Annotated in this window: 59 protein-coding genes, 1 tRNA gene and 2 pseudogenes (1 of these 62 cut by a window edge); 37 read left to right on the top strand and 25 right to left on the bottom strand. The window is 53.8% G+C overall.

All coding sequences use genetic code 11. From position 1 onward, the window contains the following. The first annotated feature begins 48 nt into the window (after nucleotides 1-48). The 4 genes from E8E68_RS22210 (at nucleotide 49) to E8E68_RS22225 (ending at nucleotide 5,800) form a co-directional block, all read left to right on the top strand. Nucleotides 49-139: transfer RNA gene (locus E8E68_RS22210), tRNA-Ser, on the top strand. A 181-nt stretch (nucleotides 140-320) separates the two neighbouring features. Then, nucleotides 321-1,757, top strand: a complete 1,437-nt coding sequence (locus E8E68_RS22215; RefSeq protein WP_280344760.1) for a site-specific integrase — start codon at nucleotides 321-323, stop codon at nucleotides 1,755-1,757. Further along, entirely contained in the window at nucleotides 1,750-5,142 is a 3,393-nt protein-coding gene (locus tag E8E68_RS22220; RefSeq protein WP_280344763.1) for a hypothetical protein, read from the top strand. The genes E8E68_RS22215 and E8E68_RS22220 overlap by 8 nt, the downstream gene beginning before the upstream one ends. Next, on the top strand, nucleotides 5,135-5,800 hold the full coding sequence (locus tag E8E68_RS22225) for a hypothetical protein (protein WP_280344766.1): 666 nt from the start codon (nucleotides 5,135-5,137) through the stop codon (nucleotides 5,798-5,800). Before E8E68_RS22220 ends, E8E68_RS22225 begins: the two co-directional genes overlap by 8 nt. Before the next feature lie 123 nt (nucleotides 5,801-5,923). Here E8E68_RS22225 and E8E68_RS22230 read toward each other — a convergent pair whose 3' ends face one another. Beyond that, complete coding sequence (locus E8E68_RS22230; protein WP_280344768.1) at nucleotides 5,924-6,385, bottom strand: helix-turn-helix transcriptional regulator; 462 nt, start codon at nucleotides 6,383-6,385, stop codon at nucleotides 5,924-5,926. Nucleotides 6,386-6,523: 138 nt separating this feature from the next. Between E8E68_RS22230 and E8E68_RS22235 the strand changes: the two genes are divergently transcribed. Genes E8E68_RS22235 through E8E68_RS22245 form a run of 3 tightly spaced genes read left to right on the top strand, consistent with a single transcriptional unit; the run spans nucleotide 6,524 to nucleotide 7,827 of the window. Beyond that, entirely contained in the window at nucleotides 6,524-6,916 is a 393-nt protein-coding gene (locus E8E68_RS22235; RefSeq protein WP_280344771.1) for a hypothetical protein, read from the top strand. A gap of 48 nt (nucleotides 6,917-6,964) precedes the next feature. Continuing rightward, nucleotides 6,965-7,432: a hypothetical protein gene (locus E8E68_RS22240; protein WP_280344772.1), complete on the top strand. Its 468-nt coding sequence runs from the start codon at nucleotides 6,965-6,967 to the stop codon at nucleotides 7,430-7,432. 5 nt (nucleotides 7,433-7,437) lie between these two features. Continuing rightward, a complete protein-coding gene (locus E8E68_RS22245; RefSeq protein WP_280344774.1) occupies nucleotides 7,438-7,827 on the top strand; it encodes a hypothetical protein in 390 nt (129 codons plus the stop codon). A 254-nt stretch (nucleotides 7,828-8,081) separates the two neighbouring features. Here E8E68_RS22245 and E8E68_RS22250 read toward each other — a convergent pair whose 3' ends face one another. Beyond that, nucleotides 8,082-8,369: a DUF3892 domain-containing protein gene (locus E8E68_RS22250; protein WP_183673732.1), complete on the bottom strand. Its 288-nt coding sequence runs from the start codon at nucleotides 8,367-8,369 to the stop codon at nucleotides 8,082-8,084. Between the two features lie 233 nt (nucleotides 8,370-8,602). On the opposite strand from E8E68_RS22250, the gene E8E68_RS22255 reads away from it, so the two are divergent. Next, nucleotides 8,603-10,834: a hypothetical protein gene (locus E8E68_RS22255; RefSeq protein WP_280344782.1), complete on the top strand. Its 2,232-nt coding sequence runs from the start codon at nucleotides 8,603-8,605 to the stop codon at nucleotides 10,832-10,834. A 29-nt stretch (nucleotides 10,835-10,863) separates the two neighbouring features. On the opposite strand, the gene E8E68_RS22260 is transcribed toward E8E68_RS22255, so the two are convergent. The 3 genes from E8E68_RS22260 to E8E68_RS22270 all read right to left on the bottom strand — a co-directional run bounded on the left by E8E68_RS22260 (nucleotide 10,864) and on the right by E8E68_RS22270 (nucleotide 13,993). Next, entirely contained in the window at nucleotides 10,864-11,466 is a 603-nt protein-coding gene (locus tag E8E68_RS22260; RefSeq protein ID WP_183673738.1) for a hypothetical protein, read from the bottom strand. Beyond that, nucleotides 11,456-12,586 (bottom strand): XRE family transcriptional regulator, encoded by a 1,131-nt coding sequence (locus tag E8E68_RS22265; protein ID WP_185279558.1) that lies wholly within the window; start codon nucleotides 12,584-12,586, stop codon nucleotides 11,456-11,458. The genes E8E68_RS22260 and E8E68_RS22265 overlap by 11 nt, the downstream gene beginning before the upstream one ends. Nucleotides 12,587-12,754: 168 nt before the next feature. Beyond that, on the bottom strand, nucleotides 12,755-13,993 hold the full coding sequence (locus tag E8E68_RS22270; protein WP_280344790.1) for an SH3 domain-containing protein: 1,239 nt from the start codon (nucleotides 13,991-13,993) through the stop codon (nucleotides 12,755-12,757). Nucleotides 13,994-14,619: 626 nt separating this feature from the next. Between E8E68_RS22270 and E8E68_RS22275 the strand changes: the two genes are divergently transcribed. From E8E68_RS22275 to E8E68_RS26890, 11 genes and pseudogenes are all read left to right on the top strand, one after another. Continuing rightward, nucleotides 14,620-15,261 (top strand): hypothetical protein, encoded by a 642-nt coding sequence (locus tag E8E68_RS22275; RefSeq protein WP_280344793.1) that lies wholly within the window; start codon nucleotides 14,620-14,622, stop codon nucleotides 15,259-15,261. A 116-nt stretch (nucleotides 15,262-15,377) separates the two neighbouring features. After that, nucleotides 15,378-15,812 (top strand): annotated as a pseudogene (locus E8E68_RS22280) (LLM class flavin-dependent oxidoreductase); the annotation flags it as partial. A gap of 805 nt (nucleotides 15,813-16,617) precedes the next feature. Further along, nucleotides 16,618-17,931, top strand: a complete 1,314-nt coding sequence (locus E8E68_RS22285; RefSeq protein WP_280344795.1) for a PAS domain-containing methyl-accepting chemotaxis protein — start codon at nucleotides 16,618-16,620, stop codon at nucleotides 17,929-17,931. 395 nt (nucleotides 17,932-18,326) lie between these two features. Next, nucleotides 18,327-18,740, top strand: coding sequence for a DUF393 domain-containing protein (locus E8E68_RS22290; RefSeq protein WP_280344798.1), 414 nt, complete (start codon nucleotides 18,327-18,329; stop codon nucleotides 18,738-18,740). Continuing rightward, nucleotides 18,725-19,285 (top strand): GTP cyclohydrolase I FolE, encoded by a 561-nt coding sequence (folE, locus tag E8E68_RS22295; protein ID WP_280344801.1) that lies wholly within the window; start codon nucleotides 18,725-18,727, stop codon nucleotides 19,283-19,285. Before E8E68_RS22290 ends, folE begins: the two co-directional genes overlap by 16 nt. Nucleotides 19,286-19,320: 35 nt before the next feature. Continuing rightward, nucleotides 19,321-19,779, top strand: coding sequence for a DUF3429 domain-containing protein (locus E8E68_RS22300; protein ID WP_280344803.1), 459 nt, complete (start codon nucleotides 19,321-19,323; stop codon nucleotides 19,777-19,779). 334 nt (nucleotides 19,780-20,113) lie between these two features. Beyond that, entirely contained in the window at nucleotides 20,114-20,896 is a 783-nt protein-coding gene (locus E8E68_RS22305; RefSeq protein ID WP_280344806.1) for an EAL domain-containing protein, read from the top strand. An 878-nt stretch (nucleotides 20,897-21,774) separates the two neighbouring features. Next, the gene (locus tag E8E68_RS22310; RefSeq protein WP_008091005.1) at nucleotides 21,775-22,068 is read left to right on the top strand and encodes a DUF6555 family protein; all 294 of its coding nucleotides are present in this window, start codon (nucleotides 21,775-21,777) and stop codon (nucleotides 22,066-22,068) included. A gap of 28 nt (nucleotides 22,069-22,096) precedes the next feature. Then, nucleotides 22,097-22,255, top strand: coding sequence for a hypothetical protein (locus tag E8E68_RS22315; protein ID WP_280344811.1), 159 nt, complete (start codon nucleotides 22,097-22,099; stop codon nucleotides 22,253-22,255). A 16-nt stretch (nucleotides 22,256-22,271) separates the two neighbouring features. Continuing rightward, nucleotides 22,272-22,496, top strand: a complete 225-nt coding sequence (locus E8E68_RS22320; RefSeq protein ID WP_280344813.1) for a DUF2188 domain-containing protein — start codon at nucleotides 22,272-22,274, stop codon at nucleotides 22,494-22,496. Nucleotides 22,497-23,221: 725 nt separating this feature from the next. Beyond that, nucleotides 23,222-23,497 carry a hypothetical protein gene (locus E8E68_RS26890; protein WP_348530107.1) on the top strand — a complete coding sequence of 92 codons (276 nt, stop codon included), beginning with the start codon at nucleotides 23,222-23,224 and terminating at the stop codon, nucleotides 23,495-23,497. A gap of 120 nt (nucleotides 23,498-23,617) precedes the next feature. On the opposite strand, the gene E8E68_RS22330 is transcribed toward E8E68_RS26890, so the two are convergent. Further along, nucleotides 23,618-24,022 carry a response regulator gene (locus E8E68_RS22330; protein ID WP_280344816.1) on the bottom strand — a complete coding sequence of 135 codons (405 nt, stop codon included), beginning with the start codon at nucleotides 24,020-24,022 and terminating at the stop codon, nucleotides 23,618-23,620. Between the two features lie 138 nt (nucleotides 24,023-24,160). Next, nucleotides 24,161-24,574, bottom strand: a complete 414-nt coding sequence (locus E8E68_RS22335; RefSeq protein ID WP_280344819.1) for a low affinity iron permease family protein — start codon at nucleotides 24,572-24,574, stop codon at nucleotides 24,161-24,163. A 162-nt stretch (nucleotides 24,575-24,736) separates the two neighbouring features. Here E8E68_RS22335 and E8E68_RS22340 point away from each other — a divergent pair, with 162 nt between their 5' ends. Beyond that, complete coding sequence (locus E8E68_RS22340) at nucleotides 24,737-25,783, top strand: M42 family peptidase (protein ID WP_280344822.1); 1,047 nt, start codon at nucleotides 24,737-24,739, stop codon at nucleotides 25,781-25,783. A 19-nt stretch (nucleotides 25,784-25,802) separates the two neighbouring features. Here the strand turns inward: E8E68_RS22340 and E8E68_RS22345 are convergent, their stop codons facing one another. The 5 genes from E8E68_RS22345 to E8E68_RS22365 all read right to left on the bottom strand — a co-directional run bounded on the left by E8E68_RS22345 (nucleotide 25,803) and on the right by E8E68_RS22365 (nucleotide 29,959). Beyond that, on the bottom strand, nucleotides 25,803-26,051 hold the full coding sequence (locus tag E8E68_RS22345) for a hypothetical protein (RefSeq protein WP_280345083.1): 249 nt from the start codon (nucleotides 26,049-26,051) through the stop codon (nucleotides 25,803-25,805). A 143-nt stretch (nucleotides 26,052-26,194) separates the two neighbouring features. Continuing rightward, nucleotides 26,195-27,949 carry a glycoside hydrolase family 15 protein gene (locus E8E68_RS22350; RefSeq protein WP_280345086.1) on the bottom strand — a complete coding sequence of 585 codons (1,755 nt, stop codon included), beginning with the start codon at nucleotides 27,947-27,949 and terminating at the stop codon, nucleotides 26,195-26,197. Between the two features lie 535 nt (nucleotides 27,950-28,484). Continuing rightward, nucleotides 28,485-28,928, bottom strand: a complete 444-nt coding sequence (locus E8E68_RS22355; protein ID WP_070383760.1) for a YetF domain-containing protein — start codon at nucleotides 28,926-28,928, stop codon at nucleotides 28,485-28,487. Between the two features lie 9 nt (nucleotides 28,929-28,937). After that, nucleotides 28,938-29,444, bottom strand: a complete 507-nt coding sequence (locus tag E8E68_RS22360; protein ID WP_280344830.1) for a hypothetical protein — start codon at nucleotides 29,442-29,444, stop codon at nucleotides 28,938-28,940. Nucleotides 29,445-29,455: 11 nt separating this feature from the next. Next, a complete protein-coding gene (locus tag E8E68_RS22365) occupies nucleotides 29,456-29,959 on the bottom strand; it encodes a CinA family protein (protein ID WP_280344833.1) in 504 nt (167 codons plus the stop codon). 184 nt (nucleotides 29,960-30,143) lie between these two features. On the opposite strand from E8E68_RS22365, the gene E8E68_RS22370 reads away from it, so the two are divergent. After that, complete coding sequence (locus tag E8E68_RS22370; protein ID WP_177324898.1) at nucleotides 30,144-30,308, top strand: hypothetical protein; 165 nt, start codon at nucleotides 30,144-30,146, stop codon at nucleotides 30,306-30,308. Nucleotides 30,309-30,338: 30 nt separating this feature from the next. Here E8E68_RS22370 and E8E68_RS22375 read toward each other — a convergent pair whose 3' ends face one another. Next, nucleotides 30,339-31,196, bottom strand: a complete 858-nt coding sequence (locus tag E8E68_RS22375) for a glucose 1-dehydrogenase (protein ID WP_280344847.1) — start codon at nucleotides 31,194-31,196, stop codon at nucleotides 30,339-30,341. A gap of 435 nt (nucleotides 31,197-31,631) precedes the next feature. Here E8E68_RS22375 and E8E68_RS22380 point away from each other — a divergent pair, with 435 nt between their 5' ends. Next, nucleotides 31,632-31,898, top strand: coding sequence for a hypothetical protein (locus tag E8E68_RS22380; RefSeq protein WP_280344850.1), 267 nt, complete (start codon nucleotides 31,632-31,634; stop codon nucleotides 31,896-31,898). A 92-nt stretch (nucleotides 31,899-31,990) separates the two neighbouring features. Here the strand turns inward: E8E68_RS22380 and E8E68_RS22385 are convergent, their stop codons facing one another. Both E8E68_RS22385 and E8E68_RS22390 read right to left on the bottom strand, forming a co-directional pair. Then, nucleotides 31,991-32,224 carry a PLD nuclease N-terminal domain-containing protein gene (locus E8E68_RS22385; RefSeq protein WP_280344852.1) on the bottom strand — a complete coding sequence of 78 codons (234 nt, stop codon included), beginning with the start codon at nucleotides 32,222-32,224 and terminating at the stop codon, nucleotides 31,991-31,993. Between the two features lie 19 nt (nucleotides 32,225-32,243). Beyond that, nucleotides 32,244-33,446, bottom strand: coding sequence for a zinc-dependent alcohol dehydrogenase (locus E8E68_RS22390; protein ID WP_280344854.1), 1,203 nt, complete (start codon nucleotides 33,444-33,446; stop codon nucleotides 32,244-32,246). Between the two features lie 198 nt (nucleotides 33,447-33,644). Between E8E68_RS22390 and ligD the strand changes: the two genes are divergently transcribed. Both ligD and E8E68_RS22400 read left to right on the top strand, forming a co-directional pair. Further along, entirely contained in the window at nucleotides 33,645-36,425 is a 2,781-nt protein-coding gene (ligD, locus tag E8E68_RS22395) for a DNA ligase D (RefSeq protein WP_280344857.1), read from the top strand. 179 nt (nucleotides 36,426-36,604) lie between these two features. Next, complete coding sequence (locus tag E8E68_RS22400; RefSeq protein ID WP_054881380.1) at nucleotides 36,605-36,895, top strand: hypothetical protein; 291 nt, start codon at nucleotides 36,605-36,607, stop codon at nucleotides 36,893-36,895. Nucleotides 36,896-37,197: 302 nt separating this feature from the next. Here E8E68_RS22400 and E8E68_RS22405 read toward each other — a convergent pair. Together E8E68_RS22405 and E8E68_RS22410 are read right to left on the bottom strand one after the other, a co-directional pair. Next, nucleotides 37,198-37,404, bottom strand: a pseudogene (locus E8E68_RS22405) (helix-turn-helix transcriptional regulator); the annotation flags it as partial. 24 nt (nucleotides 37,405-37,428) lie between these two features. Further along, complete coding sequence (locus E8E68_RS22410; RefSeq protein WP_161990093.1) at nucleotides 37,429-37,809, bottom strand: NUDIX domain-containing protein; 381 nt, start codon at nucleotides 37,807-37,809, stop codon at nucleotides 37,429-37,431. 161 nt (nucleotides 37,810-37,970) lie between these two features. Here E8E68_RS22410 and E8E68_RS22415 point away from each other — a divergent pair, with 161 nt between their 5' ends. The 3 genes from E8E68_RS22415 (at nucleotide 37,971) to E8E68_RS22425 (ending at nucleotide 41,912) form a co-directional block, all read left to right on the top strand. Continuing rightward, a complete protein-coding gene (locus E8E68_RS22415) occupies nucleotides 37,971-40,613 on the top strand; it encodes an ATP-binding protein (RefSeq protein ID WP_280344867.1) in 2,643 nt (880 codons plus the stop codon). A gap of 98 nt (nucleotides 40,614-40,711) precedes the next feature. Further along, complete coding sequence (locus tag E8E68_RS22420; RefSeq protein WP_280344870.1) at nucleotides 40,712-41,146, top strand: NUDIX domain-containing protein; 435 nt, start codon at nucleotides 40,712-40,714, stop codon at nucleotides 41,144-41,146. A 202-nt stretch (nucleotides 41,147-41,348) separates the two neighbouring features. Then, nucleotides 41,349-41,912, top strand: a complete 564-nt coding sequence (locus tag E8E68_RS22425) for an isochorismatase family protein (protein ID WP_280344873.1) — start codon at nucleotides 41,349-41,351, stop codon at nucleotides 41,910-41,912. A gap of 201 nt (nucleotides 41,913-42,113) precedes the next feature. On the opposite strand, the gene E8E68_RS22430 is transcribed toward E8E68_RS22425, so the two are convergent. Both E8E68_RS22430 and E8E68_RS22435 read right to left on the bottom strand, forming a co-directional pair. Continuing rightward, nucleotides 42,114-42,908, bottom strand: a complete 795-nt coding sequence (locus tag E8E68_RS22430; RefSeq protein ID WP_280344876.1) for an OBAP family protein — start codon at nucleotides 42,906-42,908, stop codon at nucleotides 42,114-42,116. Between the two features lie 485 nt (nucleotides 42,909-43,393). Beyond that, nucleotides 43,394-43,729, bottom strand: coding sequence for a helix-turn-helix transcriptional regulator (locus E8E68_RS22435; protein WP_280344879.1), 336 nt, complete (start codon nucleotides 43,727-43,729; stop codon nucleotides 43,394-43,396). Nucleotides 43,730-43,921: 192 nt separating this feature from the next. On the opposite strand from E8E68_RS22435, the gene E8E68_RS22440 reads away from it, so the two are divergent. Then, the gene (locus E8E68_RS22440) at nucleotides 43,922-44,167 is read left to right on the top strand and encodes a hypothetical protein (protein WP_280344882.1); all 246 of its coding nucleotides are present in this window, start codon (nucleotides 43,922-43,924) and stop codon (nucleotides 44,165-44,167) included. Nucleotides 44,168-44,377: 210 nt separating this feature from the next. On the opposite strand, the gene E8E68_RS22445 is transcribed toward E8E68_RS22440, so the two are convergent. Continuing rightward, nucleotides 44,378-45,250, bottom strand: a complete 873-nt coding sequence (locus E8E68_RS22445; RefSeq protein WP_280344885.1) for a LysR family transcriptional regulator — start codon at nucleotides 45,248-45,250, stop codon at nucleotides 44,378-44,380. A 122-nt stretch (nucleotides 45,251-45,372) separates the two neighbouring features. Here E8E68_RS22445 and E8E68_RS22450 point away from each other — a divergent pair, with 122 nt between their 5' ends. The 4 genes from E8E68_RS22450 (at nucleotide 45,373) to E8E68_RS22465 (ending at nucleotide 47,167) form a co-directional block, all read left to right on the top strand. Continuing rightward, nucleotides 45,373-46,086 carry an AzlC family ABC transporter permease gene (locus E8E68_RS22450; protein WP_280344888.1) on the top strand — a complete coding sequence of 238 codons (714 nt, stop codon included), beginning with the start codon at nucleotides 45,373-45,375 and terminating at the stop codon, nucleotides 46,084-46,086. Next, nucleotides 46,083-46,403, top strand: a complete 321-nt coding sequence (locus E8E68_RS22455; RefSeq protein ID WP_280344890.1) for an AzlD domain-containing protein — start codon at nucleotides 46,083-46,085, stop codon at nucleotides 46,401-46,403. The genes E8E68_RS22450 and E8E68_RS22455 overlap by 4 nt, the downstream gene beginning before the upstream one ends. A gap of 187 nt (nucleotides 46,404-46,590) precedes the next feature. Beyond that, entirely contained in the window at nucleotides 46,591-46,800 is a 210-nt protein-coding gene (locus E8E68_RS22460; protein WP_280344893.1) for a hypothetical protein, read from the top strand. 157 nt (nucleotides 46,801-46,957) lie between these two features. Continuing rightward, on the top strand, nucleotides 46,958-47,167 hold the full coding sequence (locus tag E8E68_RS22465; RefSeq protein WP_280345153.1) for a hypothetical protein: 210 nt from the start codon (nucleotides 46,958-46,960) through the stop codon (nucleotides 47,165-47,167). 6 nt (nucleotides 47,168-47,173) lie between these two features. Here the strand turns inward: E8E68_RS22465 and E8E68_RS22470 are convergent, their stop codons facing one another. Next, nucleotides 47,174-47,650, bottom strand: coding sequence for an SH3 domain-containing protein (locus E8E68_RS22470; RefSeq protein ID WP_280344896.1), 477 nt, complete (start codon nucleotides 47,648-47,650; stop codon nucleotides 47,174-47,176). Nucleotides 47,651-47,993: 343 nt separating this feature from the next. After that, a complete protein-coding gene (locus tag E8E68_RS22475) occupies nucleotides 47,994-48,326 on the bottom strand; it encodes a hypothetical protein (RefSeq protein WP_280344899.1) in 333 nt (110 codons plus the stop codon). A 292-nt stretch (nucleotides 48,327-48,618) separates the two neighbouring features. Between E8E68_RS22475 and E8E68_RS22480 the strand changes: the two genes are divergently transcribed. From E8E68_RS22480 to E8E68_RS22495, 4 genes are all read left to right on the top strand, one after another. Beyond that, a complete protein-coding gene (locus E8E68_RS22480; protein ID WP_280344901.1) occupies nucleotides 48,619-48,945 on the top strand; it encodes a hypothetical protein in 327 nt (108 codons plus the stop codon). Beyond that, nucleotides 48,945-50,123 carry a hypothetical protein gene (locus E8E68_RS22485; RefSeq protein ID WP_280344904.1) on the top strand — a complete coding sequence of 393 codons (1,179 nt, stop codon included), beginning with the start codon at nucleotides 48,945-48,947 and terminating at the stop codon, nucleotides 50,121-50,123. Before E8E68_RS22480 ends, E8E68_RS22485 begins: the two co-directional genes overlap by 1 nt. 73 nt (nucleotides 50,124-50,196) lie before the next feature. Continuing rightward, a complete protein-coding gene (locus E8E68_RS22490; protein ID WP_280344906.1) occupies nucleotides 50,197-50,562 on the top strand; it encodes a histone-like nucleoid-structuring protein, MvaT/MvaU family in 366 nt (121 codons plus the stop codon). A 248-nt stretch (nucleotides 50,563-50,810) separates the two neighbouring features. Next, the gene (locus E8E68_RS22495) at nucleotides 50,811-51,101 is read left to right on the top strand and encodes a hypothetical protein (RefSeq protein ID WP_280344909.1); all 291 of its coding nucleotides are present in this window, start codon (nucleotides 50,811-50,813) and stop codon (nucleotides 51,099-51,101) included. Between the two features lie 322 nt (nucleotides 51,102-51,423). Here the strand turns inward: E8E68_RS22495 and E8E68_RS22500 are convergent, their stop codons facing one another. The 3 genes from E8E68_RS22500 to E8E68_RS22510 all read right to left on the bottom strand — a co-directional run bounded on the left by E8E68_RS22500 (nucleotide 51,424) and on the right by E8E68_RS22510 (nucleotide 53,985). Next, nucleotides 51,424-52,203: a hypothetical protein gene (locus tag E8E68_RS22500; RefSeq protein ID WP_280344912.1), complete on the bottom strand. Its 780-nt coding sequence runs from the start codon at nucleotides 52,201-52,203 to the stop codon at nucleotides 51,424-51,426. Nucleotides 52,204-52,233: 30 nt separating this feature from the next. Beyond that, the gene (locus E8E68_RS22505) at nucleotides 52,234-52,926 is read right to left on the bottom strand and encodes a hypothetical protein (RefSeq protein ID WP_280344914.1); all 693 of its coding nucleotides are present in this window, start codon (nucleotides 52,924-52,926) and stop codon (nucleotides 52,234-52,236) included. A gap of 441 nt (nucleotides 52,927-53,367) precedes the next feature. Further along, nucleotides 53,368-53,985, bottom strand: coding sequence for a histidine phosphatase family protein (locus tag E8E68_RS22510; protein WP_280344916.1), 618 nt, complete (start codon nucleotides 53,983-53,985; stop codon nucleotides 53,368-53,370). A gap of 87 nt (nucleotides 53,986-54,072) precedes the next feature. On the opposite strand from E8E68_RS22510, the gene E8E68_RS22515 reads away from it, so the two are divergent. Next, a protein-coding gene (locus tag E8E68_RS22515) for a hypothetical protein (RefSeq protein WP_280344919.1) crosses the window boundary here: on the top strand, nucleotides 54,073-54,222 show its 5' portion. Its footprint extends 60 nt past the window's final position; only the first 150 of its 210 coding nucleotides appear in the window; the start codon lies at nucleotides 54,073-54,075; the stop codon falls past the right edge of the window.

Consider the following 54,222-nt stretch of genomic DNA (forward strand, 5'->3'; position numbering starts at 1 on the left):
CTGTTGCATCTTATACCAGCTATCATCGCTTCTTTCGTGATGTCGCTAGGGAAATTGGCAGAGTGGTTGAATGCACCGGTCTTGAAAACCGGCGAACGTTAATAGCGTTCCCAGGGTTCGAATCCCTGGTTTCCCGCCAAAATTCAGTAAAAACAAGGGCTTAGGTGAAAACCTAAGCCCTTTTTTTCGTCCTTGGCTTTGCTATCGGCGACACCTGACAGGCCTGCTGACCTTAAATACGCATCTTTCCATTGCGCATTGTTGCGTGCTGATGCACCATGCTCGCGCAACAATGTGTTGCGTCTTATGGTGAGTGGACGATGGCTAGGGATGATCGGGTGCAGAAACACGCAAGCACCATCAAGGTGGTGCGTAACGGTAAAGCCACGTTCATGCTGCTCTGTGACGATTCGTTTCTCTCAGAATTCTTCGTGCATTGGGCGTACGAGTTAGCTCGCAGGTACCACTTTAATACCGTTAAAGCGTACTGCAGTGATGTCAGAATTCTCATCGATTTTGTTCTTGAAATGGCCTACCTGTTAGGCGGGTTGACCGCTCAAGTGCTTAACGATGCGTTTGAGTGCTTTGAAGATTTCCTCGTGTTTGGAGAGCAAAGCGAAAATGATTTAGTACGGAAAATTGCTAAGTCACTCGGCGCTAATCCTATAAGCGGCAGTAGTGCTGCTAGATACATTACATCTGCAAACAGTTTTCTCGATGCGAGTGAGAGAATGCGAGTGGGGATGCTAGAGCTTAGGCGAGTAGGCTATGTGAGCCAAGACTACCTGTCTGTATTTCCTCAGCGAATCACATATGCTTCAGATGCTCCTAAAAGCATAAGCGCTGCGCTTAAACAAAGCAGTTGGTTTGCTGGGTGTATCTCTGGTGGGGTTAGAAAGATTAAGTACAAAGGGCTAAAGCCAAAGTCGAAAAAAAGCCAAGTAGCTTACACAGACGACTATGGCGGAGATGAGGACGCATTTCCAATCGATAAACTTGTGGAGCTTATTGAAAGTGCTAGCTGTCACAGGGATGCTCTGATATGGAGTGCTGGCGGTGCATTTGGGCCTCGAATCTCAGAATTACTCACAATGTTGGTACAGGACGTGATCCCTCCAACGGACGGTGTCGAGGGTAAAGTTCTCATCATTGAGCCTAGTGCTCGCCTTAACATCTTGTCAAAATGGCTAACTCCGATAGAGATAGATCGTGCGTCACATAAAGGGCGAGATACTCCAGCCACATACTTGATTGAGCCTTTTGCGTCACATTTTTGGTTTAATTACGCTCAGTATCGATTAGAAGTTTTAGATTTTGAGCGGCGGAGCCCATTCGCGGTAAAAAATGATTTTCTCTTCAAGACACTTCTGGATTGCAGGCCGCTCGTTGGTTCTTATCAAACTGTCTACGATCGGTTTCGTGAGGCGGCATTCAAGGTAACCGGTCGTTATTACGGTTTGCATTCATTGAGGCATATGTATGGCTACTACCTTGCAAATTTCTGCCCGGATCCGAAAAGGCCTGGTTATTTCGGATTGGATATAAGAGTGGTGCAGAAGTTGATGGGGCATAAAACACTTAAGGCTACGCTGCGGTACGCTAGAAAGGATGCTCGCATGTTAGAGGCTACAATAAGCATGATTAATTCGATCAGGATGCAACGTGGCGGGTTTAGTGTCGCCAAAGTGAGAGTAGAGCACTTGGAAATCTTGCAAAGGGAAATCGAAGATGCCATGCGGGAGGATGGGCATGATTAACTTGGATGCTGATACTCCTATATGGCTTGTTCCGGAGGATCATATCGCACAGGAATTACTGGAATCCTGTCATACTGTATACGATGCTTATCAGAAATATTATATCCCAGGGGACAAGCACACCCCCGCATACAGAATCAAGCAAGCCACGTTAAGGGGCAGCTTTGACTTTCGAGGTTGGGGTGCTACTGAAGCCAACAAAATGGTTCAAGCTCTGTTTTGGAATAGTCAAGTTCGCTGGAAAGATGTAAACACTAAGTGGAGTTTTCCCAAAGGTTACGATGCTGCATTCACAAATTTCTTGCGGCTTGTATGTGTGGTTCTTTGGGCGCGCGGCGTGTTTTTGGCTCCGCTTAATATTACAAACTTTGCTAAGAGCGATAAGCTCTTTGACGATATTTGTATAATGTTTCCGACTATTACTACGCTATCAGTTGTACGAGGGCTTCATTCAGGTTCCTCCATCCATGGGGTGCGTTACGACTACCATGATAATGGCCGGCGCGCCAGCTTCTGGAATAGACTGCTTTTAAGTACGACATTCTATAATGCTGAAAGCGTGTTGCTGGAGGATGTTGAGACGCTATTCTCAAACTCTCGGGGGGTGACCGGTCTGCCATTGGCGACATATGATATTCCTGGTTTTGTGGAAAAAGTTCTTTACGCTAACGTAGGGGCACTTGAGTATTTAAGGCGGCTACAGAAAGGTCTGTCAGAAAGTAAGAATACAAGTCGCTCCGCTACTCGAAAGGAAATGCTGAGTGATGCTCAAGATTATCTATCTTATGACAGGAGTTCGTCAAAGGCTCATAAAAAAAATCCCGGTAAGTACCAGGATACTATTAATGTCTGCGTGGGTTATAGTGCGGGTGTAGGTGATTTGCCTCTTCTGGAATTCATTAAGATATATTTCACACCTATTCAGTACAAGAAGATATTTGAAGTTGGGTCAAGTTTTTATTTTGGCGTGAGTGATGTCGTCAAGAATCTTGTAGGCGTTATTCGAGATTTGCTTGACGGTCATATTGTTGCGAGTAAATCTGCTCATGATAAGGTCGCTAACTCAAATTTCAATATTCTGGCCAGTTATCTTGGAGTCTACCTTCCACGTTTTTTCGTGGAGCGTGATGGCGACTTGTCGAATTATCCTGCAACCTTGAACGACTTCTCATGTTTTCTATATGTGACTTGGGATCAACAGGGTACTGAAAAGATTTTCAAGTTCGATAAGAGGCCGCCAATAACTCTATTGGAATATACCAAACTTCATGTGCATGCTCACGGGCTGACGCAGAATACTCATAAGGCGAAGGTCAAAGGCTTTGATCGTTTCTTTGAATATATTGAAACCCATCGCTTGCAAATCCCCCATGCGGATCAGTTCGTCAATACTATAGATGACTCCTGTTATCCTAAGGCGCCAGCATCTTCTGGGACAAAGAAACATGGCTTGCCTCGTAAATATTTCTCGGCCTTTATCAGTATGCTGTATTCCTTTGAGTACCTTGTAATGCATCTCAACTATATGGCTGAAGGCTCTGTTGGTGGGATTATAAATGGTCAGTTAGTTATGACCGATGTAGAATGTCTCAAAGAGCCCCGGTGGGAAGGGATATGGGGGGCGGGTAAGAATGCCAGAGTAATGGATCTTTCGCTTCTTAACTATTGTCCTATTTTTTATAGCGATGGTGTTATTTATCGTTTTGAGTATATACCAAGATTCTATCAGATAGCGGAGTATGATATTAAGCATGAGGATGGTACGGTTGAGCGTGGCGATCGAGTTATTCCAAATGATGTTCGAGTTACGCTTATCATGTGTGAAACAGGTTTTAGGCAAGCGCATACGATTTGGCTTGATTTAGATACTTATGATAGAGGGGTGGATCGGAGTAGTGATACCGCTCTGACTGTGCTGAATGTCGCTACAGATAAAGCTCACGGTGCTTGGGTTGCTGTGGTAGCTCGCCATTTGTTACGTATCTTGGATAATCAGCGGGACTGGTACAAAATTTGTGCTAACCCAAGCTACGATCATGATTTGTATTATAATGGTAAACTGACTTCGAGGTTCGGACATTTTAAGCCGCTTTTTCGTAAGTCTAGTAGCCAGCCTTCTGCGTGGGGGATGTGGGCGAAATTTCCAATTTTTTTATTGGCGCTAAAATATTTCATAGAGCGCCAGGTTGGAGACGATACTGACTACGAACTCGTAAGTTTAAAGTCTGCAGATGGTAAGCTTTTTGATTTCAATGACTATTCTGTCGAAGCTGGTATGAGTTATGCGTGGAGAGATTTGAGCAGTGAATATAAGCCACATGGCCTTCGCGCTTCCTTCATTACTAATGCATTGAATTTCTTACCACCTTCTATCATTGGGCAGTTTTATACTGGGCAGACGCCTGAGCTTGTTCTCTATTATCAGCTAGTAGATGGTGTGCAGGTTCCCGGTCATCGTGAAATTCTGGCAGATTATTTGTCTAAGAATCTGGATCAATATTCCAAGGGCGAGGCGCCAGAAATGGCTGACCGTATCCTTCGGCTGAACGCGCAGCTGGCCCAAGGTATGAAGACAAGCGTCTCAGATGCTATTAGGCGATTTGGGTTGGTGAGTCTGAATGGTTACAGGAAAAATAGAAATGGGTTGGAGTTACTTATATCTAGAAAATTTACATCTCTAGCATATAATTCGACCCATATCTGTCCTTTCGGTAATAAATGTCCTGAGGAAATAATTCAGGAATATGGTTACACAATGCCGTGTGCTGCCTGTCCTTATGCTGTCAGAGGGACTATGCACTTGCCAGCAATTAGTGCCGAAAAGGATAAATATAAGGAATTGATGATAGCGGTCGTAAATAAGGTGAATGAGTGTAAAAAACGTAATCCAACCTCCCGAGATAATCAGTTGATTGAGGCTCTTTGCGTGGAGCATGATCACTATGCACGCGAGGCGTATACTCTGGAGGCCGTTGAGCAGCAACTTTATGGTATGTATCAAAGTGGTGCTAATGATCACTTTATGGTACAAGAGAAAGATCAACTTATTGCTCACTTTGAGCGTGTTAAACTCGATGGTGCGGAATATTTGGTCAAAAGGTTGTGTGATTCATTGTCTTGGGTAAACGCTTCTAGTCCCTCGCTTGATATGAATTTTGCATATTTGCGCGCTAGGCTGCTTATGCATGATGGTAAGCTTGAGGAGCTTTTAAATGTCCAGGGAGGCACTCCTGCAAGCCACCTTTCCTCTGTCATTCAGAGCATGGTAGAATCGGGTGCGTTAGATATTATGGATCTGGTAAGGCTCGCGAACGAAAAAGTCGTACCAGAACCTTTGGAGCAAGGACGCATGCTTTTGCCTCAATTGGACACTGAAAATGAGTAAGCGAAAAGACACTTTCAAAGATTACCGTGAACGTCGGGTTGAAGCCAGACTTGATGTTGTCAAGTCTGCTTTGAGAAATCTTGCTAACGCCAATCATAGTAATATTACGCGATTGGCAAAAGATGTTGCGTCTTACGTTACTGCTTTCGAGCTAGCTGAGAATTCTAATTTGGCGACTGAGTTGCGTCAGGAAGATCTAAAGCCTGTTAGCCATGTAACCATTCTTCGCAATGAGGCTTATCGAGCGCTTCTAGACGATTTTCTTGGGAAGGCAGTTGCGCACAGCGATCAGAATGCAATAATTTCTTTCGAAAACGAGGAGCTACGCTTGAAGAATGTCGCTTTAGAAGCGAAGGTCAAGCAGCTAAAAATACTCCTCGTCGACAATTTGGCAGGGTTTGAGCTTTATGATGAAAATAAACCTACAGAGCCTAAGCTTTATCAGATGCTCGAATTTATGGTTTCGCTAGTGGATAGAATGCAACGAAGTGCACCTGGGTGTTTTAAAAATGTCCCAGAGGGAGAAGTGTCTGGACGTCACGCTCCAGGCTTTCATGGCCCTAATGGGATGGTCGCAACACCCGAAGAAATGTTGGATTTTGAGCAGATTCAAGTGTTGCTTCGAGATTGGAAAAAAAAGGCAAAGTCTCTATCTTAGATGTGATTGTCGATAATAATTGATTATGCTGTCGCTTCGAAGACTCTGGATCATCTGATTGTGTCACGCCTGAGCGGCGTCAAATTCAAATTTTTCTCGAGGTTTGACGAATACTTGAGGCGTCTAATTTCCCGCTGATTGATTCCACAGGCGACGCAACGTCGCTTTAGGTAAACCTAGCTGCCTGCCTGCCTCCGCTTGGGTAAGCCCCTGAGACCTGAGCTTCTGAACAGCCTCCCTCTTTCTCTGTGCCTCAACCATTGAGGGCGTTTTCAGGGGGCGGAGTTCATCACTCATCACGGTGTCAGCCAAGCCCAGCCCCTCCAGATCCGCTAGACACTCCAGGAGGGCTTCCCTCGGTGTTCGCTTTTGGTGGCAAGCAACAGCCATTGCGAAGAGAGCAATTGGCTGGACGTTCAGTGCGCAGGCCAACTCGTAGCTCACGTCGATTGTGGCAGTTGTCTTGGCCGCTTCAAGCTGACTCACATGTGATTGAACGACGTGCTTTGAGATCTCTGCTTGAGTCAGGCCTTTTCGACTGCGGAGCAGCTGTAGGGCTGCAGCGAATGGAGAACGCAGCGTCATCGACAATTTCCCAAAAAATTGACGGTATGCCGCGTTTGCTTAGGGTCGCACAAATCTATATATTGATATTCATGGTTTTACTTTCAGGCTCTCTGTGCTTGATGAGCGCGGAGCTGGTGTCAGCGCTAGGGAGGGGGTATGAGTCTTTCCATCAATGATGGTCTGCTCGGGAAGGGTGTCGATTTGATGGGTTGCGAGCTCGATTTGGCTGACGCGCTCGCCCTCGCTAGGAAGGACTTCAAGTGGATGCCCCTTTGCGTCGTCGAAGACTGGGTAATCCTTGATGCGATCTTGACCGATGAAGAACAGGCCAAGGTGGCTGCCGCAGGGTGCCAACCTATGTTCCTGTTTGCCCACAAGGTCGTTCATGACGAGCAGCGGCGCTTTGAGCCTGGCAATTGGGTCAGATCCACAATCGCCCATACCTTCAAGGATGGCTATCTCTTCGGGACAAGGAACACGATCTACGTTCTGAAGGGGCCGGGGTATCGTAAGTCGTCCACCCTGCAAGGCATCTTCTCAATCTTCTAGGTGTCACGACCCCGCTCGTGACGACTCGACTGTTTCAGAGGTCAAGACATGTTCCGTTCACACCTAGCTGACATGGCCGGCATCCCTGGCATGTTTGGCGACGGGCTTATGCACTGGCATGGCGTTTCCCGAGCTCTCGCTACCCACTGGTACCACGTTAGCGTTCAGCGTTTCGAGGATGGTCAATTCAGGGATCAAACGGAAATGCCCAACGATGAGGCCCGGCTCGTTGATCTGTTGTTAGCCCAAAATGAAAGCCTGGTTGTCCGAGAAGTCCAGGCTGTCACACCCGGCTGGATGAATAAAAGTGATGGCTGGAGGATGGAAAAGCTGATGTCTCTCTCCATGGGCTTTAGCCAGGAGGAAGTGCCGGTGTCGATCCTCGAGGTCGAGGGTGGCAAAGTATACATCGACTCGCATGAGCCAAATCTCAATGTTGAGTCTCTGACAGGGCTGAAAGAGCTGTACCGGCGCAGCCCTGTAAAAGCCCCTTCAGCTGAGATGGCGGGGGCCTAATAATCATGACAGACATCAGCACGGTTTCAGTAGACTTCCATGTTAAGCGTTACTCTGACTTTGATTTGCTCAGAACTGCTCGAGCTGTCGGACAGGGATATGAGGATGAGATCACTGCATTCCTGGTGAATGTCCAGATTCAAGCATGCAGCGCTGTGGGCGTGGTTTTTGGACATGCGCGAAAAGGGCCATATGGGCGGTTTTCGGATGGGCATTTGATCCGGACTTCGGACATCCAGAAGGTAGAGAGGGAAGGGCGGTTCTGGGTTATTACGACCGTCAATTCTCGCTACGTTGCGGCCACTTTCGGGCGGGAAGGTGGACGACGCAGTCTCCGCGAGTTTCGACGCCTTGCTGAAAATCGGTATATTCCGACTCCTGATCGTCATCACTGATATAGGAACTCAGCCTACTCAGCGGGCCGCTTCGCGGACGGCTGGCGTGAACCAAACCCCGCCCAGAGCGGGTTTTGGCCCTGTCGGGCTTTCATCCTCCCGCCTGCGCGCTCCGCTTGCCCAGATAAATCGGAGCCAGCGTTAATCAACAGTTGATAGGGTAAAGTAGTCGGGCTCTGCACTGATGAAAACAACCTATGCCATCAATGCAGAGGCCTACCTGGCAGCTAGCTCACATCGTCAGTAGCGCGACGTTAGCCCAAGGGACACTGATTCAAAGAGAGCAGGTTGTTGTTCCATTGCCCATCAGCATAAGTCCGCAAATAAGCGGCCTTGCCATTCTCCCTAACTACGCCGATGTAGGCCTTCTTCCCGCTAGTCGGATCTTGAACATAAAAAGTATTCGATTTCGCATCGATACTTTGAATGACCTGCTCCCTTGACCATTTCCAACCCGCAGCTGGGTTGCCAAGGTGGGTGATGTGCTCGTGAGCACTATTGACGTTTGGTTTGGTGATGCACGTGACTACTACATCTGCCATTGCAAATTCCTTTGATGATGTCCTTAAGAGTGGAGCCTCCCGCATCTCGTTTTGTAGTGGCTTCTGGCTATTTGTGTCAAGAGAATAGAGGCAGGTGAAAAATGACGCCAAATTCTTGGCTTTGGATTTCGCAGCTATCCCGTAAAATTCTTCGCTACTAACGTCGCGTGGGCTAGTATTTCTGACCGAGAAAAGGTATTCGGGTATTTCAGTTTATTAAGTCAAGGATGGTTATGACAGCGCAGAAAATTCCCCTCGAGTCCGAAGTGGTCATCTGGTTGCAGCAATGCATAGAGAATGATGAGCTGTTTGATGCGATCCAGGGCAAGGAGGCCGTACTGTCGCTGGCAGATCTAGGTGATCAAGAATGCTTTTTACCTGCTTTCAGTATCGACTACATTTCACGTCGTGCCTCCGCAGAAGCGGCTCGGCATGTACTTGGCCGGCTTGCCTTGTTGGAAATTATTTCCATCAACACAAGCATTTCCCTCACAACTGGGGAAGTGCTACGCCCTGATATTCTTTGTTTTAATTCGGAAACCAAAACTCTTGTTGTGTTTGAAGTCAAGCGTGCCAGCGATACAGAGCGCCAGACAGTTACCGAGCTAGCGGGTTATGAGCAAGAGCTACGGAACATGCTGCCATTTCTGGGGAATTTCGACGTCTGCTTCGTGGTCGTCGCAGCAGATTGGTCGACTCTCCTAGTCCATGCAGTTGGCAGTATGAATGCTTGGTCAGGAAAGCAATGCCTGGCACTTCGACTCACTAGCAATGAGTCAGGATTTGGACTGACTGCACACTTGCCGGAAGCTTGGCACCTTACGGGCAGCACGAACCTTCCTCCGGAAGCGTTGACTTCTATCGACCTATACCTCGCTTACAAAGGTATTGATCAACTGGGAGATGAAGGGCCCATAGGTGATCATGGCAACACTGAAGAAGACGATGAGCGTTGGCCGCCACGAGCCGTTCTTTCGGCAATGGATATGATCGCCAGGTCAGGTGACCGCGCTGGGTCACACGGATTTATGATGCTTTGGCGTGATGTCCACGGTTACGGTAGAGGGAGATGGTGCATAACACTTACTGCAATCGATCCATACGCAATGTATGCGTGGTGCAGAGACCATGGGTTGCCTCAGCGAGAATCGGAAGCTGGAGCGTTTCTCAACAATCGTAGAGGCGACCTCTTGGGGCAGACGCCCACCACTGTATATGACATAGCCAAAGCAGCTTATCCTATTTTGGAAGAGCACTTCGATCCAGAGTTTTGTGGTGACTTTCAGTGGCATCTCAAGATTCGTCAATATCGTCATAGAGTTGTGCCGACGAGGTTCGACTTCTGGGGCAGCCTAGGACAGCACGCACGTGAGTTTGTTTGCAATCCTGCAGTCAGGCATAACTACATGCCATTTGTATCCAGGAGTCAGCTGGACTGGACGGATCCTGCAGTTGCAATGACATTGGTGGCTAACCTCTCGGTTGGAGTGCCATTCCCAAGGGGAGTAATCAAGTGCAGCGATGCCTTCCGAGTAGGTCGCGTACTCGGTGATTTAGCGGTCGCTGCCTTCAATGCCACTCCTGACAGAGAACACGCGGCCAAGATTGAGCCGCTGGTCGAGTGGGCGCAGCTTGAAGCGCTCAGGTATGCCATTGAGATGAAGCAGATGTACGACATCACTGAAGAAGTCGTCGCACCGATGCCTCACCTTTCCACCGACCCCTCGAAGCGTTTTGAGGCCACCCAAGAGCTGGCCAGTTGGGTGACCAGTTATCTGATTGGCCCGCATCATCCGCTTCATCAGGCCTGCTTTGAACTTGGTTATCGTCATGCAATCGTATTCGATCTGCTGGAGGAGGGCTCTCGACGACACCTTCAGTCGGCCGGCGCCGGTGAGGCAGTAGTGCTGGTTCGGCAGATTCTGGTTGTTGTGATAGGCAGGGCTGAAGGGAGTCAAGGTCAAGTTTTTAGTTCTGAAGATTACCTCCGTTTTATGGACTTCCTAGAGCCGTATATGAGTGCGGAGATGGATCGGAAGAATGAGGTCGAAATCAGTGACGCGATAGGTGCGATTGACGATGATGTGCTTCTGTCAGGTTTTCCTAGTCTGATTGTAGAAGGGATGGATTCGATCATCCCTGTTGTCCTGCACACTACCAAAGCTCCGTTCCATGGAAAAGTTGATTGGGAGTGGTTGAAGTCTGGCGTGAAGGCACTGTTCGAAAGCGGGGATCATTGTCCAGCTATCATCTTTAGCCAAGATGGGACAATAGGTAGCGGTCGTTTGCAAGAGCCATTCAGGATGGTGTCGCCGATCAGTGACCCAGAGACGGAGGTTTATGTGATTGACGAGTCGTCTAGGCTGAGCATCGCAATTAAGATGTCATGGGATGAGGTGATAGAGTTCCATGCCAAGCGAAGCCATGGATACTCCAAATCACCCTCGCATCCAAGTGCAGATTAATGTTTGACGAGGCCATGGAATTTCCTTTGTCACTCAGCGTAGGGTGCCGGTATTGGAGGGGCAGGGATATTCAGTTTGCACTGCAAGGCCATCTGGTATGCAGTGTCCAGGTGCGTGGCAAGTGAGCCTCCCATCTCAATGTGTTGCGACAACACTTCCTGGTGGTCAGCATCTGTCAGGGTGTTGTTGAAGATGAGCCAAGAATGCAGGTGCGGTGTAGTTTGTGTGATGGAATCTGCAACACTTTCGGACAGCGCTCGGGCCTTGCGGTCATCAGTAATAAAGGCTTGTCGGATCTTGCTGGCGAAGGCGATTGAGGACAGTTCGCCTTTCCCCAGCTTCCTGCGATTTTCGAGATCAGCGATAGCCTGTAGGTCGTCAATACTGCAGGAGTGGGATGCGAACTTGCCTCTTTTCCTCTCACGTTCCAGACGCTCCCTGAGCTCAAGGTCGGCATCCGTTGGTGATGACCGTGGCTTGACAAGGCATTCATAGAACACAAATCCGGTTATGCAAAATTCGCACTTGGCTTCTTGAGCCCCCGCATAAAGCCTCCGTGATGACAAAATATTCCAAACAGAGCAAGTGTCGGCGACGTTGATTTTGTGGAACTTGGATGGATCAATGGCCATGAATTTTCCTTCCATACAGCGACGCAAGTGCGTTCAATTCTCCATAGCCACAGAGCAGTGCTTCTGCGAGCCGCCCAAGGCTGATTACGCCTTGGCTATGAGCATCCAGACATAGCGTCACGTAATGATTCGATAGCCCTCGTTCGAGCAAGGCGGTTTTTCTCAATCGTTGTGGTTGTGTGAGGCTTTCTGGCAATTCAGGATCTATTTTCGCCTCCCGCAGAACACGATAGCTACGGATGCGTCGACTGGTCGCTTCATCGGCTCGTTTCGCTGCTTTCAAGGCGACACCAAGGGCGTCACAGCTCACCCGGAATTTATTAGCCCATAATTGGGCATCCTCTTGCGTCCAAGCGCCGGGATCAGGGAGCTTGCTGATCGTTTCTGGTGGCATCAGATAGCAGGATGCAAACCTGTTGGCGCGAACCTCCCTGATATCCTTGTCTCCTGGGATCGTCACGCTTGGCCCATCTTCGCTGTCAAAAATGCAGTGAGCCATCTCGTGGGCCGCACTGAAGCGCTGTCGATACACATCCTCGTTGTAGTTGACTAAAATGCATCTGCCTGCGACGGGATGTTTCACGAAAACGCCAGAGATGTTGGAGTTTTCCAGCCTTCGACGAAACACATGCACACCAACCGAGCGAAACTCAGCGTAGATATCTCGGGGTACCTCCCGATCTGAGTGTCCCATGAGCTGACGAAATGCCTTAGCCGCTTCTTCTGCATGACCTATGAAATAGTTTCCTTGCGGCTTGAAAGCGAATGACCGGGCACCGCCCCGAAGCTCCTGGGTGAGGAATTCTTCGGTCTCACAGAGATACAAAAACTCCTGAATCGCCGAACGATCCTCTTTCGAAAACTCATGGCCGTGGGCCCGGTACAGTGTTTCCGTTTGCTCGAATGGAGCCAGTTCCTCGTTCGAAATGAAGAATTTGAAGTCACAGCGATAGTAGTCGGCGAGGATGAGCACCTCGTCCCCGGAGGGCTCAAGCCTGCCCATCTCGATTTGTTTGAGCCGTTCCGCTTCAATAGCTACTGCCTCTGCGACTTCGCTGAGAGGGCGCTGGAGCTGATTACGGTACCGCCGGAATTTATCGCCTAAAGCTTGGAGGTTCATGCGTTGGGTCACATCCTAGTGGCGTAGCTCCGACAGATCATAGCCTGAGTAGTAGCACTCGTTAATCAGCACTCGGCAGTGCTCCCTCAACGATCTGTTCGAATCTTTCAGTCACAAACGGTTTGGGCGCGGGTGGTTACTCGAAAACAGCTCCATTTGTTCGATGCATTACTGGACGGTCTTCACCATGCTCCTAGATACCCAGCCCTGAACCTCTATGTCCTCGTGCTTGTAAATGACCTCCAGCCAGGTCTTGTCGGTCGAGCCTACAACCTCCAGCACGGCATACTGCTTCAAAGGCATGATTACCTCGGCCTTCATGCCTGGCGAGTAGCGAAGGTTCACGTTGTCTCTGGCCACGAGCCTCACACGCGCCTTGGCGCTTTTAGTCATATGGCACATCGAGGAACGAACCAGCCTGTGAGCCTCGGCAGTAGACTCCGACTGAAGGGTAAGATCATTGAGATCACACAGACCCTCCTTAAAGTCCTTCCACTGGCTCACATGCGCCAATGTGCCTGACAGGAAGCTCAGGATGCAGCAAAGCAGGAGGAACGCGGCAGGCGAAAGCGGCTTGCGATTCTCCTTGCCTTCAAGTGCCTCGATAATTTCTGTCTGTAGCGAGGCTTCCTGAACGGGCTTGACGTCATAGCGAGCTGCCGGCTCCCGAACCAAGGCTGTCTGCTCGACGATTTCATATTCTTCAAACAGTTTGGCCAGCTTGCTTGCAGATGTGCGCTCGAGTGCCTCGAACAACGGAGTCTCTGCAAGGATCGCTACCTGCTTCATCATCTCGCTGTAGTTCGGCGTGGCGTGCAGCTTTGCCAACCCTTCCGTGAGGCTGTGGATCTGTGCGAGGCTCGCCAATCTGGCTTGAGCAGCTTCATTGTCTGCCCAGATACTGCGGAAGGATTTCAGTCCATCTAGTGCTCGAATCTGGCCTGAAATCCTCTCCATCGCTTGTGTAGCGGCGCTCTCGAAGCTGGGGAACTGCAATCCTGAAATACCACCAAACGGCTGAAATAAGGGGCCGGAGGTTAGTCGCATGATGGCTTCAATCTGCTTGCTCGGATAAAGGCTATCCATCGCACGCATCGCTGCAGTTGCAGGTGCAATGGCCTTGTCCGCGAATTCCCGGATTTGCCTAAGGGAAGCACCATGGGAGTCATGAAGCAGAGAGCTAGTCACTCGGGCCTTTTCTAATAGAGCCTGGGTGCCGGCATAGCTTTCCTGGAAAGACTTGATGGCTTCGATGGTTGAACTGTCGATAGGAGGTGGAGGAGAGAGCGTCTCGTTCGCCATTCTTTGGAGGGCCGCCAATTCTTGGGGCGTTCTTTCCGCTTCAGCCTGGTTGATGGTTTCTATGTAATCAGCTACCTGCTGAAGTCGTTCGTCTTGATTCGACACCGTCCCACCCCAAGTCTTCGGCTCAGATCAAAAGGATACCCGTTCCGGTTCTGTAAGGGCGATGAGTTTTCCAGGACTGTGAGTGAACACATGGATCCACTCTTTGAACCGCGTTAGGTGGTATGGCGCGCCGCCTCGCGGCCTGGCTGTCGTAAACCGAGCCTAGGCGTTCCGCCCAGTCTCTGCCCTGTCGGGCTGACATCCTTTACGCCTTCGGCCTTCGTGGCCTGCGCGCTCCGCTTGCTTTTACGGCCTAGTTAGTAGCCGTGTTCGGCGGCATAAGAAGTTCGGATCAGAGGGGCAGCAAAGAAAAATCGGAAATACGCTCAAGGTTTTCCGAAACGAACCGTGTGTCATCACCGAACTCAACTATCGGATCAGGATCGTGGAAAGCCGCACTCGCAACAAAATCTGCTCCAGATCTGCCCCAGAGCATAGGGATTCATAGGCTTGTACCATTTCGAGCCGTTCGATATGATTGGTTTCGGCTCTCCGCCCAAGCTCTGGTCGACTTGAAAAAGAGATCGCTATACCCCGCTTCAATCCTGCTATCGCATTCCGGAATTCCCGGTTAATCGCTAGTGACAAAACGCCCAGCGCAGCGACACTTTCCTGGTATTTCTTGGATGACTGACTTCGTCAAGACAGCTGCATTTGCAGCCAAAAAATCTCTCGCCCTCAACGGTATAAAAGTCCAGCACGGCATTGCGCTGGAGATCGTTGCCGCGTTCCTGGGATACAGGACATTTGCTGCCCTTGTGGTAGAGGAGGGCAACGACAGTCTTAAATATCACCTAGCAGATGCTGAACTCATCGTCCTCGATTACCAGGGTGGCGTCTCTCGGCTGACTGCGCTGGGGGTGTTGCAGGCCTTCATTGTTCAAGACTTCATCGATGCTATCGTCGCGTGTCGTAATGGCGTGTTTCCGGATCTTTCAGACTTTCTTGATGACTACGTCGAGCGGGAGCTTCAGGACGTCATCCTTTCGGATAAGGGAGTCATCGAAGCAGTAGAGCGCGCGACAGGGTCTGAGCCATCTTCAGTTGAGCTAGATGGAGGGTGGTCGTTCAGCGAGCAGTTCTGGACAGCCTGCGAAACTTGGCAGGTTTCGTGCTCTGGCTCACTCGAAGGGTTGGCCAATCGGGTTAGTGCTGATGCTGACAATGATGGTGAGGTCGAAGAAGTGCGTTGTAGTGGTCAGGTCATATTTGCCAAGGCGGGGCGGGCGGGGTTGAGATTCCTGCGTGGCGTTGGTGAAGTTCTCTAGCGGGGGCAGGAGGAAACGTCCAGAAAAGCCACGGCTCGCTTCATCTGTGGACTGTTCAGGTGGGGTTGACGTGTCCATCACGTTCTCATCACGTATTCGATGATGAAGAAAGGTCTAGTTATGCAGGTGACACAGGCATCGATCTCAGCCGCTATGCCGATAGCGATGTGCTCTCAACTCACACTGAAGGCCTGACTTCCTACATGATGCGTCCTGATGGAAGCGGTAAGCCGCTGACAGCGGGTGATGTGAGGCAGCGCTTTGCCAACGTCACACGAGGTACTGATCTGATCTTGGTAGGTACGCCCGAACAAATTGCTGATCGAATCGAGGAGCATGCTCGCATCTCGGGCACCAGTGGCTACATGCTTAACCCGCTCACAAGCCCTGGCACGCTTGAGGATTTCGCCGAGCTGGTCGTGCCTGCGCTCCAAAAACGAGGCCTCTATCGCACTTAGCCGCAAACCGGCACTTTTCGATCTCGGCTGAGGACTGACGGCTCTAGTCGGCTACCGTCATCCGCCTATGGGGCTTCTTTTCGGGATCGTTGACATGAAAATCCTATGATCGGATAGCCAAGCCTCGGGATGGTCACTACCGGTGTGGCCTACTGAGGAGGCGTTCGACTCGGGGCTAGGGGAATATATGACACAGGCGCTGTCATCGTGTGTTGCGATGGCCCGCCGGACAGCTAAACAAGGAGTCTGAGCGGTTACTCGGCCAGCCGCTTCTGGGTAAGTCTCCTGGCTAGCTCAGTATCCGTGCAGTGATAGCCTTCGACGGCAGCTTTCGCGGCAGGCTTAGGGTGTTCGGTAAGGTCAGAACTACCGATTCGGTTTGATGTCATAATGATGCACAGGGACATCGGCACGTATCCTCGAGCCAGCCCTATGGGACATCAGTCCAATGCTAAGCAACGACGATTTTCGCTACATCGCTCACAGGCATCTACTCGAATTGGATGCTTCAAATTCCAGGCTCAGGCACCTAATTTCTCGGGGCGAAATCAACGGTGTCCTTTGGGATGATGCTGTCCAATGGCACCAACACTCATATGACACCTGGGTCATCTTCTTGAGCCAGAATGCTCAGCGTTCGTTACCAGCCTGATCTGCAATCGCAGTGAGATCTTCGATTTTCAGAGGTTTCACTCCATACAGTCTACCTCCCAGTGAGGCCAACGGTGCTTCTAGAGACTCTTGCATATGTCAGGGCAAGAGTCCCTGTTTGTATCTTGACTGAAAATCATAGAGCCGTTGGAGCGCGACCCTCCCAATCCAATCAAAATCTGACTGGCCGCTCAAGAAACAGTGGTCTGTGTCGATAATTGCTCATTCAGCACGCGTGGAGTCTAAAATGTTTGATCGCAAACTCAAAAAAACGGTGCATGAGCAGAGTGCGGAGCTACATCTGCTACGTCAGCAGGTCGAGCAAATGGACAGAGGGATGCTTTCCATAAGACTTAATGCTCAGTTCCGGATCTGTGCAGTCAATCGACTTTTCTTGGATACCTTGGGGTATTCAGGCGACCATCTGCATGGCCGTCCGCTTTCCGAGATCGTCCCGCCTTACGTCAAAGATCTCCCTTGCTTCCACGCCTTCAATCAAGCTGTGGCGCGATTCGAACCCGTCAATGACGAATATCGCTACCTGCGGGCTGACGGTACTCTTGCATGGTTGAAAATCTACTGGCTTCCTATTCGAAACCAAGACGGAAGCTTGGCTCATGTCCAGGGCTACGGCAGTGAGATCACTCGTACCGTTGAGCAGGCCAAGGAGAATCAGGCTCTGATTGAGGCATTGGTCAGGTCTACAGCTGTCATAGAGTTTAAACTGGATGGCACCGTCATCACGGCGAACAAACAGTTCCTCGATGCGATGGGCTATTCACTGGGCCAGATCGTCGGCAAGCATCATCGGTTGTTCTGTTCAGCGGAAGAAGCGGCATCCGATGGGTACGTAAATTTCTGGAAGACACTCAACCGTGGTGAATACGTCGCGAATCGCTTCAAGCGAGTCGACGGACGTGTTAACGATATTTGGTTGGAGGCAACCTACAACCCTGTGCATGACACTGAGGGCAAACTGGCTAAGGTCGTGAAATTTGCGAGTGTAGTCACCGACCAGGTAGCTCGAGAACAAGAAGTTAAAGATGCCGCCGGCGTTGCTTTTGATGTGTCGCAACGAACGGACTCTAGTGCCGAGCACGGCGCTGTCGTGGTAACGCGAACGGTAGGTACGATGCGGAGTATCGCTGAGCAAATGAAGCTCGCAACCGACAGCATCGAGGCGCTTGGTAAACAATCTGCTTTGATCAGCTCAATCGTTCAAACCATTGGTGGTATCGCATCGCAAACCAACCTTCTTGCCCTGAATGCGGCGATTGAAGCGGCACGTGCTGGAGAACAGGGTCGGGGCTTCGCTGTGGTTGCCGATGAAGTCCGAAAGCTCGCGGGCCGCACCAGTTCGGCGACCGAAGAGATTGTAAACGTCGTTCAGCAAAACCAGGAGCTCGCTGACAAGGCCGTCGCCCAGATGTTCAGCAGTCGTGCGAAAGCCGAGGAGGGCTTGCTACTAGCCAACGAGGCGGGCACGGTTATCCTCGAGATTCAGAATGGCGCGAAGCAAGTAGTGGAAGCTGTGGGGCGTTTTGCTAACGAGGTGAAGTAGACGCGCATCCATTGACGGTCACTACCAATGTGCATCAGTCACGGACTGGCCAACGCAAAAGGCACGCCCTTTTGGTGTCTTTGCTTTGGACAGTCATGTGGTTGCCTAAGGCATATTCCTCAATCACTTCGTTTCTATACGATTACTCCATCCCCTAGCTGGCTTTCGCAGCGTCTCAAAAGCGATGTAACTACCGCACTCTGGTGCAAACCAGCACGTTCCGATCTCGACTGACATCTGATGACTCCAGTCGTCTACCGTCATCTGCAAACGACGCTAATCCCGCCAGCCTCTGGCGAATTGGCGCTTCCGAGGTGATCCGTCATCACGGGCATTGCTAATTTCGTGGGTTCCGCTAACTTATACAAAACCTGTACAAGATTGAGGTGTTGTACATGTATTGCCAGTGGCCTTTGACCCTTTACTTTGACGGTGCCTGCCCATTGTGCGTCAGGGAGGTGGCCTTCCTGCGGAGGCGTTCAACTGCAGCAAAGCTCATCCTGATCGATATCGATGGCGATGACTTCGATCCCATACCTCTTGGCCTGTCGATTGAGCAATTGAGATCGTGCTTGCACGCAAGGTTCGCGAACGATCAGTGGGTCACAGGCTTGGACGCAACCCTGTGGAGCTGGCGTGCTGCCGGTGTCGGGATGTGGGCATCTCCACTGGCTTGGCGTCCGCTACGTCCTTTGCTTTCAGTTCTGTACAGGTTGTTCTGTCGTTTGAGGCCAAGTTTGGCCTGGCTACCCCATCCCGAGGTTAGGCAACGTTGCAAAGGTGAGGAATCCAAATGTCACATTCGCTAGCCGAGCATTATCGTGAAATCCTTGTTGGCGTTGGTGAAAACCCACAACGAGAAGGGCTCTTGGATACACCCCAACGTGCTGCCAAAGCGATGCAATATCTATGCAATGGCTATACCCAGAGCCTGGCTGAGATAGTCAATGATGCTTTGTTCGAAAGTCAGAACGATGAGATGGTGGTCGTTCGCGATATCGAGTTGTACTCATTGTGCGAGCATCACATGTTGCCGTTTATTGGTAAGGCTCATGTTGCCTACCTGCCAACAGGGCGAGTATTGGGCCTTTCCAAAGTGGCGCGCTTAGTTGATATGTTCGCCCGTCGCTTACAGATTCAAGAGAATTTAACCAGGCAAATTGCGTGTGCCATGCAGGAAGTTACTGATGCCGCAGGGGTTGGGGTAGTCATCGAGGCGAAGCATATGTGCATGATGATGCGGGGTGTAGAAAAGCAAAACTCGGTGATGATTTCTTCGGTAATGCTAGGTGAGTTTAGAGACTCCCCAACTACCCGGCACGAATTCCTCAATCTCATTGCACGACACACCTGAAATCCGATCCTGAGCCGCAGAGAAAGGGCGCACCAATGCGTACAGCTTTTACTACATTATCTCCAAGTCGTTTTACAGCCCTAGGTTACGGTGGCTTGCTGCCATTTGTTGCTCTGACACTGCTGTTTTTTTGGGCGGCTGAGTATAGAGATTTTCTATCTTTTGCTTTGGTTGGCTATGGTGCTGTGATACTGAGTTTTGTCGGCGCCCTGCATTGGGGGTTCGCTATGATGCTACAGGGCTTGCTTGCGAATGAGCGGCAGGAGAGGCTCGTGTGGAGTGTGATACCAGCCCTCATCGGTTGGGTTAGCATGTTGTTACCTGTGCAATGGGGCTGCTTGTTGTTGGCCTTTGGCTTTATTGGCCATCTTTGGCAAGATCGTAAATTAGTAAATATTGTGCCTGGGTGGTATTTGCCTATGCGAGTACGTTTAACGATCTTGGTGAGCTTATGTTTGGTTATTAGCGCGCTCGTAGTGTTTTTTGATAATTGAGATCATTTTCCCGGTGTTAGCGGCCAAGTGACGATTGAGGCGTCACGACCTAGATCAGACCAACCCGATGGGTGGGAGGCGCTGGGTCGGGGAGCTGGCTCTCCGGATGGCGCCGCGGGAAATCGTCGCTCCGGGTTGCAGGCATCCCTGGACGACCTGGGCTTCGCCTCGAGGCTGACCATCTGTATCAAACCGTCATCGACTACCATTCACACAAGGCCGGCACGCGTGGCCAGTCAGTCCACTGAAAGATGGATTGGATGGGAAGAGATTGGCTTAAGCTGCATATTCAAGCATCCTGCACCGCCTTACTCTCGTACCTCGACGATAACCCTTGAGCAAGCCTGTTTTTCCTCAGCCGTTTCTAGCGATTGGCTGCTCTCAATGTCGTGACCTAGCTAGCCTGGGTTTCGACATTACTATGGCGTTTCAGCCAATAATCCATGTGCCATCAGGTAGGCCGTTCGCCTACGAGGCACTGGTTCGCGGTCTGAACGGTGAAAGCGCTATGGAAATTATGGCCAGGGTATCCCCCGACAATCTGTACCGCTTTGATCAGGCCTGTCGCGTGAAGGCCATCGAGCAAGCGGCTGCACTGGGCTTGGGTCGGCAGGCAGACTGTAAATTGAGCATCAACTTTCTGCCCAATGCAGTCTACCGTGCCAGCACCTGTATTCGGGCGACCTTAGAGGCCACTCGAACATTCGACTTCCCCGCCAATCTGCTCATGTTCGAGGTGACCGAGGGCGAGCGGATCGAAGACACCGAACACTTGAAATCAATTTTCAAGGAGTACGAGCGACAGGGCTTCACCACTGCAATAGATGATTTCGGCTCGGGTTACTCAGGGCTGAATCTACTCGCAGAATTTCAGCCGGCTGTGCTCAAGCTGGACATGGCACTCACGCGGGGAATCAGCAAGGATTCGGTTCGCCAAGCCATTGTCGCCGGTATCGTTCTGGTGGCCGAGCGGTTGGGCATTACGCTTATCGCCGAAGGGATTGAGACTGACGAAGAATGCCAAGCGCTGGCGGCGCTGGGAATTGATTTGATGCAAGGGTATCTGTTCGCTCGACCGCAGGTGAATGGATTGCCGTTGATTGAGCGGCTTTCTTGATCTTGTCCTGATAGCGACCCCTTGTCCTAGCCTTCGTGAACCCAGTGCTGATTAATCCCCAGCCTCTTGGCGTCCGTTGTGACGGAGCAGTCCCAAGCAAGCGGAGCGCGCCGGCCCTGGACGGGCCAGATGCGTTTGGATGGAAGGCCGGAGGGCCGCAACATAGTGCAGCCAGGGTGCGGTTTACGACAGCCGTCCACGTTAGGGCAGGTTCAGTCTTTCCTTCTGATGCCACGAAGCAAAGCTCTAAGGCTACTGGATGGATCGGCTGTTCGATTTCTCAGGTGTCGATGTAGCGGGCTGATGCAGATGAGTATGCGCGTGATCTGCGGCTGAGATTTGCGACGGTTCACGTGGTTGAATCTTGTGGTCAAAAAGGACAAGCGGAGCGCGCCGGCCCAAAGGGCCAGAGGCGTGAGGATGGAAGCCGGCCGACCCCTGGCTACGCCAGGGATCGGTTCACGACAGCCGTCCTCGATTAGGGGCACGCTCACATCCAGCAGATTCAGATAGGCATCTGGTTACTGCGGGGAGGGGGGCGGTTAAGAGCTAAACGGATACCCCCAGATTTTGGGCAGTGGGGCAATCGCCGGGCCCGGGATGCTTGAGAGGAATAGTGCGTGACCTACGGCACGGCTGTCGTGAACCGAGCCTAGGTTTACCTAGTCTCGGCCCTGCGGGCTTCCATCCTCACGCCTGCTCGCACCGCTTGCTCAGCCGCTTCGCGGAAATGCGACGCTCTGAATTGATTGAGCGTGATGAGCCTGCCATCGATGAGATTTGACAGATAGGGCAGCACAGAGCCATTCCGGTTTCTCAACTGAATTTTTCTCGCATTCGACACCTCCATAGGGCATGACCTATAGGGAGGGATTCTTGTGTCAGCACTACAACTGTACGTGATCGAGTATGAACTGCACGGCGATCACCGGACATTCATCATCCGTCTCGAGAAGATGGATAACGCTACTGCTTGGCACTGGGCTAGCTGCGATGCTGGTGTCGGCATTATTCCGAGGTTTGGTCAGCACAACGTCAAGCTGGTGAGCCGGCCTTTGGCCGAGCGCTATGGCATTTCCGAAGTGAGATGGAGGTTAGCGGGGCAGGGGCCGGAGTTCATACCTACCCCTGTTGATTTTAAGAAGTTTTCGGAAGGGGCAGGTGGCGCGTAGCGCCAGGCAGAACAAACTGGAGGTAGCTATGCAACCTAAGACTGAGGGCCCGGAAGAAAAAGGGCCAAGCGATGTCCCATTTATCAACGATCCGGAAAAGCCCACGTCGCCGCCTTTGAATGATGCCGATGCTACGGACGCAGCAGAGGCGGAGGAAGACATTCAAGACGACGGAGAGTCAATCTAGAGCCGAGGAGCTACGCATGGATACCTATCACCTGAGTCCAACCGCCGATGGCTGGGAACTCAAAAAAGCCGGCGCTGAACGTGCTTCGAAGCGTGCCGCCACCAAGCAAGAACTGGTTAGCTCACTGTCCGACTTCTTTCACGGCAAAACAGCATCGGTGAAGATCCACAAGGCGGATGGCACCATCGAAGAAGAACGCACCTACCCGCGTTCTGCTGATCCGAGACGTTCAAAGGGGTGATCCCAGTCACCGCTAGTGACCTTGGAATTGAGCTAAGAAACACGAGCAGTCACGGTTTGTACAAATGGCTGCTCGCAAGCTTTCTTATCGGTAAAAGGATTCGCTCAGCTGTCGCGGTGGAGACCTATCGGAGCTTGGTTGATCGGCATGGCCTGGACACCCCCGCCAGGCTCGCCCGATGCTCTCACCAACAGCTGGTCGTATGGCTTGGCCAAGCTGGTTATGCCAGGTATGACCAGTCCACTGCGAGACGACTGCATGCGTTGGGGACGGGGCTGTCCAGTGATTTGGATGCTCAGCTTAGCAGCTTACGCCAGGGTCTCATTGACCTGCCCACATTCCAACGCTGGCTTTTAAGTTTTGAGGGAATTGGCATTAAAACTTTGGAGATTTTCATGCGAGAAGCTGCCGCACTGCTCGATAACGAGAGGCTGTAAGGACTCTTGGAAGGGCACCACTGAGACCGCCGCCCTAGGCTATCAGTGCGAGCCTAAGTGCATGCCAGCGTTGGAACTTTACGCAATCAACTGCCACCTCCAGGGCGAGCCCGGCCGATACTATCCTCAAGGTGAACAGACCCAACGGCAGAGCACTACGGCGTTTCCTCAGTGCGGAGGTGCGTTTCGAGCGGCGTATGCTCCTGATTGTGTGCGGATGGCCATATGCCTTCATCGACCCGATGCCTTTAGCATGGAACACTGGAAGATCTCAGGACGGGAGGTTCCATGAAGCTCGAGGCCAAAGGACTATCGCTACGCGGACACACAGTGCTGGTCGTTGAAGACGATGTAACACTCAGAACGCTGCTCGTAGACATCCTGATTGAGCTCGGTGCTCATGCGTGTGGTTTTGGTAATGCGGAGGATGCCCTCATCCATCTTCTTGAAAACCACGGCAACTGTTCGTTGATAATCGCCGACCACGGTGTGCCTGGCACACTCAAGGGAGTGGAGTTCCTGCAGATGGTGGGGAAAAGTGGCCCGACATTCCCACTATTCTGACTTCCGGTTTCCAGTTGGAGAGCTTAGGTGAAGGTCTATCCAGTGAATTCTTATTCAAACCATGGTCGGTCGAAGAGGTGACTGCGACAATCGCCAAGGCCTTGGTTCGCAAGCCCGGTATTACGCAGCAGGACGTTGATCAACATCCTGCATGAGATAAGGCTTCACGCACTCTATGAAACGTTCTAGCGGCCAGGGTTTTTGGAGGAAGTGGATGCCTTGAGGTAGTGCCTCACTCATTTCAGAATGATAGCCGCTGGATACGATGACATCGGTGTCTGGCAGTTCCTTACGTGCGATCCAAGCCAGGTTCAATCCTGTCGAGACTCCCGGAGTCCGGACATCGGTAATCACCAGTGACCATGGTTGCAGTCTCAGCATCGCAATGCCTTCATCGGCAGTCGCCAGCGCAGTCACGGCTGCGCCTAGATCTTCCAGCAGCATCGTGATCATTTCTCGGAGGGCGGGTTCATCCTCCACCAGAAGAACAGAGGGAGGCATATCGGGGAGTTTTGGCTCAATCATCAGGGTACTCTTATCCAAGCGCACGTGAATAAAGCCATCCATCCTTGAACCGCCGCAACGGCATGGCGACGCGCGATATCATTCCGACATCGCTTTCGCCGGGAAAATTCACTCGCACTATCTGAAAGAAATTTCACCTCATTTTATAGCGTGTTCGCTGGGGGCTTGAGCGGGATCGGCGTCGGCCCTAGGTACTTCCTGATCACATTTCTCGCCCATCGCCCGGTACTCCTTTCGCAGCGCATGCAACTGCTTGTTGTCCAGCGCTTCGAGGTCAAGGACGGAACGCTCGGCAGACTTTGTCGCCCGGATCAGCTCGTCCAGCTTGAGATGGATGATGTCGTTGTCCCGGTTTTGAGTGTTCTGAATTAGGAAGACCATCAGGAATGTGATGATCGTGGTAGAAGTGTTGATAATGAGCTGCCACGTATCGTTGTAATGAAACCAAGGCCCGGAGGCTGCCCACATCGTGATTAGTACGATGGCGATGAGAAAGGTGCTTGGCCTGCCTGCGTGGTCTGACAGCCGTTGGCAGAATTGCGCGAATTTCATGATGCTCTCCCTCTGATACGTTGCGCTTACTCAGTTGACCGCCCGCGTGATCAGAAATCATTTTTTACATTTGGCGGATGCAGCGAAAGGTGGGCACGATCACTTTGAACAGCAGCGGCGCAAGCAGGGTCAACCGCTACGACTTTGCTTTGGAGGGTAGTCATGGAAGTCGAGCCGCTGTTGACAGAGCTCTTGATGGCGCGTGGCCCAGGTGGGCAGGAAGATGAGGTACGTTCGATTTGTCTGCGAGAGCTCACTGCATTCTGTGATGACTTGAAAGTCGACAGGGCGGGGAACGTCATAGGCCTGATCAAGGCTGCGCATGACAGTGATCCTGGCGAGGCAATCAGGGTTATGGCGCACCTGGATGAGATCGCCATGATCGTAAAAATGGTCGAGGCTGACGGGACGCTTAAGGTTGTCGCGCTTGGTGGAGCTCAGCCGATCTGCTTTGGCGCTTGCCCAGTCGACATGCTGGGCGACCGAACGACACTTCCGGGCGTTCTCTCTTACGGCTCGATGCACAACAGTGGCAGCACCCCCACAGGCCGGGACGTATTGGCTGGCGACGTTCACTGGAATGATGTTCATGTGGTTACTCGTCTAACCAAAGCCGCCTTGGAAGAAGCGGGTATTCGACCAGGGTCGCGCGTGGTGCTGAGTCAGCACTGGCGCAGGCCATTCATCGTCAACGACTGCATTGCCGCGCATTTCCTTGATGATCGAGCGCCTGTCACCGCCGTGATTCATTCCGCTGCCTTGCTCAGCAAGCGTCGGCATTTGCTCAAGCAGGATGTCTGGGTGGTGTTGACCACACTCGAGGAGGAGTCCAACGCTGGTGCAATGTATGCAGCCCGCACGCTACCGGGGGATACCACCATCGCGGTTGAAGTAGGGCCCGTACTGACTGAGTACGACACGCGGCTATGCGCAGGCCCGATTATCAATGCCGGCGATCAGAAGGGCTATTACAGCCGGACGGTGATCCATGGCTTGCTCGAGGCTTCCCGTCGTGCCGATTACGAGCCCCAGGCAGCGTTACTGTTGGACTTCGCCTCGGATGCCAGTGCTGTAATGAGCGCAGGAGTCTGCGCGCGTGCGGGCTGCATTGCCATTCCAACTGAAAACACGCATGGGTTCGAGTTGATACATTCGCAGGGGATATCCGCCTGCGCCGCGACGCTCGTCGAGTATCTGATCGACCCTTAGACTACCTGTTTCAAGCTGGTCATGACCGCAGCTCGGCTGCTGTGTTCTTCCTCCAACCCCTGAGGTTCATAAGACACAGCACTACCTGAAGGACAATCAATGCCCACGCTTGGGCATGCCATCCCCAGACCGTCCATAAAATGTTGCTTGCGATAAAGCAACAGAAGCCCACTTTGCGCCGCCCAGGGCGGTGCGATCCAATACACCAGGCTGCCAGCACTGTGACCGCCATCGCTGGCCATTCCAGCAGCTCAACCCAACTTTCCATCAAACCATTCCAGACCGTTTCCATAAACCTAGCGCCATTTTCCGTCGGTCAAGCCGCTTGTGAGTAATCCGGCTCCCTTTGGATTTGGAGTACACCCTAAAGGGCTGGGTTCCGCATACGACAAGGCAGGTGAGGCGGCCCATTTAACGCTCTGGGCCGTAGCCGCTGATTGCCAGGGCGGCGCGCATCGCAGCAAGATGCGTAAGCCCTTGCGGCAGGTTTCCGAGGAAGTTTCCTGTACTAGGATCGATCATTTCTGAGTAGATCCCCACGCCATGTTCGAGGCCTTTCACGGCAGCGTGGAACGCTGACTCGCCCCGCTCGCACTCCCCAAGAAGCGCCCAAGCTTCAATGATCCAGAATGTACAAGCCAGGAAGCAGCCTTCTTCCTCATAGGCTTGGCTATATCGGTAGTGGAAAGCCCCAGCGCCCAGCTCGGCTTGGACAGCTTCCAGGGTGCAACGCAGACGTTTTGGTGAGGGATAGCCTATGCGCACAGCAAGTGCTACTGACGCATCGAGTCGATCTGTCCCAGGATAAAAAACGTAGGCCTGACGTCGCTCACTCCAACAGTGTTGCTCGATCCATGCCTGGATGCGTTGCCGTTCTCGATCCCACCGTTCTCGGCATGTGGTCGGGAGGTGACCACCATCAGCAAGTTCGATGGCGCGACTCAAAGCCTGCCAGCAACTGATCTTGGACATCGTGTAGTGACGCGTCTCCTGCAATTCCCATATCCCTGCGTCAGCCTGCCTCCAGCTATCGGCGCATTGATCAGCAAGACCCGCGAGGATCATTGCGCTGGGGGAGTCGAGGATATTGCCGCTGTCGATGAAACAGCGAGCGGTCTCGAAAATGTCGCCGAAGACACCATGTTGGAGTTGGTCACGCGCGTCGTTTCCCACTACTGGAGGTGAATTCTTGTAGCCAGGGAGGTTAACCCTGCGCGTGCAATCACCGAGCGCCCCATCCAGCGTATAAAACACCCTTGGGCCATGCTCGCCCAGTCGGTTAAAAAGCCAGGTGAAAGCTGCCTTGGCTTCTGGCTGTGCCCCGATAGCCAGGAATGCCTCGATGGTATATCCAGCGTCCCGGATCCAGGCGAAGCGGTAGTCGAAGTTCTTTGTACCACCTATCCGCTCGGGCAGCGACGAGGTGCCTGCAGCCATGATCGCGCCGCTCGGTGAGGATAAAAGAAGCTTTAGGGCGAGTGCATTCCGCACAACCAGTGGTTTGAGTGGGCCGTCATAGATAAGGCTCTTCGACCATTGGCACCACTCTCGATGCGAACCGTCAATACGCTCGTCGATGAGCTCCAGTGGTGGGAGCACCAGTGGCTCATCTCGCCCAGCCACGATCGCCAAAACAGTCCGTTGCCCCCGGCTTACCCTGATGAATGCCCGGACGCCCATGTCATCCTTGCGATCAATCTGCAACTGGGCGTCGTGCATAAACATTCCTAGGATGCGACCGGCATGAAACACGCAGCCGTTGTCATTCGGCGTCAGATAAGGGCTTACGGTATCGGCCTGTGTACCGAAATCAATGGCGATGTCGAAATCGACAAAACCGTCCATCCCCTCTATACGCCTCGCGAGTTCAGCCCAAGGTAAACGACCAGCTGGGCCACTGTTGAGCGATTCGGTCACTCGCGCTTTCCCGCTCGAAGTGACAAAGCACGTCTCCAGTACGTTGCTGCCTGGGAGATAACGACGTTCAGCACGATACTTTTCGCGAGGGGTGATGGAAAAGAACCCACCTGAGTGAGGTGCCAACAACCGGTCGAACAGTGGTGGAGAGTCCATCTGCGGAACGCACCACCAATCAATAGAGCCGTCCAAGCCTATCAAGGCCACCGAGCGCCCATCACCCAGAGCACCGTATTGCTCCAGCAGCAACCATCCGCCGTCGTCGCGTTGGGGTTCAGCGTGCTGCATGCCAGCGGCGAATTGTTTTTCCACGAGCCGTTACCCTGCTGAATTGTCCAGTTGGGACAGGCTTGTCGAGCTGATGGTTCGCTCCGACTTTCAGCTGGAAGTCTTTTCTCAGATTATTTAAAAATCGGAATTTCGAGTTGCCGCTGAACTCTCAGTCGACGGTAGGTGCATCTTTTTCTCGGCTCCAATCCTCCCAACCAACCAGACCAACAGAGGGTTTTATGACTTGTCTGATTTGCGCAGGGCATGCGCACTCCGTGGAATGTGCGACGGGGTGGGAAGAGCGGCATTGTTCGGAGTGCGGAGGCTATCGCATCTCCCAATTACTCATTTTGGCGATGATGGATCAGGGGCAGATCTTCGACACCAGCAAAATGCGAGAATGGCTGACCACCCAGCGGAGTCTGATGCCTACATCAATAATTGAGCCTCACCACGCCCTTCGCCTTAGTTAAATAGGGGGGCGACGTAGCCTGCCCGAGGCTCCTAGAGAATGTCACTCCTCGGGAATAATCGAGATCTTGCCGTTGCGCTCGACAATGGCAAATTTGATCTGCTCCACTTTTTCGATTCCCTGGCTATCGCGCGCAGATTCAAGAATATCGTCTTCAGTGAGTCGCGCTCGGTGCATACGGTGGTGCAGAAAACGGCCATGCTCAACGACCAGCGTAGCGTGGCCGTCCAGCAGTCGCGCCAAAGGCTTGGAATTGAGTTTCGCGAGCGACAGTCCGACATCCAGGACGATCAGCGTCGCGATGACCAACATGGCATTGGTAAAGGAAAAATCATCGCCCAGCAAAGCCTGTTGGGTTGCTTCGCCGATGATTAACAGCAGCACAAAATCAAAGGTCGTCAAGTCAGCTAAGGAACGTCTGCCTGCAACGCGAAACAACAGCATGAGGGCGATGTACATGCCGGCTGCGCGAAGGATTGAATCCATTACTCGCTCCTAAGGGAATAGGAAGGTAGAGAAGTGGACTGCACTGGATGGGCCTGCGCGCACCGAGCATTCCAGTGTTCCGACATACTCGCTGCGTAAGGTCAGATAGAGCGTGGCAATGCCATCCTCGCTGGTTCCCAGTTGCAGCAAGATGGCCTTGCCCTGTGAGAGCGAGGCTTGTGGTTGAGGTTGTAAAGTTTCGATGCTGGCTTCGCGCAGTAGTGAACCATCGAGCTGCACCATGATGGGTTTTCGGGCGCTGCCGCGTACAGTGATGCGCAAGCTGTCAGTTGTGCCACTGCGGCTGAGGCGTTGATACTCAACATGCAGACGGCCATCAGCGCTCGTGACCTGAGCATTGCTGAGTGGGCCATTACCGAATACGCCGGCCAATCCAAGTAAGACAATGACGACCAACAGGTACCAACCCACGCGTTCGAAGCGCCAGACGCGCTGCTGCATGGTCATGTCTTCCTGGACAGGCTGCTGTCTCGACACCAGTTCATCATCCGCCATAGCCGTAATCCTCAGGCGCGCTCCCCACGAAGCCAGCGCTCGTGATAATGGATCAGCCGGGTCAGTCCATAGACGGCCCCGTCATGCATGACTTGCGCTCGCTCTCCCAAAAAACGCTGGGTACGGGTAAATACGGCAATTGGTTCCCCGGCAAATGCCCACGCAAAGCACAGCGTGCCGGGTAGAACCCCAGATGCTGGGCTAGGCCCGGCTACACCGGTAGTTGCAATAACGACGTTGGCATCGCTGTCCTTCAAAGCCCCTTGGGCCATCTCCCAGGCGACTGGTTCGCTAGTCAGCCCGTATCGTTCGATGGTCTCCGCGCTTACACCTAGCAGACGCTTCTTGGCGGAGGGGGAATACACTACGTAGCCGCTTTCGAGCACCTCGCCTGTACCTGGGAATGCCGCTAGCAGAGCGACCATGCAGCCTGCTGTGCAGGACTCGGCAGTCGTAAGTACCAGATGGTGGTCTTTGAGGTATCCAAGCACAGCCAGTACGGGATCACTTGCCATTTTGATGTCGACTCGTTGTTCTTTTGTGGTGGACGTGTCAGCTATGTAAATGGTTCACCCGTTCAGCGTAGGTTCGCTTGGGTTCTTGACTTGAACTTCATTCCCCGCGTCAGCATCAATTTAGGTAGCACGGAGCTGGGCTCCGAAGTGTTATTTGAATGACAGAGATAAAGGTAGGGTAGCCATGAAAAAGCACACCGACACCGGGCATAGGCCGAAGGCCCCGTCAAAATCCCAGGGTGAAGAAGAACGCGACAACGATGCTCATCGACCGGACGGGTCATCAGGCACCGATCATGATTCGACCGCACAGAAAGCAGCGCGTAATGAAGGGGAGAAGAAGCACTGAGGCCAGCAACAGCTGGCCTCAGTGCTTTCATCAGAGGATGGGTTTGCCGCCGGTTATCCCGTAGCGTGAACCCGAGATGTAGCTGGCCTCATCAGAACCCAGCAAGACATAAATCGGCGCGACCTCCACCGGTTGCCCTGGTCGCCCCATTGGGTAGCTCGAACCGAAGTTCTTCACGGCTTCATCCGGCATGGTGGCAGGTATCAGCGGTGTCCAGATCGGGCCGGGGGCTACGCTGTTGACCCGTATACCTTGCTTGCCCAGCAGCTGGGCGAGGCCGGCGGTGAAATTGGCAATCGCACCTTTGGTGGCGGCATACGCCAACAGCCTGGGTGATGGGTCGTCGGAGTTGACCGAGCTGGTGTTGATGATCGAACCGCCTTTTGGCATCGAAGGCAACGCGCGTTGGCAAATCCGGAAAATGGCGGTGATGTTGGTATCGAAGGTCTTCACCCATTCATCGTCGTCAATTTCGGCCAGGCTTTCATGGGCCATCTGGAACGCGGCGTTGTTCACCAGGATATCGATGCGACCGAACTGCGCCACGGTCTTGTCGACAACGTCGTAGCAGTGCTGTTTCTGTGCCAGGTCGCCAGGCAGCAGCAGGCACTGGCGGCCAGCGGCCTCGACCCAGCGCGCCGTTTCCTGAGCATCATCGTGTTCATTCAAGTAGGCAATGGCAACGTCGGCGCCCTCGCGGGCGTAGGCAATAGCCACCGCGCGCCCGATGCCGCTGTCGGCGCCGGTGATCAGGGCGATTTTGCCTTCGAGCCGATTGTTGCCGATGTAGGTCTGCTCACCGCAGTCTGGATACGGCTCCATCTTGCGTTGTGAGCCTGGCACGCTTTGCGGCTGAGAGGGAAACGGGGGAGTAGGGTAGTCGCTCATGGGGGGAAGCTCCTGCAGTTGAGAACGCTCATTACCGTTCGAAACGTACGAGAGGCTGGTGTTGAGGTGAATTCAGGAATAGTACGACGGACGGTCAGCTTGCCATCGCCGATGACTCCCGAGGATTGAATCTAACAATCGCTATCAGTCTCACCGAGTCACGGGCAGGGCTTAACCAGGCACAGCCCTCCGGTAGGACTCAACCTATGAACTCAAAGTACCCAGTCATCATCGTCATATGAGTCTGGGATATTGGTGGTGAGCGACCCAGTCCAAACCCAGAACAATCAGCAAACCTCTGATCCTAACGTCACAGAGTGCCCAATCATCTTTACCCATTCGTCTCGAGAACCTCGTTCAGGCCACTGACACTGCTCCTCTGAACCTTTGAGGCATTGACGACTCAACCGGGCATCCGACGTGAGAGGGCTATTGATGCGCACCTTTGAGAAAGACCTCTCTGCACCTCAACTGTTAAAGCTCAACTGTTTGGCCGGATGGTTTCGGGTGCTAGAGGACAGAGCATTGCGTATGGATTCGCCGGACGACTATCACGAGGAACTGCTTCGCCGGGCGGATGAGATGGATCGTCAAGGAATCATCTCTTGGCAGGAGTGGCGTGATTTACGTCGAGAGGCTGACGCTGCTTACCTTAGAGCCGTAGCAGGGGACGATTATCCCTCAGGGTTTCTCAGGAGCTGAGTTAGGGAATGCCGCTACGCTGCGCCCTGAGGTAGGGCAGGGCCCCATAGGCGCCGCGCAGGTATCCGTGCAGCTCGGTTTGAATGAGAATGTCAGCCCTTGCTGTGTTCGTCTGACGTCGGCCCAGTCCCGCGTTTAATCCCGCGCGGGCCAGCTATTCCCCAAACGGCCAGTCCAACCAGCGGTAGAGCCAGGATTAGCAAGGCCCACATGGCTTTGGCCGCATCGGTCTTGTCGCTTCGGAACACGCTGACAATTGCCCACAGGTCGATCAACAAAAGAATGGTTGCTACCGCGATCCAGAAGTACGTACCAAGGTCGTTCATGAGTTTGTCCTCCGGTGGCTTACACGTAATCACTTCCTAACGTTCCAGAGGCCGCCCCTGGAACGAGGATGACTTTCCGGCAGTTATCCTGTTTTTGATCGAACATTTTGTAGCCCATGGCAGCCTCTTCCAGGGCTAGGCGGTGAGTAACGATCAGTTCCGGTTGTAGCCGCCCGGCTTCTATGTGTTCGAGCAGTTCCGGTAGGTATTTCTGCACATGGGTCTGGCCCATCTTGAACGTCAGCCCCTTGTCGAACGCATCGCCAAACATGAAGGCGTGAATGAAGCCGGCATACACGCCCGGTACACTGACTACGCCCCCGCGCCGCACGGCGGCAACGCTTTGGCGCAGGGCCTTGCCGCTGCTGCCCTCGATCTTGAGTGCCGTCATGACTGTTTCTGCAGTGCTGCCCTTGGCCTCGAAGCCAACGGCATCGATCACGGCGTCGACGCCCCGCATACCCGATGTTTGTCGAATGATGCTGTCGGCGGGATCATCATCCTGCTCAAAGTTGATTGGAATTACGCCGTAGGCGTCGCGGGCGTAGGCTAGGCGGTAGTCGTTGTCATCCACCATGAAGATGGTCTGCGCGCCGAGCATTCGCGCGCACGCCGCGCTGAGTAGACCCACTGGCCCCGCGCCGTAAATGGCGACTGAGGAACCTTGGCCGATCTCGGCGTTGGTGACGGCCTGCCAGGCGGTCGGCAATATGTCGGAAAGAAAAAGCACTTTATGGTCAGCTAGGGCGGTGGGCACCTTGAAGGGGCCGACATTGGCTTTGGGTACACGCACGTAATCGGCCTGGCCGCCTGGAATGCCACCATACAAATGGCTGTAGCCAAACAATGCGGCGCCTGGCGGAATGCCTTTCTTGTTAATGATGGAGCCGCGTCCAGTGTTAGTGGTTTCGCAGGCGGCGAACAGATCGTGCTGGCAGAAGAAGCAACTGCCGCAAGCGATGACAAAGGGGATCACTACACGGTCGCCTACCTGCAGATTGGTTACGTCCTTCCCTATGTCTTCGACGATGCCCATAAACTCGTGGCCGAAGATATCGCCCGACTCTGTTTCCGGAATCTTTCCTCGGTACAGATGAAGATCAGAGCCACAAATGGCAGTCGCGGTGACCCTGAGGATGATGTCGTCGGGGTCTTTAATAATGGGGTCGGGGACGGTATCGACTCTGACATCGTTAGCTCCGTGGTAAGTCAATGCTCTCATTGTCTCAAGCTCCTGCACCCGTGGATTTCGATAGAGGTATGCAGGGGAAGCCTCATTGAGGGCCAAAGTTCAGCTGAACCTGTCGAGTGGTGCTGCCCTTAATTACCTGAGCTCTCACGGAGCCCCGATTCTGGTCTGAACGATAATCCGGTTGCTTGAATCAAATCAGGAAGGCTAATCCCGGGGAGTGAAACTCAAGTGGACGACACTTCGCTTGCTTTCATGATTTTTGCAGCTGACCACCCAGATGCGCTTCAGCAAATTCGTGCATTAGGCGAAGCCGAGGCTCTGGAGGCAGGTGAACCGTTGCCAGAGCTTCGCAATACGATGGTCAATCAGATCCTTGCCGGGGAAGCCACCCATCGAGGCATTTCGCTAGAAGCCCTCGTAGAGGAGCTCATTGGAAGGCTTGACGAATCAGCTCACGACTCAACCCTGCCTGGCCTTGAAAAATACAACCAAATGCGGAATTTCGATGCCACACCCGAACCATCAGGTGAGCCAAGAATTTCGAGGCGTTCAAAGCGTGCCGCTCCTCAAGCCTTACAGTTCTGTGTTCAGAAACATGATGCCACCCGGCTGCACTACGATTTCCGTCTGGAGCTTGATGGCACCCTTAAAAGCTGGGCCATACCCAAGGGGCCGTGCTTCGATCCAAAAGTGAAGCGCCTCTCGGTGCATGTCGAAGATCACCCACTCGATTACGCCTCGTTCGAAGGCACCATCCCCGAAGGGCACTACGGCGCTGGGGATGTGATCGTTTGGGATCGCGGTGTCTGGCTTCCTCGAGGTGATCCAGCGGAGGCCTATAAGAAGGGCCGCATGAAGTTCGAGTTGCAGGGTGAAAAGCTATGTGGTGAGTGGAATCTCGTTCGAACGAACATAGAGGGAAAGCAGGAGCAGTGGTTTCTGATCAAGCACCAAGACGAGGCCGCTAAACCGCTTGCCGATTTCGACGTTGTTGTCGATCTGCCCAACAGTGTGCTGAGCGACCGTACCATCATCCCCAAGAAGCGCGGTCGGGTGAAAGCAACGTCATCCAATCCGACCCCTCCTACAACCGTCACCGGGCCGGGCACAGAAGACGCTGTGGCTGCAGCACTGCCAGAGAAGCTGTCTCCGCAGCTAGCGACCTTGGTGGACTCCAGCCCTCGAAGCGAAGAGTGGCGCTACGAAATCAAGTTCGATGGTTACCGCATGCTGTGCCGCGTCGATGGAGATGACGTCAGGCTGTTCACCCGCAATGGTCACGATTGGACTGCGAAGTTGCCCAAGCAGGCGGCTGCAATCGCCTCGCTTGGACTTGAGTCAGCCTGGCTTGACGGCGAGATCGTTATACCGGATGAAAACGGCGTGCCGAATTTCCAGCTGCTACAGAACGCATTCGACGCCGGCAAGAGCCAAGGCATCGTTTACTACCTCTTCGACCTGCCATACCTCAATGGCACGGATCTTCGGCAGGTGCCGGTCGAGGGCCGTCGGGCGTTGCTAAAGCAGGTTCTCGATGAATCGACCGACCCGCTGCTGAGGTTCTCCGAAGACTTCACCGAAGACGTCGACGCATTGATGAACAGTGCTTGCCAGATGCGTATGGAGGGGCTGATTGGCAAACGCTTGGGCAGTCCTTACGTATCCCGGCGCAGCGATACCTGGATCAAGCTCAAGTGTAAGCATCGCCAGGAGTTCATCATCGTTGGCTATACCGACCCGAAAGGTGCGAGGAGCGGCTTTGGAGCACTCGTCCTTGCCCTCACTGATGGAGACAGCGGAAAGCTGAAGTACGCCGGCAAGGTCGGCACTGGTTTTACCGAGTCGACTCTCGCCACCATTCTGGAAACGCTGCTGCCCCTGGAGCAGAAAGAGGTGCCGGTGATGAACCCACCGAAAGGTGTCGACGGCAAAGGCATTCACTGGTTGCAGCCGACGTTGCTAGCCGAGGTCACCTTCGCAGAGATCACCTCGGACGGTGTGGTCAGGCACGCGGTGTTCCAAGGTGTCCGGACGGACAAACCTGTCCACATCATCACGGAGGAGAAGCCGGCGCCTGCGCCGAAGGAGCGAAGGTCAGCCAAGGCGAAATCGGACGACAAGGGCTCCCCGACCAAGGTGCGGATCACCCATCCTGAGCGTGTGATTGATCCCAGCAGCGGCCTCACCAAACGAGACCTGGCCGAATACTACGCGCAGGTCTCACCTTGGCTTCTGCCTCATCTGAAAGACCGGCCCATCGCTCTAGTCAGGGCGCCCGAAGGGATTACCGGAGAGCTTTTTTTCCAGAAGAATGCTGACCGTCTCGCCATCCCGAACATCACTATGGTGCCGAAGGCCGAAGCTGGGAAAGCGGGTATGGTCATCAACAGTGTCGAGGCCCTGGTCGGTGCCGTGCAGATGAGCACCATTGAGCTGCACTCCTGGAACGGTACGACTGATCACATTGAGCAGCCAGACCGCTTCGTGTTGGATCTCGACCCGGATCCCGCGCTGCCTTGGAAGGCCATGGCCGAAGCGACTCAGCTGACCTTGGTCGTGCTCGATGAATTGGGCCTGCAGTCGCTTCTTAAAACCAGTGGCGGCAAGGGCATCCACATCATGGTGCCGCTCACGCCTAAAGCTTCATGGGAAGAAGTGAAGGACTTTAGCCAGGCCATTGTGAAATACATCGCCAAGCTGATCCCGGATCGGTTTTCAGCCGTGTTAGGCCCGAAGAATCGTATCGGCAAGATCTTCATCGACTACCTGCGCAACGGCAAAGGGGCGACTACCGCCAATGTCTTTTCCGCGCGTGCCAGGGAGGGGCTACCGGTATCGGTGCCGATCTTCAGGGAAGAGATCGTCGAGCTGCAGTCGGCGGCGAAGTGGAACATCAGGAATGTTCAGGAGCGGCTGGACGAGCTTGGTGGTGATGACCCGTGGGAGGGCCTGCCAAACATGAGGCAATTGATCACCATGGAAATGAAAACGCGGATCGGAATGAAGTAGGCCTTAGCATTCTGCGGCTTGGTCGGTCTCAACTCTAAGTTGTACAAGAAAATTTGTTTGTATCAGTAATCAGACCAGTTGTCCGATACCTATATTTGGCCACGCCAAAGTCATTGAACCACCGTCTTGCTTTGCTATGGTTAGGTTTCCGTATAAGACTAAAGTCGTAGGAGGGCGGCATGCGTATTCGTGGTGATGTTTTTTGGGATTGGGCGGATCCAGTGCTTCATCATCGCAGCCACGACGAGGAGCTCGATGACGGCACGACTATCGATGTTCAGGTCAGGCTCTCGCGCACAGGTCAGACGCAAATGTTCATCGGCGTGTACGCAGGAAGTGGAATGGCGCTGCATGAGGAAGCTTTCGAATCCCGCCCCGGCGAGTCAATGACCCGAGCATTAGCCTGGGGGGTTGGTCGAGCAAGGCGTCTGGCGACAGATCAGCGCCCTAATGTGAAACAAGTGGCCTAGCTGCAGCCAGTATCCGTGGCCGTTGGCTCAAGCGTCAGCGGCCACAACCGTCTCCTCTCAAAAGCCAATCCCATTTACCAGCGTTAGGGTCAGCCATTTGCTGCTCGTCCCGTCAAGCCTTTAACGTCGTGTACTGAAAGTCAGCTCGCATCCGCAGATTTGCGCAGTCTGGGACAAGCCATCTGAGGCTTCCAAAGCCCTGAGCGACCTCAGTACCTGGCCACAAGCATTAAGTTGAGCCGTTATTAGGATCGATTGGGATACCATTCCCGACCTTGCTAAATAGTCTCTTGTTGCCATGCCTAGGGCGTCATCCCTTCGGATCTCATAAACTTCCGACAGAAATGTGGTTGATCGTAGAAACCGCACTCCAGCGCGGTCTCGGCGAGCATCATCGTCGATGTCTCTAGCAGTTCTTTACTCTTCCTCAGCCGCTGCTCACGCAACCACTGCTGAGGAGAGACCTGTGTGGATACCTTGAACATTCGCGAGAAATGGCTTCGGCCCAACAGCGCCAGCCTCGGGATTCTGGGCTACCTGTGATTGATCAGGCCTTCTCGCTTCAGCAGCTTGATGTTGGTTTGCTTCACGATCACCCCTGTCAGTTCATGATCGCTGAACCAGCGGCATTCCACGATTTCGTGACCCGCGCTCGGCAGCATCGTGGGTTCGATAGACATTTGATAAAGGTAGTGTTCTTCGTCATCGAAGATGTAATGGCCCAGAAACCGAGCGCCAGTGAAGGGCAGGCTTGTCTCCTCCTTCAGCTCTCGTTTTGCCGCGTCAACATGCCCTTCGCCAGGATCAATCTTGCCGCCTGGCAGTGACCATTCAGGAGCTTCCTTGCGGACAAGAAGAATCTTCCCTTTCTGCAAGCAGATCACTGTCGAATGCATCTCTCGTATGTTGGTCATGTTCAGTCCTCCTCTATGTACGGAGGGCTTGAGAATCACGGGGAAAGTTCACGTTAAACGACGATGTGAGCATTGGCGCCTGCCAGCTTTTGTCAGACCAGCACGCCGGTGCATGGATCTTGAGTTAGATTTATAGGTCTACCCCGATGGTGCTTTTTCCTATGGATTACGGTGATCAGCGCTCAGCAATCGAATCGTTCGTGACGAACGACGGCCAGATTGGTACCCAGATGCGTCGAGTAGATTGGGCCAGTACTACCCTGGGTGATCCAGGGTGCTGGCCAGTTCAACTGCGGCACGCCGTGAATTTCTTGCTCAGCTCGGATCTGCCCACAGCGCTTCTTTGGGGTGCCGACAGCACACTGCTCTACAACGACACCTGGATCCCGGCCATGGGGCACCGTCATCCCCTAGGGCTGGGCAGGCCCGCGCACGAAGTCTGGACGGCGGTGTGGGGGCGGGTCGGTCTGCAGCTCGAAGCGGTAATGGAGAAGGCAAGCCTGTTATTACTCTCCGATGCGGAGTTTCCGGTTCGCCTGGATCGAGAAAAGCCGTGGGCGTTCAGCTTGAGTCCTTTAAGAGCCCCTGAGGGGCACATCGTTGCTGTCCTGGTGCAAGGGCAAGAAGTACAGCCGTCAGCCCTTGAACCAGTACCGTCGCACATTATGCTGGGTCGAGATCGCCGTATGTTCGACCAGGCACCGGGGTTCATCACCATCTTCCGAGGCCCTGACCACATCTTTGAATTCGTCAACGAGGCCTTCAGGCGGAGCTTTGGTGATCGAGGCTATCTCAACCGCTCTGTACGTGATGTATTCCCCGATCTGGAAGGGCAGGGTTATTTTTCCTGGCTGGATGAGGTGTTCAAGTCGGGCGAGCGGTTTGTCGCTACCGGCACGCCTATTTCGCTGCTCTGGCAATCAGATGGGGCCGAGATCCGCTACCTCGATTTCGTGTATGAGCCTGTATTCGACGATGCCGGTGTAGTGACCGGTATTTTCTGCGAAGGCTTCGATGTCACGAAACGAGTGGAGACCGAGCGGGCGCTTAAAGAGGAAAGCCGCACGCTTGAGATCCTTCGAGACATCAATGCGGCGTTCGCCAGTGACCTGAACCTTGAACGGATCGTGCAAAACCTCACGGATGCAGCAACGTCGCTCACAGGAGCAGCTTTTGGCTCGTACTTTGCCAACGAGGTCGACGATGCCGGCGCGCATCTGAAGCTTTATACCTTGTCAGGTGCTGATCGCTCGGCCTTTGAAAAGTTGGGTCATCCTCGTGCCACTCCGGTGTTTGCACCTACTTTCCGGAATGAAGGTGTCGTTCGATCCTTGGACATCCTGGCTGACCCTCGCTATGGCCAGTTCGAGCCCCATCATGGAATGCCTAAGGGGCATCTGCCCGTACGCAGTTACTTGGCGATCTCGGTGGTATCGAGAACAGGCGATGTCCTAGGAGGGTTGTTTTTCGGTCATCCCGAACCGGGAAAATTCACTGAGCGGCACGAACGGCTGGTAGTCGCCCTGGCCGCCCAAGCAGCAGTGGCCATCGATAACGCCCAGCTTTACCGGCAGGTACAGCAGGCGAAAGCCACACTTGAAGAGCGGGTCGCTCAACGCACAGACGAGCTTTCACAGGCCAACGAAGCCCTCCGCCAAGCTCAAAAAATGGAAGCACTTGGGCAGTTAACGGGCGGAATTGCCCACGACTTCAACAACATCCTGGCGGCGATTCTGGGAAGCGCCGATTTACTATCACGGCGATTGAAACAGGGGAAAGGCGAAGCTACGGCGCGCCTGTTGGAAGGAATTCAAGTCAGCGCCAAGCGAGCAGCATCGCTGACTCAGCGCCTGCTCGCATTCTCTCGACGGCAGACGCTCGATCCCCGGCCTACGGACGTCAACGTACTTATCGATGGTCTGGTCGACCTGATCAATCGCTCGGTGGGGCCGGCAATTACTGTCGTCACGCATCTGGAGCCGGATCTTGGGTTGTCCCGGATTGACCCTGCCCAGTTGGAGAGTTCGCTGCTCAACTTGGCGATCAACTCGCGTGATGCCATGCCCGAGGGGCGCGGTGCGATCTCCATCACTACGCAGACAATCGAACTCGACGACCTGATGGCGGGTCGTGCCGACCTGCCTCCAGGCGAGTACATCGCGATTTCTGTCACTGACTCGGGAAGCGGCATCTCCCCGGAGAACATCCAGCGGATATTTGACCCGTTCTTCACCACCAAGCCACTTGGCCAGGGCACCGGACTGGGGCTATCCATGGTGCACGGTTTTGTACTGCAGTCCGGTGGCCAGATTCATGTGCATTCCCAAGAAGGTGTGGGCACGACGATCCGCCTCTTGCTGCCAAAATTCGAAGGGCAACTGGAATTACTCGAGGGCGAGGCCAGGCAGAGTGCGCTTAGCGGTCAAGGGGGCGGGAGAATTCTAGTAGTCGATGACGAACCTATCGTGCGCATGTCCATCGTGGAAGCCTTGATGGAGGCCGGATATGAAGTTGATGAGGCTGAAGATGGATTTAGCGCCATGCATACGCTTCGCTCGTGTCCACCCTATGATCTTCTCGTCACCGATGTCGGGCTTCCAGGTGCGCTGAATGGACGCCAAGTGGCAGATGCTGCTCGTGAGGCTTTTCCAGACCTTCGGGTTCTATTCGTGACCGGTTTTGCAGAGGCATCGGTTTTGAAAGGTGGATTCCTGACACCTAGCACGGCAGTGATCACAAAACCGTTCGACATTCAGGTACTCCTGAACAAGGTGACCGTAATGCTGCACCAGCCCCAGACTTGAGCAGGGTGCCGGAACTCAGCTTCCTACCCGGCAGTCATCAGCATAAGGAAGTTCGTCCCCGCGTTCAGGATGTCGCGCGTTCTTAGGTGCGATCCCTCATGAGCGTCATCAAGCATCGTCCAGCAAGGGCAAAAGTAACGATCATCTGTACTCGAAATGACCAGATTCTTCTTATTCGCAGGAAGGGTGCCAAATGGAAGTTTCCAAACGGTCTGCTTGAGAGAGGTGAGGCCCCGACCGTGGCTGCTGCTAGAGAGCTTTGGAAGGCGCTATCTTTGCACTGCTCAGGTCTGCATCACGTGGGCACCATTGAGGTAGGCAACGTGCTCCACCATATCTTCACCACTGACTTCGCTGATGGCTGTAGCGTTGCGCTGGGGAGAGGCATTGTCGCGTGTAAGTGGATCGGCTGGGAGGAGCTGAGTTCCACCATGCTAAAGCCTACAGCCGCGGCCTTGATTTCCCGGGGCCTGCCACAACTTATCCATTTCGATGAAGTGGAAGCGCTGACGTCGGCAACCGCTGAAATTTGAACGGACGTATGGAGTTTGCGGTGGCTCTAACCTAAGCGTCCGCCAAACAGGCCATGCGCGAGCACGACCGGAATCCAGGTACGTGTAGCAGCCGCTCATCACTGGTCTTTTGTCGGCACCGATTCCCTAGCGGGACTGCACTGCTTGTTGAAGGGAGGTCGTTGCAGCACACTGAGCATCCATCGTAAGGAAACGGCCGCATATGAAGGCTACGCCTCACACCCCCCTGATTATCCTGGATGTCCAAGATGCTATTGATCAGCCTATCTGGAATGGCAAGAGCCACCCTGGTTATCTGTCCGTCATCCAGCGCCTTCTGCGGCACTGGCGATCAAACGGCTGGCCCGTACTTCATGTGAAACATGATGAAAAGAATCTCACCTCCAGCTATCACGTTCATGGCCCCTGGAATGGAATCAAGAAAGAAGTGGCTCCGATAGAGGGCGAGGCTGTCATCATCAAGCATGAGAACTGTGCCTTCATAGGAACCCGATTGGATGCCATTCTGAGAAGCATGCAAGTAAAACGTATTGTTCTGGCTGGCGTTGTGATTCATAACAGCATGGATGCGACTATCCGAGCGGGGAAGGCACTTGGATACGAAATTATTCTACCAGCGGATGCCACAACTGCTGTACCCGTCAACAGGTCAAACGGAACGTGCTGGGACGCCTTGACCGTTTATGAGCTGACCTTAGCAATATTGGGCACTGAATATGCCCAAGTTATGTCATCAGAAGATGTTATCGCACAGTTCTGCTTGTGAAGCAGTGTCTGGCACCCACTCATTCGACAGCACGACTGCAGTGGCCAGCTCGCCTTGAGCGCCGCTAAACTGCCCAGAACCTATGAGGATGGAAGCGCGGAGGGCCGCAACTTAGCGAAGCCAGGTTGCGGTTTACGACAGCGTCCCCGATTGGGGCACGTTCAGTCTTTCCTGCCGGTGCCTCGAGGCGAAGCTCTAAGGCTACTGGCTTGATCGGCTATTCGCTTTCTCAGGTGTCGATGTGGCGGGCTGATGCAGATGAGCACCGGTTGGATCGGTAATCTGAATGACGTTGCCGTGCTGCCAGCCATCCGCCTTGAGATCTGCCGCAGGGATTTGAATGTCAGCCCGCTGAGTTTTCGTTTCTGCCGCGTCCACTCTCAGGCGTCGATTCCGCTGCTCGACCATCGTTGGATCAGCCTGGCCATCCGCTGTGAACCCCATCATCAACTGCGGGACGCCCACCGGTAGGGCTTTGTCCTGGTCGGTATGCCACGTGTGCCATGTCTTCCCGTAGGTATGGGCAAGCCGCTCCATCAAGGCATGTTCTGCAGGTGCAGGGATACCCGGCGCGATCAGCTGCCCGGATGAAACCTCATAGCCATGGCTGTGCCACATCGCCTTCTCCTTGGCCGGCAGAGCAGCAAACAGCTTTTCGTCGATGATGTACTCGACACCCATGATCTTCGCTTCCTTGGTGTTACCGTCGAAGATGACGCACTGGATGACATCCTCGTTCAGGATGGAGCAGTAGTGATGCGCTTCCATCTGCACATCAGGATGTCCGTTGTAAAAGTGGAAGCCATCCAGGTAAGCGTTAATAGCCTCAATGGGCGGCTTGGCCTGCAAGGTCGCGGCTCCGGCTTCCAGCAGCTGAGTCTTTGCTGATTCGGGCCTACCAGGTGTCTCCACTGGCGACTTTGTCTCAGGAGCAGCGCAAGCCCACAGCAGACTACAGGCCAGGGGAAGGGTTATGAATCTGATGAGTTGTGGCATGAGAGTGGCTCTAGCTTGTGTCCTCAAGGGACAGTCTGGGCCAGCAGAACGGACAATTCAGAAGACAAACGGCCTGGGTTGATGACGGATTCCAGGTAAAAGAAAGCCCGCTGCTAGGCGGGCTAATGGGAGCTTCTATCACACGTAGGGATTGGGTGAGTGTTGCCTAGGTGTCGTGAAAATTGGGTGAAAGAAAAGTCCCGACAATGTCATCACAGGGATCCTCTCAGCGCCTGGCCAGTCATATGTGCGTGATCTGCGACGGAGATTTGCGACGGTTCACGTCGTTGAATCTTGTGGTCAAATGGCAAGCGGAGCGCGCCGGCCCACTGGGCCAGAGGCGTGAGGATGGAAGCCCGCTAGGGCCGATCCCTGGCGACGCCAGGGATCGGTTCACGACAGCCGTCCCCGATTAGGGGCGCGCCCAAGGGCATGATTACATCAAGCAGTCTCAGACAGGCCTGAGGCAACCGTCTGGGTCGCATTCATGATGCCAAGCGGATGCCACTAGGGTGGGGGACTTCTTCCAAGCGAGGTAAGCCACCATCACGCTCCAGGCTCTCAATTTCCAAGCGAAGATCATCGATAAGCTCCGCTGAAGATTTCCCAGATTCCAAGCTCAAGGTCAGTGTCAGCAGCGTCAGTGAGCTCACCTCCAGCCGCTGACTTACCTGCTCGAGCTTATCCAGTGTCAGACTGGACTTGCCGCCTTCGAGCTTTGAAAGAAACGTCCTACTCGTGTCACCAAAGTCCCGCTGCGTGATTTTTCGCTGACTGCGTAGCGCCCGAAGGACGATGGCGAAAGACGATTTCAGTGACATATGCAATCTCTCCGCTTGAGCGTGCCTCCGGTGAAGCCCACGTGGGATTTCCGCGCAGCCTCGAAGCCTGTGGGCTGGCGTGACCTTGCGGTCAGGAGGAGCTACCGTTCCGTCGAAACACTGTTGATGCATCCAGTATATCTCGCTAAGCTCGTGAGGAGAACATTTGTACTACTCTCGGTGATGAGCCTTATGAACAAGCCAGACCTGACACCTGATGATCGCTTTGCTTTTTTCTCGCGCGAGGAACTGCTCGAGCAGCAGTGTCTGTTGCTTGAGAGCGAGCTGGCCGTGATGGGCGAGGAGTTGACCGCGTCTCGGGAGAAGATCGCCACTTTGGTCTTGATGTGGACGGGCGTCAAAGCTGAGCTGCAGAAGGCGGAGTCAGAATTGACACAAGCGAGGTATGAGCTTCAGGTCAGCAGCTTGGCTCATTGAGCCTCCCGCACCCCTATATATCGCTCCGCAATGTTGCCCGGGCTTAGGGCGGATTCGGGGCGGCTCCGGTACAGGTCAAGCTCACGTTGTCCAACCAAGGGAAATGGGAGAGGCCTTTCGCGAACGATTGCTATCGACCCATTGCAGACGTTTGCAGGCCTCTGCTCGAGACATTATCAGCCGTCCATAGATTGACTGACGCCGAAGTTTTTAATCAGTGCAAAGTGGATCTCGCAAAGCCCGCATTACCTCATCATGCATTGCATCGACCGCGCTCGATCCCTTGGAATCTCGGCTACGTACCAGCACTACCTCGACCACAGGCAGTTCAGGCAGTCCTTGTCGTGCATCAAGCATTTTCAAGCCCGGTGGCAGGCTACACCGGGTAAGCACGGCAACTGCCATACCACTTTGTGCCGCAGCAATCTGACCGCCGATATTAGGACTGTTGTAGACCACTCGGTATTCACGCGGCTGAGCGTCCAAAGCAGCAAGGATCTCGCTACGTAGGCGTCCACCCAGTTCATGTACGGCAATGGGGAGCGGGCTGCGCTTCCAGATCTCGTGCTGTTCGGCTCCGCCCCATACCAATGCCTCTCGGAACAGCAAAGCTCCCCGCGAGGGTGCATCACGGGTGACCAAAGCCAGATCGATTTCACCCCTATCAACCTTGGCCAGCAGCGCGGTGGATTCTTCACACACCAGGGTGACTTCGACTTCGCTGAAACGCGAAGCAAAGTGCCGCAATACCGGCACAAGATAGGGCACGGCGTAGTCATCAGGAACACCAAACGTTACTCGTCCGGAAATCGCCCCACCATGCATCGCGAGCACCAGTGTGGAGTGGGTCGCTAGTAGCTTGCGCGCATGCCCCAGCAGATCGAACCCAGCCGGAGTCAAGGACAATTGTCTAGGTTCTCGGTTCAGAAGTGGACGACCGACGCTTTCTTCAAGCTTTTTCAGTTGCATGCTAACAGCTGATTGCGAGCGCGATACTTGGCGCGCCGCCGCTGTCATCGAACCGGTATCTACTACCGCCACGAAGGTGCGCAACCAGTCGATTTGCAAGTCCTTCGAGTGCATTGGAGGCCTGGCCATTCGATATTCGAATGATCTGTATAACACTTATTCGCTTTTCTTGCCTTCGTTTATGTCCTCAGAATGGCCCGAATTAGGATACAAATCTGCGGGAGCGGTGAGGTGCGATGGTGTTGAGTGTCGACGCAAGCTCGATAGAGCTGAATAGAAACGAGGTCTGGGCTGGATTCAAGCAACTGCTGCCCATCTCTGTGTTCGTGATGGTCTTTGCCATAGCCTTTGGGCTTGCCGCAGCGCAGACCGGGCTGAGTGAAGGATCAACCGTACTGATGAGCACCCTGGTGTTTGCGGGCGCAGCACAATTTGCCGTACTTGATTTGTGGGGGGAGCACGTTCCGGCCGTGCCTTTGATCGTGACTGTCTTCGCGATTAACGCCCGGCACTTGTTGATGGGGGCGACGCTGTATCCCTGGTTACGCGAGCTGCCACGCACCAAGCGCTATGGTGTGATGACGGTGGTTTCGGACGCCAACTGGGCAATGTCGATGCAGGCCTTCAACAGCGGCAAAGCCGGGATGGGACTTCTTTTTGGGGGAGGCCTTGCGCTTTGGTCGGCTTGGGCCCTCGGCAGTTGGCTGGGGCTGAAGTTTGGCAACGTCATCCAGGATCCAGTGAGCCTGGGACTGGACATGGTCATGGCCTGCTTCCTGTTGGCGATGGTGCTTGGCGGCCAAAAGAGCCCGCGTCTACTGATCATCTGGAGCGTGGCAGCTGCAGCATCGTTATTGGCGTATCGCTATCTGCCTGAAAATAGTCACGTTGTTGCCGGAGCATTGGCCGGCGGTTTCTTGGGCGCCATGTGGCCGGAGAAAAAAGCATGAGCATTGATACTTCGGGCTTCGGCACGCTCTATATCATTCTGATCATGGCTGTGGTCACCCTCGTGACCCGCTGGGGCGGGGTGTTCGTGATGTCGCTCTTACCTATCAACTACAGGGTGCAGCAATTCATCAGTGGTATGTCTGGATCTGTTTTGGTAGCGGTGCTAACGCCCTTGGCGGTCACGGGTGATAACGGCGCGCGCTTGGCGTTGCTGACGACGGCAATCGTAATGATGGCGTTGCGCAAGCCACTCCCAGCGATCGCCGCAGGGATTGTGATTGCTGCGCTGTTCCGCCAAATTGAGATTGTGACGTAGCAGGCTGTCTGCCATTTCCATTGAAAGCTGAGCCACGGGTTGAAATTCGCTAATCACCATGAAGAGACTCGTCTTTTGACAACGCGATTTCGACCCCGCTCAGCCTTCAAGGAGCGTCTGTTTAGGGTCGAAAGAGACCGGTCGCGAACACGTGTCATTGATTGCTCAATAACACAGAGGTAAGGAGATGAAACGAACACTGCTGGGGATGGCAGACGCAGGTGAGCCTCTGTTGAGGCGAGCGCTGGAGGCCATCAGAGCTTATAACGAGGCGATAGCACAACGCCGACCCGAAGCTGATCTCGAGCGCCTTCGCATCGAGGCGGATCACTTGTACCAGACCGTGATCGACTACCAACTGCACAAAGCCGGTGCTCTCGGCGAACCAGTACACTAACCTGGAATGTGCCGTCGTCAGGCCGTTTCCGTAGCAGTCCTGATTCAAGGACTGTCTCTGATGAGATCTCACCTCCCTGTGCCCATACCGCTACCGCAGAAGCTAACCTATTGGGGCTATGGTTCAGCTAATCCCATAGACCCAGAGGACTATCATGATGGTGAAGGATCTCAACAGCGTTCTGCCTCCTGATCATCCAATGTACTCGGACGCTGTAGAAGCTATGAAACGATATCACCAGGCACAAAGCGAAGGCATAACCGGGGCGGAGCTCGAGCGTTTACGGCTGCTGGCAGAACATCAGTTTCAGGCCGTTACTGACTATCAGCTCCGCATTCTTGGAGGCCCAGACAAGCCCAATCATTAGCGATGGTTAAACGCCATAGCGTTTGTTCCCCCCAGATGTGATGCAGTAGCGGCCGCCTCGTGGGCCTATGCAAACACGACCAGAGGAGCAGGGGCACGATGATCCGTATTCAGGTGTTGAGCTTCTAACCGGCTGCGGAGCAGGGCGCTCCCTTTTGGGCTGCGAGGTGACAAAGCAGTTCGAGCCGCTGCAGAGGTTTTTGTAGGAGATCCATCGTTGCGGCTGGCCGTCCAGGCTGATACGCGCCCATTCCTGTTTCTGGTCATAGACCTGAACCTTCTCCCCGCGCTTGAGGCTGGAGATCAATTTCCCTCCCGGTTGAGCGCGCAGATTTAGCTTGTCCGCGTTGACGAAATACTCCGGTGCCGAGGCTTGTGTAGGTTGTGGTGCTGGTGATGAGGTTGCGGCCAAAGTACTAACCGGCGTCTGGCTGGGTGGTGGCTCAGTTTTAGGCGAATCATTCTTGCCAATGGCCCAGACCATAACGAAGAGAACTAGAAGCGGCAGAAACCATGATTGACCATTCTTGCGCCTATCCTTTGCACCTCGAAATGATATCTATCCTTTTAAGAAGTGGCCGGCTGGTGCCTGGCGAGCAATTTTCCACCCTCCATCGCCGATACTATTGAGCTTAGCTGAGTCAGGCTGGTTGGAGCTGCAGCCGCAGCCGCATTAGCGGTCTTAAGCCGTCTTCGAAAGATCACTAAATGAGAGATGGCGGCCGGAGCGCGCCGGTGTGACGGATGGCAGCCCGAAGGGCCGAGACGTCGCAAGACGATGGCTCGGTTCACGACAGCCGGGCCTAGTAGGGCACGCCCTAAACGCTCTACAAGGCTTTCAACATGCGCTCCAGGCTCTGATGCTCCCATGTCGATAACAGGGCAACCGGATCTGTCCGGTCGCCAGGATCGAAATCCCAGCGCTGTCCATCTGGGCTAACGCACCGCTCGCAGTAGTCCAGTTCATCACAGTCGTTGTAGATCGTGATCCGCCATCCCTCTACGTCGACTTCGAAATGGCTAGCGTACACCTGCTCCCAGGACTGGCTGCCAATCTTGATCATTGTCCGGCGACCGAACACCGCCTCTCGCAACACTTGGCAGACGTCTCGCGCCGTCAAAGCGCCTGATGGTGCGTCGTGCCGGTTATGATCAGTCATACGCTGCCTGAGCCTCTCAGTGATCAGCCATCGATAATAACCTGCGTCAAAGGTGCCTCGGAAAACACGCAGGGTAGGGGTGGTTCGTGGATGCAGTGACAGGAAGCGGCTGGAGTACAAATGTGCTCCGTGGCGCTAGTGAAGGCTGACTTACTCCATCTCGTGCGTTCAGCCGGCAGGTTGCGCTGCCTCCACGAAGGACGGTTCCGACAATGTGGCGATCTATCCCCCCTACATGCAGCCTTTGAGTCAACTCCGGTGTCCTTCATGTATCGCCCACGAGATTTGCGCTATGCATCCAACGACACCAGACGGACGCTATTTTGTTGTCAAAGGTCAGCTCTGGCGCTCCACGAACCCTTCACTGACTGAGCAGGAGCGGCAACGCCTTGTGCATGACCTGATGGATGCTCGACGAGATGTCAAAAAGGCCAACCGCGCTGACGATTCGAGCATGCTCAAATCTGCGCGTGCGCGAGTGAATGCTGCCAAAGTGGGTCTGGGCGAGCGGGGGCCCGTTTGGTGGGATGACGGCAGCCCGGACTACAATCGCTGTCGGGTAGACCTTTCCCCATACGCTGATTGGTACAACGCTTTGGATGCCACAAAGGGTGAGTAATGTACGTCGAAAAAACCTTCACACCTCAAGAGCTATTTGAAATGGTGTGGGAGCGACCTGTTCTCATCATCGCAAAGGAAATAGGTGTCTCAGATGTGGGCTTGTCGAAGGCCTGCCGCAAAGCGGGGATCACGTTGCCTACCCGGGGTCACTGGGCCAAGCCAGCCCCAAAACGCCCGCGTCGTCCAAAGCCCCCAGCCTCCACCACACCTATCACGTTTCATGTTCTAAATGTCGAGAAGGCTGCCAGGCTGAAGCCAGAGAATGTGGTCAAAGACCCTAAGATGTTGAGCGTGCCAATGGAGTTATCTGACCCCCATCCGTTGGTAAAAAAATGGCTTGGTGCAGCGAGGAAGGCCAAAGAGCTCAACAGTGCACTGGTATTCGACAAAACAAAGGTATTGAACTCGCATATCTCCCGGAATGAGGTGTATCGCTGCGCGCTTCTCTACGACAGCTTGATCAAAGCTTGTGAGTCGTCGGGGTACACCTGGGGTATTGGTAGTAACGGTAGCTTCGTGCAAGTCGACGGGGAGGAGCTACTGATCACGATCCAAGAGCGGATAAAACGCTTCGATATTCCACCGCCCCCTCCGAAACCTTTCAAGCCTGGGCAGCAATGGAGGCCTGACGTTACCGCGATGAGAGCGGCTCGCTTTGGGTGGCAGCCCACTGGCGTATTTTCCCTCATCGTCGATGCACGATCTGAGGTTCTCATTCAAAAAACTTGGACTGACAGCAAGACAGGAAAGCTTGAGTCGAAGCTTGGTCAGATACTCACGGGTTTCGTTCGTATTGCCGCTTCTGTGAAAGTCCAACGATTATCCGATGAGGCTAGTCGCCGCCGATGGGCCGAAGAGGAGCGGGTGCGCAAAGAGGGAATTGACCAGCAGCGTCGCTTGGACACGCTGCGCCAGAATTTGATGAAAAATATAGAAAGCTGGGAGCGCGCTCAGCGGCTGCGAGCGTTCATCCAGGCCACGGTTCAAGGCTCGCCTCCGGACGAGGCAACTCAAATGGCGTTGGCAATGTGGGTTAGCTGGGCTACACAACAAGTCGAGATGCTTGATCCATTAAAAGTAGATATTCTGAAAGTTATTGACCTATCCGTGGACTTGCCGAGCTCAGAATACGGCTACTGGAGCAGCAGTAAGCAAGACGATAACTGGTGGCCCTGATTTTCATTTGGGTTTGAACTTAACCTGCGTTAGGATTCTTTTAAGACCAACTACACATTACGGAGTGATGCACATGTCGCGATTGGCCGAATTTCGTCAGCTTGAGCAAAAATTGGCAGCCCAGCTGGCTGAGCTGGAAGCTATGAAGGGCAGCAGCGAGCTTCAGAAAGAAATCGAGTTTGAGACCAAGCTGCGCGATTTGCTGGCCAAGTACGGCTTCAGCTTGCGTGACATCATCAACCTCCTGGATCCGCAATCTGGTCGCCGTGCTGCGCCTGCAGCAGCTGAAAAGTCCCCGCGTCGTGCACGCCAGGTTAAGGAGTATAAAAACCCGCACAACGGCGAAATCATCGAGACCAAAGGCGGCAATCACAAGCTGTTGAAAGAGTGGAAGCAGCAGTACGGCGCTGATGTAGTTGAAGGCTGGCTCGCCCAGTAACACGCCTCACCGGTAGCTTGCTAAAGCCCTTTGATGGGGCTTTTTCTATGGTGGTGCTATCAGGTGTTGGCAGGTGCGCCTGCTGACCCACTTTGCGGTGCATCAGCACCCGTAGCGTGTGCATAAGACTCTGTTTTGTAGAGGGGCTGCCGGCTGTCTGAATTTGGGCAGCCACTCTCCTGCATGGTTGAAACGTCATCTCCCCGCGCTATGGTCGATGCACTAAAAGACTAAAGTCGTTGGAGAGCATGCGTATACGCGGTGAGGTTTTTTGGGCTTGGGCCGATCCTGTGCTTCATCACCGGAGCCATGACGAGGAGCTGGATGTCGGCACCTCGATTGATGTCCAGGTGAGACTTTCCAGAACTGGCCAGACACAGATGTTCATCGGCGTGTATGCGGGCTGTGGCATGGCTCTTCACGAAGAGGCATTCGACTCTCGGCCAAGTGAGTCGATGACTCGGGCTTTGGTCTGGGGAGTGGGGCGTGCAAGACGACTCGCGACCGGTCAGCGACCTACAGTAAAGCAAGTGACCTAGACGTCAGAATCAGCACTCTGGTGGTCGCTGTGCACAGGTGGCAGCGATCACGCATTCTTGGGGCGTCCTGCGATGAGGGTAATTGCGGGCAAAAGAAAGCCTGGGCCAAAAAACAGTGAAAGGAAAATACTGAGCAGGTGATCTTCCAGCATTGGGCGTTTCGAACATGCTGCAAATGCTGCTGGTAAAAGAAAAGCGGCTACTGAAAACCAGAGCCGCTGCACTGCTGAGCAGTAAGCTGGGCTAGCCCAGCGAGAGAGAGGGGGGATTGACGCCCCGTCCTAGGCGATGACTACTATCTGCAGCAGAAATCTCCTTGCGATTAAAAGCTATCCGCCTTCTGAAGCTTCGCCAGCTTCCCCAAAATTCGTGCTTTTGCGCTATCCAATGCTGCAGGATTTGTTTTGGCCGATAGCTTTTCCCGAGATTTGTTGCCTAGGAAATAGCTGATTCGCTCTGCGTTGGCGCCAGATGGGTGAGGTAGTCCATCTAGAATCTGTTCAGCTTTCAACAGACCTGTGGCCTGCAAATGTTGGAACACCTCCGACACCTTCGGCCCGAGCGGGATGTACATGCATTTCGGGCCCAATACGCTGATTTCTTCCGCCAAATGGGTTTCAACCTGGCGACGTAAGCTGGAGCGACTGAGGATGGCTGGGCTACCGCTGTAGTTCTGACCGTCAATGAAAACTGGATAGCGCAACGCCGAGGTGTAGTGAACCAGGTGACGGTGCGTGTCGAAGAGTCGAGCGCAGCTGTCGATGCCAAGCAGCATGTGAACACCTACGTGATCAAGCATGTTGACCAGGTTGTTTCGCATAGGCCCAGCAAAGCTGGCGGTTGCCTTGGCAACTTCCTTGGCCTGCTCGATGGAGGCGCCTTGGCGAAGTTGTTTGCACGCCTCATCCAGGGCTCGGCTGGCTTGTTGTAGCCCTGGGGTGATGCCGCATATCACGATACGGGCGCCGGTATTGATGTAGTCGAAGGGTGCATAGAATGTTTGCAGGTTGCCCTCAGATGTTAGCAACAGCTCTGCCGGCAGGCTGTTGGTAAAGTCGTAGGCAGTGGCGGAGAGCAGCGTGCTGAATTGTTCGAGGCCCATGATCGTGTCCTATGGTGATTGGCAGTCGGGTTAGTCAGCGCGGGTGGCGATGAAGCCCCGGCGTCCTTTCAGCCAGCGCAACGCCTCGTTCGAGTCGACCACCGTCTGATTCTGTTCTTTACGTGTATGAAGCTGGTCAGCTGCGGTGGGTTGAGCCGCATTGCGTACTGCTCGCTCGGTCATTTGCCCCAACACTGCAATTTCCTTGAGGGTCAGATGTCCGCTTTGATCTTCCCCCGACAAGAACATGGGTAGCGCCTCGTCATCTTGAAATGCCGGGTGGGTATCGAGGTCTAGGCGTGCACGAATCAGAGCGTGGAACAGAATTTTTTCGAGCCCCCTGGGTAAAGTCATTTGACGGTCGCGGATGCTTGGCCTGAAGACTTCGATGTCGGGTCTGGCAGACAGCACAAGCGTGGCCAAACGTCCCCAGCTGTCGTTCATTCGTGCTTGCTCTGCACCATTCGTGGCGAGTTTCAGCCGACCATTGATTGCGTAGTCATAGCAGTCTCTAGCTGCCACCTGAACAGGGATCTCACCTTGGTAAATCTGATCGAGAGTCGCCAAATGGGCGGGGTCGATTTCGCCATGAAATTTAATCAGTGAGGCACCCAGCGAACCCCAATAGACGTCGTGGGCTTCCTGGAGAATCTCGTCCAGGTCGATCTTCTCCTCGGGTGAAACGAAGTTTTTCTCGAACTGGTTACGCCAATAGGTGCTCATCGTGTCCGCCTGTTCAGAAGGTGTAGGCAGAGATTAGCGACCAAATATTACATCGTCAATGATTTATTTGTGATGGCTTCTATGATTTTTCAGTTGCTGTGGCCAGGATGTGGCGTTCTCATCTTGGTGGCGATGCGGAGCCCGGCAGGAGGACATATCTGCGCGCCTTTGCCGGCGTTATCCGATGGCTCGATGCCCTATCCCTGGAGTGGAAGCGTGAGGCTCTGAAAGGTGTCCATGTAGGACAGGCTGGGGCTGCCCATTGAGGTGGGCAATAGTTCGGGGGAGGGGGCTAGACGGGTCAATTTGCGGGCAAAAGAAAGCCCGCTGCTAGGCGGGCAAGGTCTATCACACGTAGGGATAGCTGGAGTCTCGGGCATCGCATGTGAAAAGCGCGTGACGATAAGGTCAGCAAAATGCTGGCGTTCGTAGTTGAGGTTTTCAACGACCGAGAGCCCAGCTCCTTCCGTCCGTATGCCTGCTGAGCGAGAACCCCTGACAATTCGGGATCTGGTTCGCTACCTCGTAGTGACGCCAGTCCAGCATTGCATCACCGTCGATCTCCTGCGGCTTTTTCTCGAGGAGCCAGCGCACGGTGTTGAGGTACTGGGCATGCGAAAACACCATGATCTCATTGGCCGAGTGTTCTGTGATTAGGTCAAGAAAATGCAGAGCCCTGGCCACGAGATCATGGAAGGACTCCGCTCCCTCACTGTCAGAAAAAGCAGGGTCTGATCTCTGCCAATAGGCATCGACCCAGCCCCGTCGCCGTGCGAGCGTCGTATCCACACAACGTGCCGGCGCCAGGTAGGTAAATTCGTGAACCGGCCAAGTCTCGAAAGCTGCATTTGGATAGATAGTCGTGGTGGCCAGCGCAGTCGCTTGGGCGCGCAAGAATGGTGAGGCAAGAATGAGGTCTGGGGCGCTGGTGATCAACTGAGCGACCATACGGGCTTGCTCCAGGCCTTTTGTCGTCAAAGGTATGCTCGCGTGATCCCTGGTAGGCTCGCCAGCATTGGCGGCGCTCTCGCCTTGGCGTATCAGCCTGACGTTCTTCATCGACTATCCTTCCCTGGCTCACGTTGCTTGGATTGCGCCATGCTGGCATGGTATCGAGTGGGATAGCCATGGCGAAAGGGAGAGATCGTGAAAAGAGATCTGAGCAAGGTACTCATGCCCGACCACCCGATGTATACCGAGGCCGTGGAAGCGCTGAAGGTTTACCATAAGGCCCAGGTTGATGGAGTCGTGGGGATTGAGCTGGAGCGCCTGCGGTTGATGGCCGAGCATCGTTTT

The sequence above is a fragment of the Pseudomonas sp. BN607 genome (assembly GCF_029871175.1).
Taxonomy (GTDB): Bacteria; Pseudomonadota; Gammaproteobacteria; order Pseudomonadales; family Pseudomonadaceae; genus Aquipseudomonas.

Excerpts from the sequence above, each read along its gene's own strand:
- E8E68_RS22215 (WP_280344760.1), top strand. The coding sequence starts at position 321 with ATGGCTAGGGATGATCGGGTGCAGAAACACGCAAGCACCATCAAGGTG.
- E8E68_RS22220 (WP_280344763.1), top strand. The coding sequence starts at position 1,750 with ATGATTAACTTGGATGCTGATACTCCTATATGGCTTGTTCCGGAGGAT.
- E8E68_RS22225 (WP_280344766.1), top strand. The coding sequence starts at position 5,135 with ATGAGTAAGCGAAAAGACACTTTCAAAGATTACCGTGAACGTCGGGTT.
- E8E68_RS22230 (WP_280344768.1), bottom strand. The coding sequence starts at position 6,385 with ATGACGCTGCGTTCTCCATTCGCTGCAGCCCTACAGCTGCTCCGCAGT.
- E8E68_RS22235 (WP_280344771.1), top strand. The coding sequence starts at position 6,524 with ATGAGTCTTTCCATCAATGATGGTCTGCTCGGGAAGGGTGTCGATTTG.
- E8E68_RS22240 (WP_280344772.1), top strand. The coding sequence starts at position 6,965 with ATGTTCCGTTCACACCTAGCTGACATGGCCGGCATCCCTGGCATGTTT.
- E8E68_RS22245 (WP_280344774.1), top strand. The coding sequence starts at position 7,438 with ATGACAGACATCAGCACGGTTTCAGTAGACTTCCATGTTAAGCGTTAC.
- E8E68_RS22250 (WP_183673732.1), bottom strand. The coding sequence starts at position 8,369 with ATGGCAGATGTAGTAGTCACGTGCATCACCAAACCAAACGTCAATAGT.
- E8E68_RS22255 (WP_280344782.1), top strand. The coding sequence starts at position 8,603 with ATGACAGCGCAGAAAATTCCCCTCGAGTCCGAAGTGGTCATCTGGTTG.
- E8E68_RS22260 (WP_183673738.1), bottom strand. The coding sequence starts at position 11,466 with ATGGCCATTGATCCATCCAAGTTCCACAAAATCAACGTCGCCGACACT.
- E8E68_RS22265 (WP_185279558.1), bottom strand. The coding sequence starts at position 12,586 with ATGAACCTCCAAGCTTTAGGCGATAAATTCCGGCGGTACCGTAATCAG.
- E8E68_RS22275 (WP_280344793.1), top strand. The coding sequence starts at position 14,620 with ATGACTGACTTCGTCAAGACAGCTGCATTTGCAGCCAAAAAATCTCTC.
- E8E68_RS22285 (WP_280344795.1), top strand. The coding sequence starts at position 16,618 with ATGTTTGATCGCAAACTCAAAAAAACGGTGCATGAGCAGAGTGCGGAG.
- E8E68_RS22290 (WP_280344798.1), top strand. The coding sequence starts at position 18,327 with ATGTATTGCCAGTGGCCTTTGACCCTTTACTTTGACGGTGCCTGCCCA.
- folE (WP_280344801.1), top strand. The coding sequence starts at position 18,725 with ATGTCACATTCGCTAGCCGAGCATTATCGTGAAATCCTTGTTGGCGTT.
- E8E68_RS22300 (WP_280344803.1), top strand. The coding sequence starts at position 19,321 with ATGCGTACAGCTTTTACTACATTATCTCCAAGTCGTTTTACAGCCCTA.
- E8E68_RS22315 (WP_280344811.1), top strand. The coding sequence starts at position 22,097 with ATGCAACCTAAGACTGAGGGCCCGGAAGAAAAAGGGCCAAGCGATGTC.
- E8E68_RS22320 (WP_280344813.1), top strand. The coding sequence starts at position 22,272 with ATGGATACCTATCACCTGAGTCCAACCGCCGATGGCTGGGAACTCAAA.
- E8E68_RS26890 (WP_348530107.1), top strand. The coding sequence starts at position 23,222 with ATGAAGCTCGAGGCCAAAGGACTATCGCTACGCGGACACACAGTGCTG.
- E8E68_RS22330 (WP_280344816.1), bottom strand. The coding sequence starts at position 24,022 with ATGATTGAGCCAAAACTCCCCGATATGCCTCCCTCTGTTCTTCTGGTG.
- E8E68_RS22335 (WP_280344819.1), bottom strand. The coding sequence starts at position 24,574 with ATGAAATTCGCGCAATTCTGCCAACGGCTGTCAGACCACGCAGGCAGG.
- E8E68_RS22340 (WP_280344822.1), top strand. The coding sequence starts at position 24,737 with ATGGAAGTCGAGCCGCTGTTGACAGAGCTCTTGATGGCGCGTGGCCCA.
- E8E68_RS22345 (WP_280345083.1), bottom strand. The coding sequence starts at position 26,051 with ATGGAAAGTTGGGTTGAGCTGCTGGAATGGCCAGCGATGGCGGTCACA.
- E8E68_RS22355 (WP_070383760.1), bottom strand. The coding sequence starts at position 28,928 with ATGGATTCAATCCTTCGCGCAGCCGGCATGTACATCGCCCTCATGCTG.
- E8E68_RS22360 (WP_280344830.1), bottom strand. The coding sequence starts at position 29,444 with ATGGCGGATGATGAACTGGTGTCGAGACAGCAGCCTGTCCAGGAAGAC.
- E8E68_RS22365 (WP_280344833.1), bottom strand. The coding sequence starts at position 29,959 with ATGGCAAGTGATCCCGTACTGGCTGTGCTTGGATACCTCAAAGACCAC.
- E8E68_RS22370 (WP_177324898.1), top strand. The coding sequence starts at position 30,144 with ATGAAAAAGCACACCGACACCGGGCATAGGCCGAAGGCCCCGTCAAAA.
- E8E68_RS22375 (WP_280344847.1), bottom strand. The coding sequence starts at position 31,196 with ATGAGCGACTACCCTACTCCCCCGTTTCCCTCTCAGCCGCAAAGCGTG.
- E8E68_RS22380 (WP_280344850.1), top strand. The coding sequence starts at position 31,632 with ATGCGCACCTTTGAGAAAGACCTCTCTGCACCTCAACTGTTAAAGCTC.
- E8E68_RS22385 (WP_280344852.1), bottom strand. The coding sequence starts at position 32,224 with ATGAACGACCTTGGTACGTACTTCTGGATCGCGGTAGCAACCATTCTT.
- E8E68_RS22390 (WP_280344854.1), bottom strand. The coding sequence starts at position 33,446 with ATGAGAGCATTGACTTACCACGGAGCTAACGATGTCAGAGTCGATACC.
- E8E68_RS22400 (WP_054881380.1), top strand. The coding sequence starts at position 36,605 with ATGCGTATTCGTGGTGATGTTTTTTGGGATTGGGCGGATCCAGTGCTT.
- E8E68_RS22410 (WP_161990093.1), bottom strand. The coding sequence starts at position 37,809 with ATGACCAACATACGAGAGATGCATTCGACAGTGATCTGCTTGCAGAAA.
- E8E68_RS22415 (WP_280344867.1), top strand. The coding sequence starts at position 37,971 with ATGGATTACGGTGATCAGCGCTCAGCAATCGAATCGTTCGTGACGAAC.
- E8E68_RS22420 (WP_280344870.1), top strand. The coding sequence starts at position 40,712 with ATGAGCGTCATCAAGCATCGTCCAGCAAGGGCAAAAGTAACGATCATC.
- E8E68_RS22425 (WP_280344873.1), top strand. The coding sequence starts at position 41,349 with ATGAAGGCTACGCCTCACACCCCCCTGATTATCCTGGATGTCCAAGAT.
- E8E68_RS22430 (WP_280344876.1), bottom strand. The coding sequence starts at position 42,908 with ATGCCACAACTCATCAGATTCATAACCCTTCCCCTGGCCTGTAGTCTG.
- E8E68_RS22435 (WP_280344879.1), bottom strand. The coding sequence starts at position 43,729 with ATGTCACTGAAATCGTCTTTCGCCATCGTCCTTCGGGCGCTACGCAGT.
- E8E68_RS22440 (WP_280344882.1), top strand. The coding sequence starts at position 43,922 with ATGAACAAGCCAGACCTGACACCTGATGATCGCTTTGCTTTTTTCTCG.
- E8E68_RS22445 (WP_280344885.1), bottom strand. The coding sequence starts at position 45,250 with ATGCACTCGAAGGACTTGCAAATCGACTGGTTGCGCACCTTCGTGGCG.
- E8E68_RS22450 (WP_280344888.1), top strand. The coding sequence starts at position 45,373 with ATGGTGTTGAGTGTCGACGCAAGCTCGATAGAGCTGAATAGAAACGAG.
- E8E68_RS22455 (WP_280344890.1), top strand. The coding sequence starts at position 46,083 with ATGAGCATTGATACTTCGGGCTTCGGCACGCTCTATATCATTCTGATC.
- E8E68_RS22460 (WP_280344893.1), top strand. The coding sequence starts at position 46,591 with ATGAAACGAACACTGCTGGGGATGGCAGACGCAGGTGAGCCTCTGTTG.
- E8E68_RS22465 (WP_280345153.1), top strand. The coding sequence starts at position 46,958 with ATGGTGAAGGATCTCAACAGCGTTCTGCCTCCTGATCATCCAATGTAC.
- E8E68_RS22470 (WP_280344896.1), bottom strand. The coding sequence starts at position 47,650 with ATGGTCTGGGCCATTGGCAAGAATGATTCGCCTAAAACTGAGCCACCA.
- E8E68_RS22475 (WP_280344899.1), bottom strand. The coding sequence starts at position 48,326 with ATGACTGATCATAACCGGCACGACGCACCATCAGGCGCTTTGACGGCG.
- E8E68_RS22480 (WP_280344901.1), top strand. The coding sequence starts at position 48,619 with ATGCATCCAACGACACCAGACGGACGCTATTTTGTTGTCAAAGGTCAG.
- E8E68_RS22485 (WP_280344904.1), top strand. The coding sequence starts at position 48,945 with ATGTACGTCGAAAAAACCTTCACACCTCAAGAGCTATTTGAAATGGTG.
- E8E68_RS22490 (WP_280344906.1), top strand. The coding sequence starts at position 50,197 with ATGTCGCGATTGGCCGAATTTCGTCAGCTTGAGCAAAAATTGGCAGCC.
- E8E68_RS22495 (WP_280344909.1), top strand. The coding sequence starts at position 50,811 with ATGCGTATACGCGGTGAGGTTTTTTGGGCTTGGGCCGATCCTGTGCTT.
- E8E68_RS22500 (WP_280344912.1), bottom strand. The coding sequence starts at position 52,203 with ATGGGCCTCGAACAATTCAGCACGCTGCTCTCCGCCACTGCCTACGAC.
- E8E68_RS22505 (WP_280344914.1), bottom strand. The coding sequence starts at position 52,926 with ATGAGCACCTATTGGCGTAACCAGTTCGAGAAAAACTTCGTTTCACCC.
- E8E68_RS22510 (WP_280344916.1), bottom strand. The coding sequence starts at position 53,985 with ATGAAGAACGTCAGGCTGATACGCCAAGGCGAGAGCGCCGCCAATGCT.